This is a genomic window from Trichocoleus sp. ST-U2 (assembly GCF_039961875.1).
In the GTDB taxonomy this organism is placed as follows: Bacteria; Cyanobacteriota; Cyanobacteriia; order Cyanobacteriales; family FACHB-T130; genus FACHB-T130.
In genome coordinates this window covers 1-57,671 of sequence record NZ_JAMPJY010000036.1, presented here as the reverse complement: position 1 = coordinate 57,671, position 57,671 = coordinate 1, and the positions used below count along the sequence as shown (strand labels likewise).

General features: G+C 43.9%; 45 protein-coding genes, 3 pseudogenes and 2 CRISPR repeat arrays (1 of these 50 running past the window's edge). Of the genes and pseudogenes, 25 read left to right on the top strand and 23 right to left on the bottom strand.

Annotated features, from left to right (window positions below; translation table 11 throughout):
• The 6 genes in view from NC996_RS20750 to NC996_RS20725 are tightly spaced (each overlapping or abutting the next) and all read right to left on the bottom strand, a layout consistent with a single transcriptional unit that may run on beyond the window.
• Positions 1-980, bottom strand: partial view of a hypothetical protein gene (locus NC996_RS20750; RefSeq protein ID WP_190684524.1) — the 5' portion only. Its footprint begins 478 nt before the window's first position; the window shows 980 of its 1,458 coding nt (coding positions 1-980); its start codon is at positions 978-980; its stop codon lies beyond the left edge, outside the window.
• Positions 977-2,665, bottom strand: a complete 1,689-nt coding sequence (locus NC996_RS20745) for an RAMP superfamily CRISPR-associated protein (RefSeq protein WP_190684522.1) — start codon at positions 2,663-2,665, stop codon at positions 977-979. The genes NC996_RS20750 and NC996_RS20745 overlap by 4 nt, the downstream gene beginning before the upstream one ends.
• Positions 2,649-3,095 (bottom strand): hypothetical protein, encoded by a 447-nt coding sequence (locus tag NC996_RS20740; protein ID WP_190684520.1) that lies wholly within the window; start codon positions 3,093-3,095, stop codon positions 2,649-2,651. The genes NC996_RS20745 and NC996_RS20740 overlap by 17 nt, the downstream gene beginning before the upstream one ends.
• A complete protein-coding gene (locus NC996_RS20735) occupies positions 3,095-4,090 on the bottom strand; it encodes an RAMP superfamily CRISPR-associated protein (RefSeq protein ID WP_190684518.1) in 996 nt (331 codons plus the stop codon). The genes NC996_RS20740 and NC996_RS20735 overlap by 1 nt, the downstream gene beginning before the upstream one ends.
• Positions 4,066-5,196: a type III-B CRISPR module-associated Cmr3 family protein gene (locus NC996_RS20730; RefSeq protein WP_190684516.1), complete on the bottom strand. Its 1,131-nt coding sequence runs from the start codon at positions 5,194-5,196 to the stop codon at positions 4,066-4,068. Before NC996_RS20730 ends, NC996_RS20735 begins: the two co-directional genes overlap by 25 nt.
• Positions 5,175-6,902, bottom strand: a complete 1,728-nt coding sequence (locus NC996_RS20725; protein ID WP_190684513.1) for a type III-B CRISPR-associated protein Cas10/Cmr2 — start codon at positions 6,900-6,902, stop codon at positions 5,175-5,177. Before NC996_RS20725 ends, NC996_RS20730 begins: the two co-directional genes overlap by 22 nt.
• Before the next feature lie 886 nt (positions 6,903-7,788).
• Positions 7,789-12,290: a CRISPR direct-repeat array (repeat unit 37 nt; unit sequence GTTTCCATTCAATTCGTTTTCTCAACGAGTGAGAAAG).
• Between the two features lie 556 nt (positions 12,291-12,846).
• On the opposite strand from NC996_RS20725, the gene NC996_RS20720 reads away from it, so the two are divergent.
• Positions 12,847-14,052, top strand: coding sequence for a WYL domain-containing protein (locus NC996_RS20720; protein WP_190684510.1), 1,206 nt, complete (start codon positions 12,847-12,849; stop codon positions 14,050-14,052).
• Between the two features lie 211 nt (positions 14,053-14,263).
• Here NC996_RS20720 and NC996_RS20715 read toward each other — a convergent pair whose 3' ends face one another.
• The 3 genes from NC996_RS20715 to NC996_RS20705 form a co-directional block, all read right to left on the bottom strand.
• A complete protein-coding gene (locus NC996_RS20715; RefSeq protein ID WP_190684508.1) occupies positions 14,264-14,626 on the bottom strand; it encodes a hypothetical protein in 363 nt (120 codons plus the stop codon).
• A gap of 9 nt (positions 14,627-14,635) precedes the next feature.
• The gene (locus NC996_RS20710) at positions 14,636-15,001 is read right to left on the bottom strand and encodes an SH3 domain-containing protein (RefSeq protein ID WP_339380258.1); all 366 of its coding nucleotides are present in this window, start codon (positions 14,999-15,001) and stop codon (positions 14,636-14,638) included.
• Positions 15,002-15,265: 264 nt separating this feature from the next.
• Complete coding sequence (locus NC996_RS20705; protein WP_347277784.1) at positions 15,266-15,664, bottom strand: hypothetical protein; 399 nt, start codon at positions 15,662-15,664, stop codon at positions 15,266-15,268.
• Here NC996_RS20705 and cas1 point away from each other — a divergent pair.
• From cas1 to NC996_RS20680, 5 genes and pseudogenes are all read left to right on the top strand, one after another.
• Positions 15,590-16,045 (top strand): annotated as a pseudogene (gene cas1, locus NC996_RS20700) (CRISPR-associated endonuclease Cas1); the annotation flags it as partial. The gene NC996_RS20705 and the pseudogene cas1 overlap by 75 nt on opposite strands.
• 9 nt (positions 16,046-16,054) lie before the next feature.
• Positions 16,055-16,333, top strand: a pseudogene (gene cas2 / locus NC996_RS20695) (CRISPR-associated endonuclease Cas2).
• 186 nt (positions 16,334-16,519) lie between these two features.
• A CRISPR array of direct repeats spans positions 16,520-18,233; the repeat unit is 36 nt; unit sequence GTCCCTACTCGCTAGGGAAATTAATTGAATGGAAAC.
• 466 nt (positions 18,234-18,699) lie between these two features.
• Positions 18,700-19,293 (top strand): ParA family protein, encoded by a 594-nt coding sequence (locus NC996_RS20690; protein WP_190684502.1) that lies wholly within the window; start codon positions 18,700-18,702, stop codon positions 19,291-19,293.
• Complete coding sequence (locus NC996_RS20685) at positions 19,290-19,592, top strand: hypothetical protein (protein WP_199303007.1); 303 nt, start codon at positions 19,290-19,292, stop codon at positions 19,590-19,592. The genes NC996_RS20690 and NC996_RS20685 overlap by 4 nt, the downstream gene beginning before the upstream one ends.
• A gap of 905 nt (positions 19,593-20,497) precedes the next feature.
• The gene (locus NC996_RS20680; protein ID WP_242037503.1) at positions 20,498-20,656 is read left to right on the top strand and encodes a hypothetical protein; all 159 of its coding nucleotides are present in this window, start codon (positions 20,498-20,500) and stop codon (positions 20,654-20,656) included.
• 420 nt (positions 20,657-21,076) lie between these two features.
• Here NC996_RS20680 and NC996_RS20675 read toward each other — a convergent pair whose 3' ends face one another.
• From NC996_RS20675 to NC996_RS20660, 4 genes are all read right to left on the bottom strand, one after another.
• Complete coding sequence (locus tag NC996_RS20675) at positions 21,077-23,131, bottom strand: hypothetical protein (RefSeq protein ID WP_190684496.1); 2,055 nt, start codon at positions 23,129-23,131, stop codon at positions 21,077-21,079.
• A 204-nt stretch (positions 23,132-23,335) separates the two neighbouring features.
• On the bottom strand, positions 23,336-23,941 hold the full coding sequence (locus NC996_RS20670) for a hypothetical protein (protein ID WP_339380257.1): 606 nt from the start codon (positions 23,939-23,941) through the stop codon (positions 23,336-23,338).
• 115 nt (positions 23,942-24,056) lie between these two features.
• Positions 24,057-24,311 (bottom strand): hypothetical protein, encoded by a 255-nt coding sequence (locus NC996_RS20665; RefSeq protein WP_190684489.1) that lies wholly within the window; start codon positions 24,309-24,311, stop codon positions 24,057-24,059.
• Between the two features lie 33 nt (positions 24,312-24,344).
• On the bottom strand, positions 24,345-26,492 hold the full coding sequence (locus NC996_RS20660; RefSeq protein ID WP_190684485.1) for an FtsK/SpoIIIE domain-containing protein: 2,148 nt from the start codon (positions 26,490-26,492) through the stop codon (positions 24,345-24,347).
• Between the two features lie 252 nt (positions 26,493-26,744).
• Between NC996_RS20660 and NC996_RS20655 the strand changes: the two genes are divergently transcribed.
• Both NC996_RS20655 and NC996_RS20650 read left to right on the top strand, forming a co-directional pair.
• Positions 26,745-27,629 carry a phospholipase D-like domain-containing protein gene (locus NC996_RS20655; RefSeq protein ID WP_190684482.1) on the top strand — a complete coding sequence of 295 codons (885 nt, stop codon included), beginning with the start codon at positions 26,745-26,747 and terminating at the stop codon, positions 27,627-27,629.
• A 45-nt stretch (positions 27,630-27,674) separates the two neighbouring features.
• Positions 27,675-28,052 carry a hypothetical protein gene (locus tag NC996_RS20650; RefSeq protein WP_190684479.1) on the top strand — a complete coding sequence of 126 codons (378 nt, stop codon included), beginning with the start codon at positions 27,675-27,677 and terminating at the stop codon, positions 28,050-28,052.
• A gap of 58 nt (positions 28,053-28,110) precedes the next feature.
• Here NC996_RS20650 and NC996_RS20645 read toward each other — a convergent pair whose 3' ends face one another.
• Positions 28,111-28,269 (bottom strand): hypothetical protein, encoded by a 159-nt coding sequence (locus NC996_RS20645; RefSeq protein ID WP_190684476.1) that lies wholly within the window; start codon positions 28,267-28,269, stop codon positions 28,111-28,113.
• 666 nt (positions 28,270-28,935) lie between these two features.
• Between NC996_RS20645 and NC996_RS20640 the strand changes: the two genes are divergently transcribed.
• Both NC996_RS20640 and NC996_RS20635 read left to right on the top strand, forming a co-directional pair.
• On the top strand, positions 28,936-29,490 hold the full coding sequence (locus tag NC996_RS20640) for a site-specific integrase (protein WP_190684473.1): 555 nt from the start codon (positions 28,936-28,938) through the stop codon (positions 29,488-29,490).
• Between the two features lie 481 nt (positions 29,491-29,971).
• The gene (locus NC996_RS20635; RefSeq protein ID WP_199303005.1) at positions 29,972-32,347 is read left to right on the top strand and encodes a hypothetical protein; all 2,376 of its coding nucleotides are present in this window, start codon (positions 29,972-29,974) and stop codon (positions 32,345-32,347) included.
• Positions 32,348-32,651: 304 nt separating this feature from the next.
• On the opposite strand, the gene NC996_RS20630 is transcribed toward NC996_RS20635, so the two are convergent.
• A complete protein-coding gene (locus NC996_RS20630; protein ID WP_199303011.1) occupies positions 32,652-33,611 on the bottom strand; it encodes a competence protein CoiA family protein in 960 nt (319 codons plus the stop codon).
• A gap of 124 nt (positions 33,612-33,735) precedes the next feature.
• Between NC996_RS20630 and NC996_RS20625 the strand changes: the two genes are divergently transcribed.
• From NC996_RS20625 to NC996_RS20595, 7 genes are all read left to right on the top strand, one after another.
• On the top strand, positions 33,736-34,071 hold the full coding sequence (locus tag NC996_RS20625; protein WP_199303003.1) for a thermonuclease family protein: 336 nt from the start codon (positions 33,736-33,738) through the stop codon (positions 34,069-34,071).
• Positions 34,072-34,079: 8 nt separating this feature from the next.
• Positions 34,080-34,457, top strand: a complete 378-nt coding sequence (locus NC996_RS20620) for a thermonuclease family protein (protein WP_242037501.1) — start codon at positions 34,080-34,082, stop codon at positions 34,455-34,457.
• Between the two features lie 97 nt (positions 34,458-34,554).
• Positions 34,555-35,511 (top strand): phospholipase D-like domain-containing protein, encoded by a 957-nt coding sequence (locus tag NC996_RS20615; RefSeq protein ID WP_190684470.1) that lies wholly within the window; start codon positions 34,555-34,557, stop codon positions 35,509-35,511.
• 42 nt (positions 35,512-35,553) lie between these two features.
• A complete protein-coding gene (locus NC996_RS20610; protein ID WP_190684466.1) occupies positions 35,554-35,931 on the top strand; it encodes a hypothetical protein in 378 nt (125 codons plus the stop codon).
• A gap of 969 nt (positions 35,932-36,900) precedes the next feature.
• On the top strand, positions 36,901-37,680 hold the full coding sequence (locus NC996_RS20605; RefSeq protein ID WP_190684459.1) for a M23 family metallopeptidase: 780 nt from the start codon (positions 36,901-36,903) through the stop codon (positions 37,678-37,680).
• A gap of 187 nt (positions 37,681-37,867) precedes the next feature.
• Positions 37,868-38,053, top strand: a complete 186-nt coding sequence (locus tag NC996_RS20600; protein WP_190684455.1) for a hypothetical protein — start codon at positions 37,868-37,870, stop codon at positions 38,051-38,053.
• Between the two features lie 315 nt (positions 38,054-38,368).
• Positions 38,369-38,491 (top strand): hypothetical protein, encoded by a 123-nt coding sequence (locus NC996_RS20595; RefSeq protein WP_277879732.1) that lies wholly within the window; start codon positions 38,369-38,371, stop codon positions 38,489-38,491.
• Positions 38,492-38,652: 161 nt separating this feature from the next.
• Here NC996_RS20595 and NC996_RS20590 read toward each other — a convergent pair whose 3' ends face one another.
• Together NC996_RS20590 and NC996_RS20585 are read right to left on the bottom strand one after the other, a co-directional pair.
• Positions 38,653-38,934, bottom strand: coding sequence for a hypothetical protein (locus tag NC996_RS20590; protein ID WP_190684453.1), 282 nt, complete (start codon positions 38,932-38,934; stop codon positions 38,653-38,655).
• Between the two features lie 232 nt (positions 38,935-39,166).
• A complete protein-coding gene (locus NC996_RS20585) occupies positions 39,167-39,706 on the bottom strand; it encodes a hypothetical protein (RefSeq protein ID WP_190684450.1) in 540 nt (179 codons plus the stop codon).
• 448 nt (positions 39,707-40,154) lie between these two features.
• Between NC996_RS20585 and NC996_RS20580 the strand changes: the two genes are divergently transcribed.
• From NC996_RS20580 to NC996_RS20565, 4 genes are all read left to right on the top strand, one after another.
• Positions 40,155-41,276 (top strand): AAA-like domain-containing protein, encoded by a 1,122-nt coding sequence (locus NC996_RS20580; protein ID WP_348260014.1) that lies wholly within the window; start codon positions 40,155-40,157, stop codon positions 41,274-41,276.
• Positions 41,273-44,122, top strand: a complete 2,850-nt coding sequence (locus NC996_RS20575; protein ID WP_190684446.1) for an AAA-like domain-containing protein — start codon at positions 41,273-41,275, stop codon at positions 44,120-44,122. Before NC996_RS20580 ends, NC996_RS20575 begins: the two co-directional genes overlap by 4 nt.
• Before the next feature lie 33 nt (positions 44,123-44,155).
• The gene (locus NC996_RS20570) at positions 44,156-44,992 is read left to right on the top strand and encodes a hypothetical protein (protein ID WP_190684444.1); all 837 of its coding nucleotides are present in this window, start codon (positions 44,156-44,158) and stop codon (positions 44,990-44,992) included.
• 895 nt (positions 44,993-45,887) lie between these two features.
• Positions 45,888-47,183: a DUF1835 domain-containing protein gene (locus NC996_RS20565; RefSeq protein WP_190684442.1), complete on the top strand. Its 1,296-nt coding sequence runs from the start codon at positions 45,888-45,890 to the stop codon at positions 47,181-47,183.
• Positions 47,184-47,397: 214 nt separating this feature from the next.
• Here the strand turns inward: NC996_RS20565 and NC996_RS20560 are convergent, their stop codons facing one another.
• Entirely contained in the window at positions 47,398-47,583 is a 186-nt protein-coding gene (locus NC996_RS20560) for a hypothetical protein (protein ID WP_190684440.1), read from the bottom strand.
• 116 nt (positions 47,584-47,699) lie between these two features.
• Here NC996_RS20560 and NC996_RS20555 point away from each other — a divergent pair, with 116 nt between their 5' ends.
• From NC996_RS20555 to NC996_RS20545, 3 genes are all read left to right on the top strand, one after another.
• On the top strand, positions 47,700-48,242 hold the full coding sequence (locus NC996_RS20555; protein WP_348260013.1) for a nucleoside 2-deoxyribosyltransferase domain-containing protein: 543 nt from the start codon (positions 47,700-47,702) through the stop codon (positions 48,240-48,242).
• Between the two features lie 1,287 nt (positions 48,243-49,529).
• Positions 49,530-51,080, top strand: a complete 1,551-nt coding sequence (gene xisF, locus NC996_RS20550; protein WP_190684436.1) for a fdxN element excision recombinase XisF — start codon at positions 49,530-49,532, stop codon at positions 51,078-51,080.
• Between the two features lie 4 nt (positions 51,081-51,084).
• Complete coding sequence (locus NC996_RS20545; protein ID WP_199302999.1) at positions 51,085-51,450, top strand: IS1 family transposase; 366 nt, start codon at positions 51,085-51,087, stop codon at positions 51,448-51,450.
• 464 nt (positions 51,451-51,914) lie between these two features.
• Here NC996_RS20545 and NC996_RS20540 read toward each other — a convergent pair.
• A pseudogene (locus tag NC996_RS20540) lies at positions 51,915-52,099 on the bottom strand (IS1 family transposase); the annotation flags it as partial.
• Here NC996_RS20540 and NC996_RS20535 point away from each other — a divergent pair.
• Positions 52,079-52,231 (top strand): hypothetical protein, encoded by a 153-nt coding sequence (locus NC996_RS20535; RefSeq protein WP_348260015.1) that lies wholly within the window; start codon positions 52,079-52,081, stop codon positions 52,229-52,231. The pseudogene NC996_RS20540 and the gene NC996_RS20535 sit on opposite strands and share 21 nt — an antisense overlap.
• Positions 52,232-52,449: 218 nt before the next feature.
• Here NC996_RS20535 and NC996_RS20530 read toward each other — a convergent pair whose 3' ends face one another.
• The 4 genes from NC996_RS20530 to NC996_RS20515 all read right to left on the bottom strand — a co-directional run.
• On the bottom strand, positions 52,450-55,767 hold the full coding sequence (locus NC996_RS20530) for a plasmid replication protein, CyRepA1 family (protein ID WP_190684434.1): 3,318 nt from the start codon (positions 55,765-55,767) through the stop codon (positions 52,450-52,452).
• 393 nt (positions 55,768-56,160) lie between these two features.
• Positions 56,161-56,466, bottom strand: coding sequence for a fertility inhibition FinO-like protein (locus tag NC996_RS20525; RefSeq protein WP_190684431.1), 306 nt, complete (start codon positions 56,464-56,466; stop codon positions 56,161-56,163).
• 188 nt (positions 56,467-56,654) lie between these two features.
• Positions 56,655-57,218: a hypothetical protein gene (locus NC996_RS20520; protein WP_190684428.1), complete on the bottom strand. Its 564-nt coding sequence runs from the start codon at positions 57,216-57,218 to the stop codon at positions 56,655-56,657.
• 84 nt (positions 57,219-57,302) lie between these two features.
• The coding region (locus NC996_RS20515; protein ID WP_190684425.1) for a hypothetical protein at positions 57,303-57,671 on the bottom strand (369 nt) is incomplete at its 5' end.

Sequence of the window (57,671 nt, the reverse complement as noted above, 5' to 3'; positions counted from 1 at the left end):
AATACACTCACGGATAGCAACTTACGCTTCACCAAAATATTCTTGAATTTATGAAATTCAGCAAAATTCCACTGTTCGCCTGCATCTAACAAATATTTAATACGTTTCTCGTCAGGATTACTTGGAGTTGCCATTGTCAGCCCCAAAATATCCCGAACACCTGAATAGTCATGGCGATCTAGAAGTGCTTTGGCTTCCTGAAGCTGAATCGCTCCCAAATAAGTAGAACGAAAAATTGTATCTGTCTGTTGATCATATTCATTACTAACTAGGAACTCTACATTTGTTCTAAATTGTGCCAAGCTTACAAACTGTATAGCCGATGAAATAGCTGGAGTACCGGCTTGATGGCTGACATAAACTTTATCATTGGCATCTACCTCGATTTGTTCGCTATCAAGCTGATGGCGTAGATTGGTACGAACTAAGTCGAGGACATAGTTCCAGTCATCGAGTCCCTTTTCGCCAAAGGCTGGAAATAGGGGAATCCAGACACATTTTGCATTAGGAAATTTTTCTTTGTCTTGAAAGTACTGCTTTAAAATCTGCTTCAGCGTGCAAGTGTCTTGCCAGTAAGGACATTTCGGCTTCCGCCTTTCGGCGTTACTGTGGAAAATCTCAGATTGGTCGGTTAACAGAACTGTGATCGCATCAAGAGGAGTCTCCTTTAACTGCCCGACAAAGTTATCCAATAGGGGAAAGGTCAAATAGGACAAAATCTCCTTCTGAACCTCTGGAGTACTTGCCTCATAAACCATACCCAAAACCCTTGTTTCAATCCGGTACGGTTCATCTTTGTCTTTGTAGGATTGCTTGGGTTCAAAGGCTATGTTATGGCAATCGGCTTGAACCTCATCGTCATACCAGTAATGCCAAATCTTATCACTTCTTTGTTTTTCAGTACGGTTTTTTTTACGACACTTATTGTCGCTATCAAGTTGCACATCACTACTACCAATCGTGACAATCCAAATATTCATTGATTCTTGTCTCCCCAAAGCTGCTCAAATCCGTAGGGTTTCGTGTTTAAAAATTTCAAAAACTTCTGTGATTCTGGTGAATCATCCGGGAAAATCGTTAGCAGCTCCAGATAGCTGAACGTGCTTTTGACAAGTGGTTTACGTATATCTTCTGGATTCTTGAGTAGGCGCACAACGGGATACATCCGATGCCATAGCCGCCCGACCTGACTCACCCTGCCAGCAAACGCTGTTTTGTAAATCGAACCCTCTGACTGTACACCACGAATTGCTTCGCGATAAGCGCCATGAAACCAACGAATTGCCTCGCTGCTTTCTGCATCTGATGCTTCCCGACCCCACACTTGCACATTTTCTGGATGCCACGCTTCTCGCCAAGTTTGCGCCCATAGCATCGGCTGTGGTGCGACCCCTTGCAATCTCATCCATTCCTGCGCGGCATTCTGCACTTGGTCAATAAAGTCACTGACTTGCTCTAACCGCCATACTTTCACATTACGACGTAATGCTAAATCGCCCAACCAAAGCCAATGGCAACCAATCAGCGCTTTAAACTCATCGTCGTAGTACTCCTCAAAAAATAAGCGATGATCTGCCCGTCGCCAGGATTTTCCGAAGCCTCCAAACACCATTGCAAACTGCATTAGGCTTGCCACCAACTTCTTGAGCGCTGGTTCATGGGTTGGATCGTTGAGCTTTTGTGCCAGATACCAGATTAACTCCCCTTCTACGTCATAGCAGGGCTGAGCATAGGAACCTGTGCCAAAACTGTCAAGTTTTAGATCGGACTCCTGGAAACCCATTCCCAGCAATCCTACGGTTCCCTGACGCCCTTGGATGCCTCCGAATAGGGTGGTCACCAAGCGCTCTGCTTGTAATTGATTGGTCAAGCCACCAAAGAGCCGCAGTGCATGGGCACGCAACGCCGCTCGAAACATATTGGGACGAAATTCACCCACTTGAGTCACTAGCTTTGGAGCTTGTCCCTGACCCTTTAGACGAACCTTGTACAAAACTGGTGCACTACTATCGTGTATCTGTCCATAACCTGCACAAACTCTCGACCCAATTCCCCCAGCTAGAGCGCGATGCCAAATCTCCCAAATCGTCTGCCATTCATTGGGTGAGAGTTCTTCCGTACTGGAAATACCAAAACGCAGGGTAGGCTTGAACAGGGATATCTGAACGAATGCCCCTCCTTCTTTCTCATCGTCTTTCACTTGCCAATTCTGTTGGGGATGGACAATATCTACGAGATTTTGCGTCCAACTGCTATCTATCGGATAACCGCCATGAAAGCGCAGGAGACCTGGTTGCCAGTCGTTATTTGGCAAAGGTTTGCCGCAGTAGCGTTCGGCTTGCTCTGAGGTACAGGCACGACGGAACATTCCCTTCATACTGCTGCCAGGAAGGTAGGGCAACCCTCGCGCTCCAATCACTGGGCGAATCACACCGTCATCTGTCCCACTATTAGTCAGTAAACGCCAAGCAATCGCACAATCCTGGGTTTGCACCTGTTGTGATGGTAGCGACTGTGCCGTTTCCACCCGTGCTATCCATTCATCTGCCCAGCGAACCGCATCAGATTCCTTTCCTTTGACTAACCGCTGAATCTGGCAGCGCCCATCTACTTGTGCCCGAAACATCATCGGCACTTTTTTATAGGCATCAGGAATCGATTTCATCAGCTAGCCTCCCGGTTTTGTACCGTTGCGTCCACCAGACAATGCAGTCACACAGTTGGGTTAAAACTGCAAGTGCCACTCGTTGGTCTTGGATCGGCAATTGCCACAGCTTTGCAGACATCGCCTGGATATCTCCCGTTGGGAGTTCACCCTTACTATTGGGATGTATAGGATCGTTTGGAATCGTGACCCCTGCCTCGTCCATTACTTTTGCTAGAGCATCCCATGTTGCCTTCCAAAACTTTGACTTATTTTCATCTTCTACTTTCTTACCTTTAAGGCGCAAATGCTCACCCCAAAAGCGCTCTAACCCATAAGCCACTGCCATTCGCATTTTGTGGGACTGATTGAGAGATTTTGGATCGCGCTCTCGTGCATCCAGTACCAACTTTTGAGCAGCGCGATCGAGTTCGTAAGATTTCCAACCCATTACTGATACTCTCCTGCTAACGAAACACAACAACGACCAAAACCAATTGACTCCAAACCACCGAAATACAACTCTGAAGAGTAAACGTTTGATGAATTCTCCTGTTCGCCAAACGGTTTCCAGCCCTTTCGTTTCAAAGCAATGGGAAACACTAAAACGCTTCCCTCTGGCAAGGCTTCAGTATTGAAGAAAGCACCGCGCTCGGTATCCACCTTCTTCATTTCATCGAGCAGCTTGACGCGGCTTTGACGATACAGCGCCATATCATGCAGCATGGCAATATCGTTATCACCCACCACCACCAGCTTGTTTTTATCTAAATCTGCTCTAGGCGGAATCCAGTCCGATAAATCCTCTTCATGTTCCAGTTCAATGAACCCTAAATTGAAAAAGAGAATTTTACCTCGTCCTTCCATCTGCCGACCTTCTAAACCTGTCGCTGCGGTGTAAGGGGCGGGGACATCCGCATCAATTTTGGCAATCCGTTTGTATCGCTTGAGCAACAAAGGACAGGTGACAAAAACGACGGGTTGACCGGGGCAAAATACAGGCAACCAAACCAGGGACGCATATTCAAACTTAACCAGCGCTTCGGTGGTGCCGCCATCAGGATGACCATCCACTGATTCATGCCCGTACCAGTAATTGTCATCAATGTCGTTAGAAACCTTGACTTTTTTCTCGTCTGCCTGCTTCTCTAGCCACTTCAACCGAGAAATCGTCTTTTTTGTACCATTCGTCTGTATTTCAATCTCTTGCACATCAGGTGTAGGAACACTAACACCTAACGCTTCAAGCCGCGACTCCAGCCATTGTTGCCGTTGAGGTCGCATATCTGCCCGAAAGCGTCCCCGAATTGAGCTACCGGGAATCATGCCCGTTTGGGTAAACTGGTCGCGAAAAATCAGGTTGAGATTGCCCGTTTCTTCCCCGGCAGTTGCCCCAACATGAACGGGTGCCAGGGTTTCAATTACTCCGTAGGCGCTGTGGTACATGACGGTAATCCTTGAATATCAATGGGTAAACACAAACCACACCCCAAATGCTTGAGGGGAAATCCTTCTTTGGGGAACCACTCGTCGGGAAACTCCCACCAGGTTCGATTGAGGGGGTGTTTGAAAACGTAAACACTGCCTGCCGGAACGGCGTAGCGGCCTCGACTCAGCCGTCCAGTTCGGCTAGGGTCGTAGGACTCATCTACTGTTTCTATCTCTTGCTGAGAATGACCGAGGCGGTAACGGTAAGGGGCGGCTTTATCCGTCAGCATTTTTAGTCCTTGCCGAGGAAAACTCGAATGATGAGGGTAACGGTAGGAGCATTTGTTTGACCCCCAAACGCCAGGTGTAATCAGAGCAAAAGCGTGCTGAATCTTTTGGCTCAGGAGTTGATTAATTTTGTGTTTCTCTGAAAGAGGATGACTTTCAACTTCTACCAGATGACCTTCTCCCCCGAAACGATACCAGCCATTGGGTAACTCATAGTTAGAGAGATACACTAAGCAATAGTCTTCGTGAAATTGCACCGCATTTTCTAAGAACAGTCCATCTTTTTCTACGACGTGACGTTCTTCGGACTTGATTCTAGGATGTAGAAATGAGATAAAATCCCACGGTGCTTTGGCGATCGCTTGCCGTTCTCGGAGTTCATTGGGGGGTAAATTCCAGCTATTAATCGATTGCCAACTATACTCAGGTTTCAACTCTTTATTGGTACGTTCCCATCGATGCTGCCCCAGACACCATTGATTGGATTCTGACGCAACCGCTTCTGATGAATTCGATTTCTTTTTCACAAAAACCCATTCATCATCCTCTTTTTCAGCAATGACGTTATGCCAAGGAATCGGCACAAAAAATTGTTTGGGCGTGTCTTGTTTTGCCCAAAACGGGCCAGAGATGACTAGATAATTTCTCAGTTCTGTGCGGTCAGTAAATTGATGTTCGCGATTGGCGTTGAAAAAAAGTCCCGCAAGTGTAGCCGTATCTGGAGGAAATTTAGCACCCGATTTCCCCACTAAATTCTCTGGAGAGAGAAAGGCTCCAGCACTTCCATACATCAATCCCAACGGCTTAACGGTAATTAAATATTGGAATTTCGACATAACTGCCACCCCACTTGAATGAGATCGTTAATCCAATTCACAATTGCTCGATTGATGTCATTGCTATCTCCGACGATGTCACCCCATCGGCGTTGCTGGGAGAAGGTTTTTCCCGCATCGTTGAAATACAAGTTGAATAGGGAAATGGCAATCTGCTCTTGGGCGGAAATCCCATCCTTTTCTGTTTCTTTTAATCGAATCGCATGACGTGTTTTTAATTGCGCCCAATCGTTGTAAATATGAGTCCAGTTAGGGTCTTGTCCCCAGGTTTTACCATCACGGTCGCGATAAGTTTTCAATATATGCAAGTAATTCCAAGGACAAGTCCACTGCACGTATTGACCGCTATTGAAAACCACTCGAATCGTGACGCGATCGCGTCCCGAACTTTTCGCCCGTTTTTCCGCTTCTCGGCAGTGTTGTAGAATATCGCGTTGTGGCACCTGATGCCCAGCCCAAACAAAGCCCACACTATAGGTAAATTTAAGGTCGAGTTGCTGCTGAATTGTGTTTTGCAGGTCTTTCCAGTGGTTTTCTAGGGTTAATAACCAGTTCAAAGCCTCTATGGGTTTTACTTTCTCAGGCTTTTCTAACTTTTTGGTTTCTTCACTATAAAGGACTCCTAAAAAGTCATCACCACCCGCATAAATCACCCGTCCTTTCCCTTCAGATAACAAATTTCGCTTTGCCTGAAACTCTCTTCCCCAATCCCTCATTAAGTGGGTGAATTTTTTTAAGTTTTCAACCCGTTTATTTGTATTATTTTCATAGCGGCTGGCAAGTTCTTTGAGCTTATCCCCAACCTTGTCACCATCCCCCATAAACCAGCCCGTCCAGTATCCAGCCTCACGGCTGATATCTTTGAACTCTGGGTCATTCTTGTTCTTTTTAAGTTTTTCTATCTTGATGTCATCGGCGATTTTGTCGTAGGTAATTAAACGCTTGACTAATTCGGGAATACTCAGGCGTTCGTTGGGGGCAATGTATTTGCCAATTTCATTGGGTTTAGATTGTTCATACTCTCGCAACTGTTGCAGGGAGAGACTCGGTTTTCCAACTCGGTTATCTGGGTTGTCGAGTAACCAAGATAAGCGTCGATAAAAGAGTTCTTGCTCATCTTGTTCTGGTCTTGTCAGAGTGCGCCCTGGTTGGTTGGACTCTTTCCCTAATTGATGCCACGCGATCGCATCGGTTCCTGTTAAACTTGAACTTTCCCCCATCCAGTTAATTGCAATCCAATCCCGTTTCAGCTTGCGAGTTTCTAAGTCGTCCATCGCGCCTTTGACAGACTCACCGTACCCCCAAAAGATTTCCCAGGTGTAGCTTCCCCATCGTTCCCACTCGCCTTTTTGCTTTCCTATTTGGTCTTCAGTTTGCGACCAATAATATTGGTTTTTGGGGATACCCAGGTTGTTTTCTACCCACGCTCGGCATACTTGTAAGATAGTTTGCCACTCTTTCAAGAGCGTATTTTTTACATCATTGCGATCAAATTTCCCTTCAATTAAAATTCGGTTAGGCATTCCTTCTTGGATAGTCGGTAATCCCGGTGAAATCACTTCTAGTCCTAGAGACTCTGCTTTTTGCACGAGCTTGGAACTCAGAAACGATAAGATGAGCGAAGCTCCATACAAGTCTCGAAGTTTGCGGGATTTTTCGATAAACGCCTGCACGGGGGCAAAGCTGATGGCGGTGTATTCAGGCATGAGTTAGCAGGATTTGCGGCGTACTGATAGGTTTTTTTCAAGGTGAGAGGTTTGGCCTTACCTAGATATCAGATGTGGTTTTTCGCCACATCTGTTGTATCTGCTTAGAATTTGAAAGACTGGAGTGCAGCACAATCTCCAGATTTTTGTTTGCCAAAAAGCTTCTGACACGAATTTATGTCCTTCTGTTGTGTCTCAAAAACACTATAACCAGAGATTCTAGCTAGGAGCTAGAAGTCTCAAGCTATTGAAAGAAAAATTTTTATTACGCCTTAAATGCTTATTAATACTCAACTTGAGGGACTTTGCAGGGTTCTGGGATAAATATCGGCTTTTGCTTGACATTTGACTTAAAAGCGAATAGCACTGCCCCGCTTTAAGAAAAACTGTCCTCTATGAATGATTATCCCCCGACAGCATCGGGGGATTTTTTTGGGTTTGTTGAGTTAAGCAGTACTGCGCCAATTGATTTGGAATTTTCTGCGATCTGCTGGTTGCAGCGGTACTTTGCAACCACATCATTTCCACAGTCCTCGCAATATTTTCTGCTAGTTTCAGAAGTTTTTATACATTAATATACACCGCATTTACTTAACGGTAAATGCGATGTGTATTTGTTTTGCATTTCTTTTTTTAATTTTTGGACTTGGAGCATTCCGGGTTCACCCCTTTATAGAATACTCCGATTAGACAGGCTTTTGTTGCCTGTTGATTTTGGTTATCTGGACTGTGCCTCTCGCGTTAAGAGGGTGCCAGTCCCCCAAATCAACAGTAGTTTTTCTTCTCAGCTTTGTCAATAGTTAGTTAACTTGTTACGGTTAACTCCTTCTTTTTAAGTGCGAAGAATTAGTCCTTTGTAGAACATTCCAATTAGGCAGGATTTATAGTTTCCATTCAATTAATTTTCCCAGCGTGTGTGAAATATGACCGCGCTAGAAGGTATTGCGGAAACTGGCGTGTTTCCATTCAATTCGTTTTCTCAACGAGTGAGAAAGCGTAGTAGCTTTTAGTTCCAAAGGAGTAATCCTAACCTTTCTATTCAATTCGTTTTCTCAACGAGTGAGAAAGAGCCACTGGTTCAAGACTGAGAGCAAGCTTTATAACGGGTTTCCATTCAATTCGTTTTCTCAGCGAGTGAGAAAGTTGGATCGGTAGCTTCGACCCCATGCACTTTGATTTGTTTTCATTCAATTCGTTTTCTCAACGAGTGAAAAAGTTCAACGGGGCAAAGCCAAAATAAGATCGTTTTTCCGTTTCCATTCAATTCGTTTTCTCAATGAGTGAGAAAGCTCTAAATCAGTTAATGCTTACCGATGATTGGCAGGTGTTTTTATCCAATTCGTTTTCTCAACGAGTGATAAAGCCACAACTTTATCTATAGTTGCAGTTCTCTACAGCGTTCGTTTCCATTTAATTCGTTTTCTCAACGAGTGAGAAAGTTTGATGGAAAATTTCACAACTTTATCTATAGTTGGTTTCCATTCAGTTCGTTTTCTCAACGAGTGAGAAAGATAGCTACACTTTGCAAGGGCAATGATAAAGAGTAGTTTACATTCAATTCGTTTTCTCAATGAGTCATAAAGTCTTGCACTAAGCCAAGATCGTCGTCCAAGATGAAAGTTTACATTCAATTCGTTTTCTCAACGAGTGAGAAAGATTGAAGGCGTCCGGGCACGGGTAACGGTCGGGACGTTTACATTCAATTCGTTTTCTCAACGAGTGAGAAAGTCATCACAAAAAATCATGCATAACATCAAAGGATTGTTTACATTCAATTCGTTTTCTCAACGAGTGAGAAAGTCGGAGTCGGCAACCCCTTCTACCTCGCCAGATAGGTTTCCATTCAATTCGTTTTTTCAACGAATGAGAAAGTAGTCCCGCTTGGGCTGGGTACGAGCGCTACGCTCAATCGTTTCCATTCAATTCGTTTTCTCAACGAGTGAGAAAGTCTGGACTTCTTTCCATTGATATGTGCGACCTCATGTTTCCATTCAATTCATTTTCTCAACGAGTGAGAAAGTTAAGCCAGACGGCGCTGGCTAAACGTTACGAAGTGTTTCCATTCAATTCGTTTTCTTAACGAGTGAGAAAGCATAATTTGCTCGACTTACTAACTGATAATTTAGCGTTTCCATTCAATTCATTTTCTCAACGAGTGAGAAAGAAGCGCGAAGGTGTCAAGTGCAGAAGTGTAAATAAATTGTTTCCATTCAATTTGTTTTCTCAACGATTGAGAAAGCAAACTGATGTTCGCAAACTGGTCATCGCTGAATACTGTTTCCATTCAATTCGTTTTCTCAACGAGTGAGAAAGCAAGAAGGCGAACGAGTTACCTACTGGGAACAGTGGGGTTTCCATTCAATTCGTTTTCTCAACGAGTGAGAAAGAGAAAACAAGTCTGCTGTCTGTACAGTTAAAAGCTTGTTTCCATTCAATTTGTTTTCTCAACGAGTGAGAAAGGACAGCGGTTCAATCCATTTTGAAGTGGACGGCGTGTTTCCATTCAATTCGTTTTCTCAATAAGTGAGAAAGTACAGAAATTGTCTCTGGCGGCGAACTGGTATTAGAGTTTCCATTCAATTCGTTTTCTCAACGAGTGAGAAAGTTAACGCAATTAACTCTGGGAAAAAATTCTTCTTTTGTTTCCATTCAATTCGTTTTCTCAACGAGTGAGAAAGAGTCAAGAGATAAAAGAGTGTGCATGGTTGTTATATGTTTCCATTCAATTCGTTTTCTCAACGAGTGAAAAAGCTCCGTTGTTAAACTGACCAACCAGATTGAGAAGCCAGAGTTTCCATTCAATTCGTTTTCTCAACGAGTGAGAAAGGCATGAAAACCAGAGGCACTTTTTATTAGCTGTTTCCATTCAATTCGTTTTCTCAACGAGTGAGAAAGTTCTACGAGGTACAGGTATATCAGGATAAAACGAACAATGTTTCCATTCAATTCGTTTTCTCAACGAGTGAGAAAGATCATTCCCACAACTGAAAACTTCGGTGTAACTATGTTTCCATTCAATTTGTTTTCTCAACGAGTGAGAAAGCAGCAATGTCAGTTGTCAGGGGTTCCAGCTTTTGTAGTTTCCATTCAATTCGTTTTCTCAACGAGTGAGAAAGTATCAGGTGCGCTTGGATGGCAGAGATAAGAGCAAAGTTTCCATTCAATTCGTTTTCTCAACGAGTGAGAAAGCTGTGAGCCAGTAATGCTATAAACTCCACCGGAAGTGTTTCCATTCAATTCGTTTTCTCAACGAGTGAGAAAGAGGAATTTGAAACGGCGACGGACAATATTTAAGAAGTGTTTCCATTCAATTCGTTTTCTCAACGAGTGAGAAAGCCCATCTGGCTTCAGACCAAGGCTGGTGATGATTCGTTTCCATTCAATTCGTTTTCTCAACGAGTGAGAAAGAAAGGTTCTCCCTCTCAGCATCTGCTACAGATGCCCGTTTCCATTCAATTCGTTTTCTCAACGAGTGAGAAAGCATCGAATTTGGCAAGGAAGATTTCGCCTTGTTTGAGTTTCCATTCAATTCGTTTTCTCAACGAGTGAGAAAGCCAAAACGGACGGTTCTTATATACGGAACCGAATCGTTTCCATTCAATTCGTTTTCTCAACGAGTGAGAAAGAAAAGCTGAATTGATCGCAAGAATAGAGGAGTTTGGTTTCCATTCAATTCGTTTTCTCAACGAGTGAGAAAGCCGAGAATCGTCCCCAGTTTACTAAGTTGCTTTTGTTTCCATTCAATTCGTTTTCTCAACGAGTGAGAAAGCAGCGATCGCGGGAGTTACGCTTTCGGGGAATTAAAGTTTCCATTCAATTCGTTTTCTCAACGAGTGAGAAAGCTCAGACGGAACTCCCCGCGCCTTAGCGAGTGCAATGTTTCCATTCAATTCGTTTTCTCAACGAGTGAGAAAGAAACGAGCGTTAGCAGGCTCCTTAAGTCCCATCGCAGGTTTCCATTCAATTCGTTTTCTCAACGAGTGAGAAAGCCCTTCAACAACCCAAGTGTCCTTAATCAAGTAAAGTTTCCATTCAATTCGTTTTCTCAACGAGTGAGAAAGTTGGTAACTACGGGCGCTTGTATTTCGACATCGAAAAGTTGTTTCCATTCAATTCGTTTTCTCAACGAGTGAGAAAGCTTAACCAGTGACAGACAGCCTTGATTTAGGTGCGTGTTTCCATTCAATTCGTTTTCTCAACGAGTGAGAAAGTCGGGTTTATGTCAAAGTTTCCCGTTATCCGGTCAGCTCGTTTCCATTCAATTCGTTTTCTCAACGAGTGAGAAAGAACACCGCTCCTGAGAACTTTATTGCTATTCAGTGGTTTCCATTCAATTCGTTTTCTCAACGAGTGAGAAAGGAAGGTGACTTGTGGCTGGCGAAGAAGCAGTGGGAGTTTCCATTCAATTCGTTTTCTCAACGAGTGAGAAAGTAGAAGAAAAGATCGCAAAAGTTAGCGCCCCTCAGTATCGTTTCCATTCAATTCGTTTTCTCAACGAGTGAGAAAGGCGCGGGAACGGCACTAGAAACAACCTATACCGCTATGTTTCCATTCAATTCGTTTTCTCAACGAGTGAGAAAGGTGCCCTGATTAGATCGTATTCTCCTTGCAATCGCCGGTTTCCATTCAATTCGTTTTCTCAACGAGTGAGAAAGGTGATGAATTTTTAGCCCAGTTTACCGATGGCTTTTGTTTCCATTCAATTCGTTTTCTCAACGAGTGAGAAAGGCGGGCTACCTCGTCTTGGGTGAGCGCCCGCGACCAGTTTCCATTCAATTCGTTTTCTCAACGAGTGAGAAAGGCGAGGAATTCCACTGCAAGAGTCAGAACGCAGAATGTTTCCATTCAATTCGTTTTCTCAACGAGTGAGAAAGGAAAGATGGAATTTATTTCGGTGTTGAACTGGAGACAAAATGTTTCCATTCAATTCGTTTTCTCAACGAGTGAGAAAGCGATCCGCTGTTTTGGTAAGCGCTGCGGATAAATTCGTTTCCATTCAATTCGTTTTCTCAACGAGTGAGAAAGTAGTAGAAAATGCCAATCCGGATTTGTTTTTAAGCTGTTTCCATTCAATTCGTTTTCTCAACGAGTGAGAAAGCACCGTGTGGGCGCAATGCACGGACGAAGTTTGGTTTCCATTCAATTCGTTTTCTCAACGAGTGAGAAAGCTGTTGACTTTGATGATGCTTGGCGATGGATTGGTTAGTTTCCATTCAATTCGTTTTCTCAACGAGTGAGAAAGGTGAGGATTGCGATGGTTCGGGAAAAGATGAATCGTTGTTTCCATTCAATTCGTTTTCTCAACGAGTGAGAAAGTACGTGCTAACTCACGAGCAATTCCCTGATGGCATGTTTCCATTCAATTCGTTTTCTCAACGAGTGAGAAAGTCCGGGCTTTGAAACGCCCTCTGGCTCTTTATTCTACAAGAGAATTTGACGGGTGATTTTTTAACCCCTATTGCAGCCTTCGTTATTAGTACATATTCTCAATTACGCATCAACAGCCACCACCAAAACTCTCTATCGCTCTAGGTTCTAGCGTTTTTGACGGGACTCCCGTTAAATCGCCCCCACTTTCAGCCGTCACAAACGTCTTGTATGGAACGTTACTGAATCCAATTATCTTATTCAGGGGAAGCATCCCAAATGTGCAATTTCAAAAGAGGGTGAAGAAAATTTATATCTAAATGCTCCTCCACGACCGGATTTTAACAAAATGGGATGCTCCCCCATTCAGGCTTCTATGAACCATCACGACTTATTAGTTACTGCCTACTGTTTCAAAAGCCAATATCAAATAAGTAAAACAGTAGAACCATTCATACCCTAATAAATCGCTTCACTGGTCAATAGGCACTGCTTGCTGATTACAACTCCCCGATTCCAAAGCCAATACTTTATTTTCCTTGACCCTGGAAGATAAGTAGCGCTAACTTAAACTTCTATGCCCAAGAAACCCCAACCTCACCCCTATGGCGATCGCCTTTCCTTTGAGCGCATCTTACTGCTGATTGCCACCTTAGTACAATATCCAGGTATCGGTAGCCCCGATTCACACGAATCCTCCTCTCAGGACAAACACCACGAAGCCTTAGAAGCGGTGCAAACCCAACTGCGACAAGTCGCCACAGCCATAGGAATCAACTTTCCAGATGGGTATCCCGCCCTAGCCACCATTCGCAAAGACTTGCAAACACTCCGCGACTACGGCATTTTAGACCGCCGCATGTACCGTTGGGGCTATTACCTCGGCACTGGGGCAATGACCAAAGACCAATTAAAAGTTGCCTTCAATGCTCTTGCATCCCTTGCTCATTATCAAGGCGACCCCCAAGTACGGCAGATTTACCAAACTTTGGAACGACGATTGCGGGGACTAAACCTAGAAGAACAAGAGGATTTCTTTTACCCAGTTCGCGCTTACCTAAACCGTCCCATCATCTATACCGACCCGGATGAGATGATAGCCAAAGGGAAAAACCGCCATTCCCTATGCCACTGTTTGGAGACAGTGGAAAACGCGATCGCGCAGGGTCAAATCATTGAAATCTACCGCCAATCGGAACCCTATCAACAGCAGACTGGCTACCTGCAAATTTATCCGTTGCAATTGTTTTATCATGATATTGCCTGGTATCTTCTTTACGAAGAAGCCCGAACGCCTTCTTTATATACAGACTCTGAAATCCAACATCTAGAAGTCGAACGATTAGACCGTTTTAAAGACTATTGCCGAATTATTCAAAAGCAAGGAAGAGGACAAAAAGCACAGCTTTCTAGCCTCAAACTCGCACAAAAATTGATGAATATCGGCTGGGGTATTTTTTTAGGAAAACCCCAAGAGCAGCAATTAGAACGCTTGGGACATTTACCATTAGAAGAAGTGAAAGTAAGATTTTTTCCCCCAGCGACAACGTTTATTTTAGAAGGGGAATGCCGCCATCCCAGCCAAAAGATTCGCCTTGGAAAGAAGAATAACTCTGGGGAATATGAGTTCGTCGATTACATCGTGAAACTACCCCGTCGTTCCTTCCATGAATTGACACGCTGGATTTATCGACACATGGGGAATGCCCAAGTGCGCTCGCCGCAGGATTTAGTTGAAGAGCATCGTCAAGCCGCTCAATCTTTAGCTGCACGATACAGTTAGTTATTCGTCAAATGTCATTGGTTATTAGTGGAACTTAGACAAAAACCAAGGCGAAAATGGCTTAAAACCTAAATAGAGAAAGACTTTCAGCCCGAATATGCATAAATATTGCATTTACAAAGGTTTCAGGCATTTTTAGGTCATCAACTTCTTTCCCTTGTCCAAAAAGCTTCCCAGCTTTTTTAGAGCCTTGAAGTTTGTTTAAGTCCCGCTAACGGTCTTCTCTGATTAAATTCCCCTGCTCGTCGTACCACTTACACGACAAGTATTTACTGTTGACATAACCGACCCGTCCTGTAACTCGGGAGTTGGGACCCTTAATGACTTTAACTTCATCCCAAACTCCTCCATTCTCGTCAACCGTACCACTCAACGCTTGGACAATATTGCCATTGTTCAACCCCGCAAAGGGTCTACCATTGGGTTGGGGACGCAAGGCTAGCTGTCCCCGTGGCAGCCCCCGTACTGTACAGATAGCAGTTGTGTCATAGAAATCAGCACGGGCTTGGTTGCTGAAAACGGAAATTCCTAGTCCTGTCAAAATTAATAAGCGAACTATTGAAGTGCGTGACATCAAACCTCACTAATCATTGATAAGAGTACATTGCACGCGCAGGAAATCCTCGCGAATCCAACCCTTAGCTCCGCTTCTTGGGAAACCGATTCTATACCAACCATTCCCCTGCCCATCTTGTTCGTAATCCACTTCTGGAGGAGATACAGTCAGAACCTGAACGCGATCGCCTGCCAAGCCGTAACCCAAACTCTTATAATTCGACCCAGCTCCAGAACGCAGCGTAATTCGAGAGTTTGGCTCGTTAGCGGTTAGGGTTGCCCGACATTGAGAACGCTCGTTACCGAAAGTATACTGAGCTAAAACAGCAGGGGTTGGGATGGAAAATGCAGTCGCGCTTATAGCTAACCAAGGTATCAATCTTTTAAATTTCACAAATTCTCTCTCTTGCTTTTGCAAAGGGTGCTTGCTAGTGTTAGTGTTCCCAAAACACCTCTGCTAAATCTCACGAGAAAGCCATCGCGTTAAAAAATCTTGAGGCGGTTGATTTTATCGGAAAAGCCCCTAGCATTAACCCTTCGCTGCGGTTTTAAGCACTTAGCGCGATCGCTTCTGCTGTCGTCTCCGTTTTAAGTCTTCAGCCTGTCAAATATCCACCAGTTCCTCCTCCCACCCTTCACCATTCGATTTAACTAGGTGTTACGCGAGTTTTTGGAGTTCGGAATCCGAAGCGCGATCGCCTTTTAGTAACTCATTAATCCGTTCCACAGCAATTTCAGCATCAGCCACCAGCTTCCTTAGCACCCAGTCGCGGTTACGCAGCGTTTCCTCAATCAGAGATGCGATCGTGGGTACAGAAGGTGGTGCAGTCGATGCAGTCACTACTACCGAAGTCTCAGACAGTGGCGAGTCTTCCTGCTGTTGCTGTTTTTCGATCCAGTTAGCGATCGCTTGCTCTAAACCGACATGAATATCCTGACCCAAACTTTTACAAATTCCCTTGAATTTCAGCAGCCATCTCAAGCGCAATCGCGTCGTCCCCCCGGAAATCCAGTCAATGCCATTCTTAGCTTTGGGTATCAAGTACTGTGGAATCATTTACTGAGTCTGATTGAACTTCAAGGGCTTGATCCTTATCATGCCTGTCTTCACCAGGGAACAGAGCGTCATGCTGCCTTAGCCTCTGACCTAATTGAAGAGTTTCGTGCTGCGATTGTCGATTCTATAACTCTTTACTTAGTCAATCGGGGTGTGATGATTGCAAGCTAAGACTTTGAGTATCACGACGGGAGCTGCTATCTTAATGACTCCGGGCGCAGGAAGTATCTACGAACGTTTCTGCAACGGATGGAGGAATCAATTCAAGCGGAGGATGGAGATCCGCAGCCGCGTTGGGATTCTCTGATGCAGCAGGTGAAGGCTTATAAGCGATGCGTTTATGCTTCCAGTACTCTCTATCAGCCTTACTTAATTCGCTAGGCGATCTTTATGTTATTTTATGTGGTGACTTATGACATCCCTTGTGATAAACGTCGCAGAAAAATATCAAACCTATTAGAGGGGTAGGGACGACGAGTTCAATACAGTGTCTTTGAGTGTGTCTTAGCTCCATCAAAGTACGAGGAATTACGCCAGAGACTTCAAAAGAAAATCAATGTAGAGGAAGATAGTGTGCGTTTTTATCCTCTTTCTCGACACACCCTGAGTCAAGTAGACGTTTGGGGTGGTCTTCCGGTAACACAAGTACCAGGTTCAGTAATTATTTAGCTGTTGTGCGAGGGATTTTACGAATGGCTGGATTCCCTGCTCTAGCGTTATATCCCTCGCTCCCTGATGTAATAAGACTTCCAGCGTTGTGAAGCTATGAGGAATTAAAAGTTTTTGCGCCTCAAACAGGATCTCTCGCTAGCGCTCGCTGGACAATAGGCGGCGTAAGAGTTTCAATAGGGGGGAGTCCCTATTTGCCAGGGAAATTAATTGAATGGAAACGGATCAGATCCTACATTGACATGAAGACCAATACCAAAAAGTCCCTACTCGCTAGGGAAATTAATTGAATGGAAACTAGAAAAAGTCAAACCAACTTTCTACAGTTACATTAGAACAGGTTCCTACTCGCTAGGGAAATTAATTGAATGGAAACGGTCTTCTTTTATTACCAAGCCTAAGCTTTGTCGGGACGCGAAGTCCCTACTCGCTAGGGAAATTAATTGAATGGAAACTCGAATGCTGGGGGGCGAAGCGAAGGTAGAGAGTAACCGGATGCGTACCGGAAAGTCCCTACTCGCTAGGGAAATTAATTGAATGGAAACGCGATCTGTTTTGTGATGTAACTAGGAATGATGTAACAACGTCCCTACTCGCTAGGGAAATTAATTGAATGGAAACATCTTTGATTCCATACCTTTCTTTAAGTTCTTGCAGGACGATGGAGTCCCTACTCGCTAGGGAAATTAATTGAATGGAAAAGGAACAGCTTCGAGGCATTTTTCTAAGTAAAGCTTCTTGTAGTTCCTACTTACTAGGAAAACTAATTGAATGGAAACATCCTTAAAATATCCTCTTTAACTGGCAATCTATGGAGGCTCCTACTCGCTAGGGAAACTAATTGAATGGAAACTTGTTTAGTCCGTTGCCGTCACGGTGGTCTACCATCTTTGGCTTGGTTCCTACTCGCTAGGGAAATTAATTGAATGGAAACCAGATCACCATTGGCCCGCACTTGCGCGGCATTTTAGTCTCTACTCGTTAGGGAAATTAATTGAATGGAAACTAATCCCAACTTACGCGGTGCATTAATTCGCTCGGAGTCCCTACTCGCTAGGTAAATTAATAAAATGGAAACAATCAACAGAAGTTATTGTCTAATTAAACTTAGGATGTCCCTACTCGCTAGGGAAATTAATTGAATGGAAACGCAGATTGCATCATGTCTTGACGCATCTTGTCGAAAGAGAGTCCCTACTCGCTAGGGAAATTAATTGAATGGAAACTGGAATAGTCCATCCGGGAACGGCTGGGAGTTGTTGCGGATTAGTCCCTACTTGCTAGGGAAATTAATTGAATGGAAACACCCCTTCACCCTTGGCAACCTTGAAGGTGTAGATGCTGTTATGTCCCTACTCGCTAGGGAAATTAATTGAATGGAAACATCCACAGCCAGCGACCGCTGGGAATTGCTTTGAGCTGGTCCCTACTCGCTAGGGAAATTAATTGAATGGAAACTCTTTGTTAAACCTTGGCGATAATTTATATCGACTCGTCCCTACTCGCTAGGGAAATTAATTGAATGGAAACAATTCCTGCGGACTCATGCGATCGCCGCTGTCATCAAGTCCCTACTCGCTAGGGAAATTAATTGAATGGAAACGTTTTGATTGCTATATTCACACCTCCACCATTCACAGTCCCTACTCGCTAGGGAAATTAGTTGAATGGAAACTTAAATCATGTAGCCGGATACGGAAAGGTAAGGAATGCCGTCTCTACTCGCTAGGGAAATTAATTGAATGGAAACCCCTCAGTCCGGCTCGCCACGGCTGGAGCGCCCGCGGTGCAGTGTCCCTACTCGCTAGGGAAATTAATTGAATAGAAATGCCCGATCTACCAACTCATCAATTCTGTCTTTTGCGTCCCTACTCTCTAGGAAAATTAATTTTATTGCCCACAGTTCAAGAGGTTCAACAGAGGGTCGAAAGTCAGGACAGCGATCGCTCTCTAGAATTCAAAGCGCCGAACTCTAGCTTCACCCGTTAGGAGGGCCGGAAGTCGAGACAGCGATCGCTATCTAGTCCTGTGCAGTGCCAAATTAAATGACGCTAAGACAATTTCGTGTCGCTGAGCAAAACTCCCTATTGCAGGATACAGAGAGAGTTTGTTCAGTAATTTAGCATTTGGCTATCAGTATTGCTAGCTAGATTGAGCCGATAAAGCAAGCCAGATTTAGCTTTGCCTCTTTAATGACACTGATATGTCTCCATGTCAAATAATAAAGTCACTGTACACTTTGGCTTCATCTCAAAAGCTGGGATGTTTGGCTTTAGCTCCCTACACCAATTTTTTTTAGTTCCTCATTTTACCTTTTTGGGTACGCAAAAAGATAAAATTTTAAATATTCAGCAACGTAAGTATCCATGATTATCACTGTAGCCTCGTTCAAAGGCGGCGTTGCCAAAACCACCTCAGCCGTACACTTGGCAGCTTACTTCCAGCAAAAGGGAGAGACCGTACTAATTGATGGAGACCCTAATCGTTCTGCTAGCGGATGGGCTAAGCGGGGAAATTTGCCTTTTAAAGTGATTGATGAAAGACAAGCTGCTAAGCACGCTAAAAACTTTGAGCATATTGTGATTGATACCCAAGCCAGACCCGATCGAGAAGATTTGGAAGCACTGGCGGATGGATGCGATCTGCTGGTATTGCCCACTACGCCAGATGCTTTAGCCTTGGATGCGCTGATGTTGACCATTGATGAATTGAAAAGCATCGGTGCTGACCGCTACAAAATCTTGCTGACCATTATTCCTCCTAAACCTTCTAAAGACGGCGAGGATGCCAGAGGAACCTTGGCCGAAGCAGGACTGCCTCTATTTAAGACTGGCATCCGTCGCCTTTCTGCATTTCAGAAAGCATCACTGGCAGGAGTTCCTGTTTATGGGGTGGCTGACAATCGAGCCAAGCAGGGTTGGGGCGACTATCAAGTAGTGGGAAAGGAGATTTTGCCGTGAGTCGTTTTAAAGGAATACTAGATGCTGCGAAAAATCGGGAGCCGGAACCCGAAGAAACAAAAAAAAAGGACCCTGAACTTGTTCCAGCAACCGAGACAAAGATGCAATCTCAACAACCCCAGCCTGAAATTAGGCGCGGCAGACCCAAGGGCAAACGCAGCAATCCTGACTACGAACAGGTAACGGCTTACATTCGCCGCACCACCCATCGAGACGTAAAAATTGCTCTGCTGCAACGGGGAGATGATCGTGAGTTCTCCGAGTTAGTAGAGGATCTGTTAACTCAGTGGTTAGAGTGACAACTTAAATATTTAAGTTGTTAAACAATCAAAATCTTAAAAACCTAAATATTTAAGTACGCAAAAACTTTAAAGTCACAACTCAAGGTAGCGGCTAAAACTTGAGTCAATCTAGCCCTAAGAATGAGTTCTCAGTAAAATTCCTGATTTCACGACCATTAGAAGACGGCTAGGATATAGCGCACAACATAGTGTGTGCTATTACGGGCGTGGCACGTTTTGGGGTTTCCGTATTGGATGGTCATTAAAAAACCTTTAATAATGAGCCAACCGGAGATCGGCAAACTGATCCGTGAACTCTGGCTTTTAACCGGGATGACACAAGAACAGTTTGCGGCATCGCTAGGTGTTACTTATTCCACCGTGAACCGCTAGGAGAACGGCCACGCTCAACTTTCGCCACTGGCAATGGAGAAGATTGCATCTCAGCTACAGCGGCTGGGCGATCGCGGAAAAGATTTGTTGCAGAGGGATACTTCGGAGTAGATGCGATCGCTTTGTTTCTCTACTTTTGTACTTTCGATGTGAAAAAATATCTAGGTGCAGTTCGCAAGTGATCGCATTCTTGATTCTGGTGACGATGCTCTCGTATCAACCGATAACTAGACGCGCCCAATTGCTGTAGGTTAAAACAGCGATCTCGTCCTTGCACTTTCTCCGTAATAACTGTGCGTCTTCAAACTAGACCCCTCAGCGTGATCGCTCGTTCTTGTCACTCAGGTCGAAGGATGAAACCCGATACTCATCATTACTTCTCTACCTCAACCCTCGATACTTTCTCAATCTGGCGCACCAGATTGAGATTCCCTAGGAAATTCCAGAGTTGTCAAACCACTTGGCGCATGTGATCGCGCCAAACCTCTTCTTCTATTGCGACCTCTAGCTCTCTTGGCGGCGAATCCGGTATGAGTTCTTTCCCAAATAATTTGCCTGCTGCTCAAATGAAAGCGATCGCACTCGTTGATGCTGAAGACCAACTTGCCGCCACCCGTTGCGGTATCGATGCTTTTAGTCAGGCTGACAAATCCGATGTCAGAGGTATTGAAGTCTTCGATCAACGTTAGCAAATACTTAAGGCTTCTACCCTGCCGGTCAAGTTGCCACACAACGGGACTATCCCTGTTACAGAGATGTTCAAAACACTTGTCAAGTTCCGGTCTTGATTCTTTGACTTCCGAAACAGTATTCCCAAAAATCTTTTCGTACCTAGCTCTTTTCAAAGCGTCATGCATGAAATGAGACATAGATTAAAAAATGAGTGATGGGACGTGTTGGGACTGGATTTGAGCTGAACTGTGTCCGGTTGAGAATTCTGTCTCGTAAACCGTAAATTGGGGTACAGTACAACCTGTTTCAATCCCGTTACCGTGGTTCATTAATTTGAAAGTCCTTAGAGCCAGCGAAATATCTATCTAAAAAATAAGGTTCAATCCGGCAAAAGAATTCATCGTAACTTTACCCATAAGAGTAAAGTTACAAAGTCACTAAAGATTAGTATTTATATTGCAATTTGAGATTTGTTGTACTATTCTATATAATTCCTGTTCAAGTTCTTTTTTTTGATTTTGAAGTTTTTTAACTTTAGCATTAATTTCTTTTTTAAATGTTTTATTATGCTCTGATTTACCTGATAGATACAGATGAAATAAGGAAAAAATAATTGGAATCGCCCATAGAATACAAAATAAAAGATTTTCCATATAAGAGTAGCGATTCCAAGCTTCAGTTCCACATGCTGAAACAATCTCTTCATTACAAAAAGCAGCAATAATGATAAATACTACAACTCTTATAAATGCGAATAGAAGAAGAAGTAGAATTGGTGCTGCAAAAATAGCCCATAATAATAATTGAAATGTATTTTCTAAACCTATGCTTGAGCCTTGCCCAAGATATTTTTGAACTAAATTACTTTGTTCTTGTATTTCTTTTTCTAAAGATTTAATAGACGCTTCCAAATCAGCCTTTTTTCTCAATAACTTTGAACATAATACTTGGTTTTCAAAATTATTAATAATTTTCTGATTTCTAGCTACTAAACTATCAGCATAATGTTGAATATTAGACAACCACTCACTTTTACGTTTTTCCAAAAAACTCTTTGTTTTAAATGAGTTAGCAGAACACGCGAAAATTGCACTATCAAAAGTAGAAGTAACTTCTAAATTAAATTCCTTTATTTGCTCAAGAATAGTTTTTATTTCTGATTGATTAAGACTTTCAATTTCAGTAGCACTCTTAAAATCAATGTTAAATTGCAGAGCTTTGATTATTCTAAGAGATGATGGGTCAAACAAATTACTACTAATGTGAGGCATTAAAACATTGGCGACTTCGCTTCTTATTTCATCTACGTCATGCTGTAAATAGGGAACCAAGTTAATAATTTTTGAATTAATATTTGTCAAAATTTTGTCAATATTTCTAACTACCTCTAATTGACAATCAAGATTCCTTCTTTCATTGTCATCAAATTTTAATTGACCTTTTATGGCTTCATAAAGAAATGGTAAAGTAGTTTTACCAAGAGAACGGACTCGTTGCCAATCTAAAGCTAAAACCGCAACCTTGGCACAATTATTTTGATCTAGTAATACATTACTAGCTTGATATTGATGAGCTTTATCATTAAGAATATCTGCAACTAAGTTTTGTAGCTCAATATCATTTTTGTCTAGGAAGGGTAAGACAAAGTCTGCTAACCTTTGACGAGTACTCCTATCGATATAGCGTGTTTCAGACTCGCTAGGAGAAACTTGATGAAAAATCTTGCTTACAAGGTGAATAGCTTCCTTAACTGAGGCTCGATTGCCATTTTTAAGTGCTAAGCGAATCCCTCTTACTCCTAGTTTAGAAAGAACCTCTCGAACAACATCGAGATAGTAAGTCTCATTGCACTCACCAAAAAAAGGATTACACTTACTGAACAAAATTTCAGTAGGTCCATAAGTCCAAAATTTGATGTAATCACGATTTTCTAAGGGATTATTTCGTTCCGAAAAACAAGAGACATATTTTCTTTCAATATCTGCTGTAATTTCTGCGGGAGGACGATCTAGTAATTGCCTCCGCAAGCTCGCCGGATAATTCAATTTCTCAATTGCATAAGCAGCAGCCCAACGAGTGAGATCAGAGGTACCAGATTCTGCTTCATAACACAAACGTTTGAACAAAGCTACACTAGAATCATCATCACAAGTAAGATTCAGATTTTGCGTTAAAGTCCACTGAAGATTCGCCAAATGATGTTGATAGGCGGGAGGTAAGTTTTTCCCTTCCAGTTTTTCTCCAATGCTAGCAAATGCCCTAAAAGTTGCTGCCAAAATTGTTAATTCTTTACTCTGAAGAAATTCCCCTAGCACAACTAAGGCAGGCACATGAGGATTTAAAGCAGTGTGTAGGAACAACTCTATATTTTCGCCTTGATCTCGAGCGAGATCCAAATTTTTGTCAACATCAGGAGGGGTATTAATTGGAACAAAGTGTGATAACTCTGGAAGCCATTGCCCGTTTTGAATAAAGGTCATATCGCTTGACATTAGATATCTCCAAAAACAACTTAAACAAAAATATGAATAAGCAAACAAAAGTTTGGCCAAAGAAATATAAGTTATTTACTAAATAATAGTATAAAAAAAATTAAAGAAACAATTGATTGATATTAAATACGAGCAGCTACTTAATTTTAAGGTCTAAATTAACTTCAATCTGCCCTGCCACCCGGAGCCTTTGTTATTTTTGCTTCATACAATTAAGCTTTTGAGATACATCAATATAATTTCGCGCTGGCTAGTCAAATCCTTATAAGTTGCTTCCATTGGAACAGCACGAATTCTAACAGAACCAATTTGGGTAGGAAGTTTTCCTAGAGGTGTATGATATTGCTGATAAGTGTCTGAGGGAAAGTAAAGCCGCACTTCCCCACCTTGACTTAAGCATTCAAGATTCACATATTTCTGAATCACTTTATGTAAGTTGCTACTTCCGAGCTTTTTCCAAGCCTTTGCATCAACAACTAAATTCCGACTAGGAATATAAAAGTCGGGATTTTGGTCATTATTATTTATGCGTGACGCGAGGAATGGTTTGATTCTAATGGTTTCTAATTCCTGTTCACTTAATCTATCTTCACCTGTAGTATCAACCAACATCTTGAAGACTGTTATCTCACCTAAATCTCCTAAGACTTTCTTTTCAGGTGGTTTTGAATAATAATTAGAAGCAGGGTTTTCTCTAAGATCAGAGAGGCGCAATCCTAAATCGGGACTATACACCACCGAGGCATCGTTGCTAATAAAAGCTAATTTAACAAATGGAATAAGTGATGGATCTGTCACAAGAGAAGGCATTGTAGATCCAGAGGAAATAGATGTGAAAGTTGTGTTGGATTTTGATAAAACGTTGCTCGTTCTGGTTTCGTCTAAAGGTATTGAAGATGGAGAGTCCGTTGCCTTGTTCGCAAAGCTAAAGACCGTTGCCTTGAAGATTGCGAAGTTTTGCAAGAATAACTACCATAGTATTTTGAGCAGCAGCGCTAGTAGCCATAAATACCTTTAGGTTTTCAATAATGAGCAGAAACCTTGAAGCTAGCTCTCCTTCAGTAACTTGTGAAATAGAACTATTTAAAGCTTCTAACTCTTTCATTTGCTGGCTTAGAATTATGAGCAGTTTCGTATATTCTTCGAGACTGCCATCACCTTGATTTAGGTTCTCTTGCATAATTGTTTCCTCTCAAACAGTAAACCCATCCATTTAGAGTATATTCCACAATGTCCGCTCAAAAGACGTCGCTGGGGGTACAGCGATTAGAGGCGTATAAACGTACTGGCTTCCCTCAACACCATCAATATAAGCAATACCTTTACCTTCCTCCCCTTTTTGTATTTTTAAGCCATGACTATACAACTTCTCACCAATAATACCAGCGCTAGTATCACCTGTGATTCTAAAGATAAGACGTTCTTCTAACTGGCTAGTCACTTGGGTAGTAATTACGTCTCCCCTTGGATTTTGAGTACAGTACATCAGGTGAATACCGAAGCCTGCACCAGTGGTAGCAAAATATTGTAAGTAAGTGTCTATTTTAGCTTGGAGATCTGTTAAATTAGGATATTTATACTGCTCTATCAAAGGAATTGTTGATTTAATTTCTCGACATTTTGCCGGAATCATTGCAGCTTCATCCACAAGAACAAGGAGGCGTGGAACGTATTGTCCACCATTGTCCACCATCTCTTGAATAGTTTGATAGTCACCAATAATTTCTTGCCTCCTTTGATACTCTGCGTAAACAGTTTCTAACAATTCACCGCATTTAAGTATTTCTGTAGCAATAATAACGCGCTCACTTATTTTTTTTGGGAGCTGTGTTGTGTAGAAGCGAAAGTTATTTTGTTTAAGATCAAGAATAAAAACTTTCCGTTGGGGGTCAGCATAGAGAAACTGGAATATTAACCAATGGAGAAAATTAGTTTTTCCACATCTAGTTACGCCTGCAACAAGACGATGTGGGGCATCATTCCAATCGGAACTAACTACGTTTCCTTGCTCATTAATACCAACAATATATTTGTCTTTCGTAATTAGATTTTTGTGCGAGAAAAAAAGCTCTTCTGCTGTGCATTTAGGGAAAGAGGTCTGGGCAACTGCCATCCCAGGAATAGGTTTTGTCTTAGGTACAACGACACGCAAAAAACTACTGAATTCATCCAGAGTTACCAAATGTTGTAATGGTAAAAAATCCATCATTTTAGCAAGTTGGGAACGCTGCCAACCTTGAGTCGCAATAGAGTTAGCTAAAGCATGACTACCACCCAAGGCTAGACTACTTGAAGCTTGTGAAGTGTTAGGTAAAGGCTGATAACTTGCAACTGGTGGTTGTGGGGGTGGAACAAGTTGTGAGGATGAAGTAGAACCATTACCTAGTAGAGGCTTGGAACCAAAAACTTGACAGATATCTTGACTGCCAAATTGTTGCTGCCAAACTTGCAAGTAACGTGAAGGTGGAGAACTTCGTGGAGAAACCCGAACTTCACGAGTAGCTTGCAAACTTTGTTGAAATTCTGAACTACCCCGTCCGACAACTGGTAAGTTTTGATACTGATTAGTATAATTACTAGTTGTAGCATTTTGTATCCATGTTGTTGCGAAGTAGGAAAGGTTGTTTTCTTTTTCTGCCAGAAGTTTGAGGCTGTAGGAAAATAGGGGGTTATGGCTATAACTAATCTGGTAGTTCTGGACACCTTTTATCACTGTTTCTAGAATAGCATCTTTAGCAGAGTTAGCCGCCTTAGACGTCACTTTGAGTAAGGTATCTAGTGCATTCATCCATTGAGAACGTTCAGAAGGATTGTTATAGGTTTGAAGCGTAATTTCTAGTAAAAAGCGTTCTGGTGCAATATTGTGGTGAACTCGGCTGAACTGTTCACAGATATTCACCATGTCATGCTCATGATTGGCCAGAAATCGACGGGGGAGATAATATCCCTTATCGCTGATCGTTTCGGCTTTTTTAATTTCAATTAGAAAGTTAACCCAATCTAGATTCTGTAAAGCCTGAAATTGACTACTGTTTAGATCAATAGATTGAAATGGATATATCTGATAAAAGTCGCTGCTTTGTAACGCAGATATTAGGCGATATTTTAGCTGTTCTTGCTCTGAAAAATCTTTAATTTCAGTATTAAAAACTAGAAAAATCTGGAGGCGTTGATTTGAAGCAGCGCTAGGCTCATAAATATAGCGGAGTGAGAGAATAAGCGGCTCTCGTAGCAATGACTGGAAAAATCGATTTTGAATCTCATTGATTTCCCGAAGTGCTGTACTGCTGTAACGGTTTTTGGCAGCTAACGCGCTTAGATTAGGTTGATGCGTAAGCTGAAAGGCAATTGGGAAAACCATTTGTATAAATCTATGTAGATAACTACGGTACGTGGTTTTATAAAGATGTAAATGCCAAATATTGGTTATTTTATGAAGTTTGTCCTTTATTCGCCAGGTAGACGTTTCCGAAGTCAAAGCCGCCCTTAAAGAAATACTCGACGAGTTCACTAGCCCTTTTAAATATGTCACAGCCCTTTTAAATATGTCATCCCCGAATCCAACCAATTCATCGACCTCAGCCAGACTGTTGCGACGGCAGTCTCGCAGCAGGTGGTCTATGCAGCCACTCCCCTGACGGTAGCTCTCTCGCTCAGCGCAATCAATCGCCACCGATTTCAACAACAGATGCGGCAATATAACAAAAGCGCGATTGCTGACGTGCATCAGGTTGTTCAATCCCTGCATCACCACATCCATACGCTACCTCCAGCCGAAACCGTAGACCTCGACCCTATCAGCCAGTCCCTCGCACAACTGTCACAGCAGTTCGACAACCGACCAGAGCTAGGACAGGTTCAAGAGTTGAAGGACGCACTCTCATCTCTCCCTCATCCTCTAGAACTGGAGAAAGCGATTGCTTGTCAGATTGAGAAATCAGCACAAGCCTTGGCACTTGAAATGAACCGACAGCTTACAGCCATCAAGCCTTATGAGTATCGACTGGCGATTGACCGTTCTGGCAGCCGCGCTGTGTTTATGAAAGCCCTTGCTCTTGCTCAGGAACGGTTGATTTTAGTTTGTCCGTGGCCCAGTATTTACGACGTTAATTCTGAAGTGATTCAGAAGCTTGAGGAACTACTTAAGCGCCAGATTCGTGTCGCCGTCGGCTGGGGACATCTAAAGGATATTGACAAGGTAAGTTCTATTGGTCCAATCCGTCAGCTGCTTAAATCTTCTTCCTATCTCTACAGTGCTTTGCCCGAACTGGAAACTTTGGAGCGGAAATATCCAGACCGATTCAAACTAAAGCTACTGGGGACCCATGAGAAATTTATCGTGTGCGATCGCTCGTGGACCATGCTGGGAAGTCACAACTTTTTGACCTCAGATACCAAGAGCACGGAGCGAGAGGTGGGTTTAAGGACTAATGACCCGCGCATTATTACAGATTTAATTCAGCGATTTGACAGCGCTAAGGATCTGGAGAAACAGTAGTCCGTTAAGTCTTAGGGAAAACTTAAGTAAACCTGTTGTAGTATCATGCCAAAGATTCCAGAGTGCGATCACTGCCGGCTCAACCCCCACATTCCTTCTATCGTTTGTGCTGTGCATCCCGTAGGGCCAGAAAGTGATCGCTGCCTCGACTTCCGCCCCGCTGCCGAACCGGAGGAATTGTGGGCACCCCAAGGGACGAGGTTTGTTGATGGCGAGCTGGTGCTGGAGGAACAAACCTATGATGGCGAACCAGTACCTGTACCAAGACAACGATTTACACCAGAGGAAAAGCTAGAGCTGCTGGATTATCACCCGCTGTTTACGGGTCGGTGTCCCTACTGCGAGATGCCCTTTGATATGAAGAACCCGCCTTCAGTGCATTGGGATTGCGCCCACTGTGGTTGGTTGGATGATAGCGTATGAGCGATCACACGCTATCGATCGGCAACAATGCCAGCACAACGGTTAAAGTGCAGTGTACTCAATATGCCTTGCCGGTGTAAGAGCCTGCCACAATCGTGCGATCGCTCACAAATGGTAATTTAACCCTCTCCTGCCAAACTGGGGTAAAAGCTGGATTTTTCGTAGGTTGTAACCGGATAAATTCATCAAATTTTCCCAAAGTGCCAGAAAAGGGCATCTGTCAGCTTCTGAGAATCTAAAGTTCTCAACCGACTTGTAACCATCCCACCTGCGACTTTTCCATGAGGTCTATTGCTTCAAAGGCATAAGTCATCCCCCAGATCGCGCAGATCGCATCCTGTAAGCAACGCTTCTACCTTGCAGCGTTGCTCTTGAAAGGAGCGCGATCACACCCTTCGAGAGCAGCCGGATCAGTCTTGAAAAATAAACCGCGATCGCTGCTTTGGCACTCCTCGCAATCCTTTTCTAGTTTGTGCCCTGCATCTCACGGAACCAGATAATAATCGCTGTCTCAACTTCCGACCCTCCGGACGGGTGAAGCTAGAATTCGGCGCTCCGAATTCTAAAGGGCGATCACACTCAAGATTTCCAACTCTTTGCTGAATCGGAACAACTGTGGACACCAGAGGGAACAAACTATTCGTTACAAATTCAAGGAACGGATTTTACTTGATGACAGTGAGAACCGCGCAGGCATAAGCAAAAATCATCGATTGCGCCCGGAACCCTGATTCTCTCGTGAGGCGGATGGAGCGGGATTGATAAGCTCGGTTGAATCCGGCAATCCAAAATCTTTAAACCAACGCTAGCGCTATACTTTTGGGCATCTATTCCACGAAACCGGAATTTCGTGTAGTCTAGGGATTAATGACAAAATACCACCATGAAGGTTAGCGGCAACGGGCAAGGGAAAATCCTTACCTCAGATGAATTGAGGCGGTTGTTCACCGATGGGTTGAAGTCGCCACGCGATCGCGCTGTGTTTGCCATCTGCCTTTTTACCGGGTGTCGGGTATCGGAAGCACTGGCGCTCCAGACTACTGACATTAAAAGTGGAACGTTGACTTTCAGGAAGTCTACCACGAAGGGAAAACTGAAAACCCGCGTCGTGGATGTTCAACCTGCACTCGCGGCAATATTGGCAGAGTACCCGCTTCTCAAAGCCGGGGCACTGTTTCCATCCGGAGTCAGGGGGAAGGAACACCTGAGTCGGTTCATGGCTGACAAGATCCTGAAGGATGCCTGCAAGCGCATAGGAGTCGAGGGAGTCAGTACCCACAGCTTCCGGCGAACTGCTCTGACTCAAATGCACAATGCCGGGATACCGCTTAGGCACATTCAAGAGATATCGGGTCACAACGACCTGGGTACTTTGCAGCGCTACTTGGAAGTGTCGCCAGAGCAGAAGCGGAAGGCGGTATCGATGATTGGTTGGTAGGATGCGATCGCCCTTCACGTTCTGGAAACACTAGAACTGTCCAGATGTGTACAGTGCCAAATTAAATGACATCGAGCCAAATTCGTGTCGCTCGCGCAAAGTAGCTCTACTCCAAGATTGCAGGGAAAGTTTGCACGAGCGACCTATCATCAGCTCCAAACGATTGTGTGTCCTGACTCCAAGCCCAAAAGCAGCTAAGTCTAGCTTTGCTGCTTTAACGACACTAATTATGTCTCCACGACAATTAAAAAGTCACTGTACACGATCGCTGTCGCCTACTCGTACCAGTTACTCTAATAGTTCTTCTGGTACTTCAATTGTGATTCTTGGTACGGTCGCACTGAGCTGGTGTCAACTTCTAATAATTTTCGGGTGGCGTTTCCAATGTGGTGATGATGGACTAAAAATGCTAATAATGAGTGGGTTGTAGCTTAGTCAGCAACAACTGTGAAACACTTCCAGAAATATAAAAATATTAGTCATGCCTCAACTAAGTATTTCCACCCTGAGCCGCCGTTATTTTCTTAGTTATCTAGCTTTAGGCACATTCGGCCTGATGGCAAAAGACTTGCTTTATCCAGCTAGCGCTATGGCTGATAGCAAGGAAGCCGGAAAATATATTTCTATCGTAGAGAAATATCATATTTTTGTTCCTTATACAACAGCCAAGAAGGGAGGAAAGGAAACCTTTACTTTGCGTTCTGGAGAGACTTGCTCCGTAGAGATTATCCCCCAAACGGAAGAAAATCAAGAGATTATTATCAAAGGTCGTGGTCAAAAAGGTAAAGATATTACTGTAGTTTTTCATACCTTATACGACCAAGAGTTAAGGCTAGCTGACCAGATTTACCAAGAAATTGATAAAAATACCCAATTTCTCGAAGAATCAAGTAAGAAAAAATGCAAATTCGTGTATGAAAACGTCGAGGAAGCTAATTACATTAAGGATTTGATCGCATTAGATTTTCTTGATTATGTGATATATTCCTCAAAACTAGATAATAAAATTCAACAGCGTTATCAACTTGCTAGTACTAATTCGCGCTTACTCGAAATTAAGCAGGCCATTGAATCTACATTAGCGGAATCTGAACTGACTGAGACAGAGAAAAAACTAATCGTAGGAACCTACGCATACGTCCGCGCTGAAGAACCTGTACCTGACTTTAAAGCGCTCACAGATTTAGACTCGATTGTGGCAAGCTCCTCCCTGCCTTTAGAAATTAAACGGATTTACTCGATAGCAAGTGCAAAATCAAGAGCATTAACAGTTGATTTGATTCTTATCAAAGAGATTAATGATACTAAAAAACTAACTTTTGAACAAAAAGTAAACTACCTGTCGATTTATCAGGCAGTACGTGATGGCAAAAAAACAACCGATGAAGCAACGTTGAATTCCCTAGACTCCTTTATCCACAATGCAGATATCCCAGATAATGCTAAAGTTGTTTACTTGTTAGCAAGGTCTCAGAATTTAGACAATTTAGAAAATTTTACTCAAACAGTAGATGCTTTCGTAGAAGATGCTGATGAATTCAGACATAAACTAGAGCGGGCGAAAAACCAAGGTGCAGCGATTGTCCCGCAAGCTACGAAAGTGCTAACTACGATTGGAGCAGAAACAGCAACGGGTGTTAGTATTGGTAGCTTGTCTGGAGCAGCTGCAACAAATGCAACTTTAGCCGTTTTAGGTGGTGGTTCTGTTGCGGCTGGTGGTTTGGGAATGCTGGGTGGGTTAGCCGTAGCAACAGGAGGAGCGGCACTGATTGGAGCCGCAGGGATGCTGTCTATTGCCTTAGTTTCAGAAATGGATAGCGAAGATCAAAAAAATCTGGGGATTGCTATCGGTACAGGAACAATAGCTGGTGCTACCACTGTTTTAGCGGCTTGGACTGCTGCCAGCGCTTTGGGAGTCACTGGTACGCTGTCCGGTGCTGCTGCTATCACTACTACAATATCGGCTCTTGGTGGACTGAGTGCAATAACTGGCGGTGCTGCTCTTGTGGCATCAGGTACAGCATTTTTGATTTGGTCATTCCTGAAAGGGCAAAAGAAACGAGATCAGGCAGTGCTGCGCCAGTTAGAAACTCGAACTTATACCTTGACTGAAGATCCATTACCAGGCTCTTTGGGAGAATTCCTTCAAAAGAACGTGCAGAAATACAATTTTGAGGAAGGTTTTTCTGCTCCTAATATGCCCTTGGATAAGTTGTCGAATGCGCTGTCTACTTGGTTATCTGTTAATCGTGAAGAAAAGGTAATCGCTTTGATAGACAATAGTATATGGCATGATGCGAAAGAGGGTATTGTATTTACAGAGCGCAGGCTCATCTGGAAAAACAAATCGATCGAGTACGAAGATTTGGCAAGATTTGTCAAAACAGAAACGGCATTAGTCTCACTGCTATCTCAAGAGAAGCAGAAGCAGGAACTATCTAAGTTAAAAAAGGTGGTAGATATTTTATCCGACAAGAAATACGCAACGGATCTGTCTAAGTTGAAGGGGTTAGTAGCTATAGTATCTGATGACCAAAATTTAGCCGAGCTTGTATCCCAAGAGAAGTCCAGAAATAATGTCCCTAGATTGCAAAAAATAGCAGATGTTTTATTGGACGAGCGGGACAATAGAAATTTGTCCAAAGTAAAAGATGTTACAGATATTTTATCTGATAAACACGAAGATGACTTAGTAAGATTTTTAACACCGCAATTAGCGTCACAGCTATCTGACAAGCAATATATGGATGACTTGTCTAATTTGAAAGATGTAGTAGATAGATTATCTGATGAATTTGACAAGTATAATCTGACTACACTGCTTAGAGAAATTGGTCAAAAATATAGTACAGTTTAAGCTGCAATCCTCTTATCACTATTGTGATGCTATATACAGCAATTTTATTTGAATTGTGAGATGCCAGAGGTTTACATCCCTGACTTCTCCTAGAGGTCGGGGAGCTGGTGTTCACAAATTATTTAGGATTGCTATAGAACCGAATCATCTCATTCCAGCAAATCCAGAGCATCCGCTAATCTGTCTTGAATTTCTCTTAATTTCGTTCGCGCTTGGATCAGTTAATTGCGCCGCTCAACCCCAAATCGAGCCTCAATACTTCGCGGGTCATCATCGTGTTTGAGGTCTTTAAAAGGGTTCGTTTTCACAGACAATGGTTTTCAGTCCTAGCAGATCCTGGCTTATCATCCTCCATTAAAATATCGAGTTCTACTTGGCTAAGATATTTGAGATGCATCTGGTTCAAATCGTTCAATACTTTACTCGCTTCAGCATCAAACTTGTAATATTCAGTTAAGCTACCCAATCGATAGTTAAAAGGCTGGTAACAATGTTTGAAATATAGCTCAACGTTGCCTCTGTGTTCCCAAGTACCCAGTACCTTAAGTTCAACGTTTTTGTAGTGTGAGCGCAAATCCCGCCTAATTTCTACTATTCGTTCTTCAAGTCTTCGCTTGGTTACACCAATTTTATATAGAGTTTCACTATCAGTTTTCACTTCTAAATAGTACAAACGATGCTCCAGAATTCTTCTGAGTTGAGTTCGGTAAAGCCATAAATCAACCACTCGTTCTTTCAGGTTCAGGGATTTAAGAACTTTAGCAAGTTCTACCTGTCGTTCTATATCACCTAATTTCTTGAGGAGAAGCGGCTCTTGAATCTGATTGAATTCTTGTAAAGGCAGCGCTCCAACTGGAATCATCCCTAGTTGTGTAAACTCGTAGCCGGGAGGATTTTGATAGGGATTCTTCTGCAATAAGTTTGCTTTGATTAATGGCTTGAGTTCGCCAGAGAAAGGAATACTCCAATCATTCTGACCGCATGAAACCCAAAGTGTTTTGAGCAATTGCAGTGCCTGACCTGATAGCTCGATATTGAAGTTGTCATACAGAGGTAGGGTGGGAAACTCTCGTTTAACCGTCACGGAGCGACAGGTTTGCCCAGTATGAGCGAAATGATGTTCCTTAATTTGACCCTTCTTTGCAACTAATTTGACTCCACAATAGGGGCAAACTAAATCACTTTTTCCGCTGGGGACATCAACAATATCAACCAATTTATTATCAGCGCTGACCCCAAACTTTAGCAGCCACACATCAGTCATATCGCGAATCATTAAGTATTTATGGTTAACTTCCACAGCAGATGAAATCAGGACGCTCTCTTGATAAGCGTGATCGCCTCCCAATTTCTGGGAACACTAGAACTGTCCCAGAGGAGAAGGTGTGATGAACAAACCCGCAATTGCCGCCGCTCTAGTCCTTGTCTTAACCGGAATCCCCGCCGCTGCCCAGACCACAGCAACAGTAGTCAGCACTGGCGATGGCGATACGCTCCGAGTTAAGAGCCAAGGGAAGGTCGTCACGATTCGCATGGCTTGCATTGATGCGCCAGAAACAGGACAGCGCCCCTGGGGTCAGCAATCAGCGGCGAAACTCAAGCAACTTCTCCCCCCTGGTAAAACTGTGCAGATTCGGGCAATTGAGCGCGATAGCGAAGCGCTGACTTGTCAGTTCGCTACAGACGAACTGTCGCTGAACTCTACCTGGGAAAACAGTCAGTAAACCTGCAAATGGTTAAGCAGGGGCAAGCTGTCGTGTATCGCCAGTACCTCAGCGGCTGTGCATCTACCAAGAATCAGTACCTTCAAGCTGAAGCCCAAGCCAAGCAGAAGAAATTGGGATTCTGGAATCAAAGTAAACCAGTCATGCCGTGGGATTTTCGTCGAGTCGGGCAATCAGCAAGTAATCAACCATCCTCCAGCGCCAGGCCCAAGCCAGCCCCATCTGCCCAACAAAACTGTAGCTCCGCTTATCCAGGTGTATGTATTCCCCCAGGTCCACCGGATCTGAATTGCCCAGATATCTCTTATCGAAATTTCAAGGTTCTGCCTCCCGATCCGCATGGCTTTGACGGCGACAGTGACGGGGTGGGATGCGAAAAAAGGTAACAGTGCAGTGAGGAGCGATCACTCAGTTAAGCGGGGAAGACTAAAAAAGTAACCAACTCTAGCGCCAGTAAGGAGGTCTACCACGAAACGCCCTTGGATGGAAATTGCTGAATATGCAGCGATCGCTGGTTCTGCGCTAGGAACCGTCGCGGCGGCAGTCTCACAGCAGGTGGTCTATGCAACCGCTCCCCTGACGGTAGCTCTCTCGCTCAACGCAATCAATCGCCACCGATTTCAACAACAGGCGCAGCAATACACCAAAAGTGCGATCGCTGACGTGCATCAGGTTGTTCAATCCCTGCATCACCAGATCCATACGCTACCTCCAGCCGAAACCGTAGACCTCAACCCTATCAGCCAGTCCCTCGCACAACTGGCGCAGCAGTTCGACGACCGACCAGAGCTAGGGCAGATTCAGGAGTTAAAGGACGCGCTCTCATCTCTCCCTCATTCCCTAGAACTGGAAAAAGCGATTGCTTGTCAGATTGAGAAATCAGCACAAGCCTTGACACTTGAGATGAATCGACAGCTTGCAGCCATCCAGCCTTATGAGTATCAACTGGCGATTGACCGCCCTGGCAGCCGCGCCGTGTTCATGGAAGCCCTCGCTCTTGCTCAGGAACGGTTGATTCTAGTTTGTCCGTGGCCAAATATTTACGGCGTCAATTCTGAAGTGATTCAGAAGCTTGAGGAACTACTTAAGCGAAAGGTTCGTGTTGCCGTCGGCTGGGGACATCTAAAGGATATTGACAAGGTAAGTTCTATTGGTCCAATCCGCCAGCGGCTTAAATCTTCTTCCTATCTCTACAGTGCTTTACCCGAACTGGAAACTTTGGAGCGGAAATATCCAGACCGATTCAAACTAAAGCTACTGGGGACCCATGAGAAGTTTATCGTATGCGATCGCTCGTGGACCATGCTGGGAAGTCACAACTTTCTGACTTCAGACACCAAAAGCACGGAGCGAGAAGTGGGCTTAAGAACGAATGACCCGCGCATCATTACAGATTTGATTAAGCGGTTTGACAGCGCTAAGGATTTGGAGAAGCAGTAGTTCGCTAAGTCCTAGGGAAAACTTGAGTAAACCTATAATGCCATGCCAAAAATTCCAGAGTGCGATCGCTGCCAACTCAATCCCCGCATTCCTTCCATAGTATGTGCCGTGCATCCCACGGGACCTGATAGCGATCGCTGCCTCGACTTCCGCCCCGCTGCCGAACCGCCTGAACTGTGGGCACCCCCAGGGACGAGGTTTGTTGATAACGAGTTGGTGCTGGAGCAACCAACCTATGATGGCGAACCAGTACCTGTACCAAGACAACGATTCACACCAGAGGAAAAGCTAGAGCTGCTGGATTATCACCCGCTGTTTACGGGTCGGTGTCCCCACTGCGAGATGCCCTTTGATATGAACAACCTGCCCCCAGTGCATTGGGATTGCGCCCACTGTGGTTGGATCGATGATAGCGTCTGAGCGATCGCACGCTATCGATCGGCAACAATGCCAGCACAATGGTTAAAGTGCAGTGTACTCAATATGCCTTGCCGGTGTAAGAGCCTGCCACAATCGTGCGATTGCTCACAAATGGTAGTCTAACCCTCTCCTGCTAAACTGGGGTGAAAGCTTGATTTTTCGTAGGTTGTAACCGGATAAATTCATCAAATTTTCCCAAAGTGCCAGAAAAGGGCATCTGTCAGCTTTAAAGAATTTAAAGTTCTCAATCTGGCGCACCAGATTGAGATTTCCTGAAGTTGGTTCTTTGGAAAATTCCAGAGTTGTCAAACCACTCGGCGCACGCGATCGCGCCTTACCTCTTCTTCTATTGCGACCTCTAGCTCTCTTCACGGCTAATCCGGCATAGGTTCATTCAAGCCGCCACCCGTTGTGGTATCAATGCTTTTAGTCAGGCTGACAAATCCGATGACAGAGGTATTGAAGTCTTCGATCAACGTTAGCAAATACTTAAGGCTTCTACCCAGCTAGTCAAGTCGCCACACAATGGGGCTATCCCGGTTACAGAGATGTTCAAGACACTTGTCAAGTTCCGGTCTTGATTCTTTGGCTTCCGAAACCAGTATTCCCAAAAATTTTTTCGTACCTAGCTTTTTTCAAAGCGTCATGCATGAAATGAGACATAGATTAAAAAACGGGTAATGGGACGTGTTGGGACTGGATTTGAGTTGAACCGCGTCCAGTTGAGAATTCTGTCTCGTAAACCGTCGTTTAAGGCGCTTCGCGCACACCGACAGATCGCATCCACAAGCGTCTACAACAGAATTTGACAAGCGTTGGGCAACAAAGAAGTCCTGATTTTCGTGAAGATATTGCGGACATTATGGAGTCGATAGAGTAAAACCAAATAGCGGTTTTAAGCAAAAGGGAGGGATAAACTTGCTCGCAAACTATGTTTGACCTTTAAGTAACAGTGAAACGCCCGATCCGATGAACACCTCCTTCGGACCGCGCATTAACAATTCCCAGTGGGATTTCCATGATGGGATTGACTTGCCCGCACCGTGCGGGACACCAGTTTACGCCATGCGAGATGGAGTTATATGCAAAGCTGGCCCTGCTGGAAATGGCTATAAATCACGCCACATCATCATAAAGGTGAATGACCCTACCGACGGGGAGATGTATTTAGTCTATCTCCACCTAAAAAGCATCAACTCCTTTATCAAAGCCTGTGAACCTGTTAAGCAAGGACAAATTCTGGGAACAGTTGGTATGGACGATGCAACATACCCACATTTGCATTTTGAGTTCCGCAAAGGTTCGCCAAAGCAGAAATATAGCGTTCACCCGCTTGGTTACTTACCCTACACCGACACAGCCAATTTTACCGCTCCAGTCCTGGATAGCTTTTACCAGCTTAATGGTCTTATGGCTGTACTGCTCCGATTTGGTGCAAACAGCAAACTAGAAGGCGACTTGAAGCGCATTGAGGTCGATCTCAAAAGCAGTAATACGCTCCTTGAGACGCGAGTCGTTGACTTCAACGATAAAGAAACCATCAATGAAGGTAATGGCGACAAGTATCTTTACAAGAACGATATTGGGGTTGAGGGATACCAAAGCTCAAATATGGTCGCCAGAAAGAGGACGAAACTCAAGTATGGTATCCGAGTACGCAACCTGCCCAGTAACTGCGATACCCTTATTGCCAGGGTGATAGACGTAGGTGGCAACGTATCTACCAGTGCCCTCATTACTGTTCCCTAGTAAATGGCACTGAATCAAACAGTTGACTTTAACCGTTTACGGTCAGGCTTGCCCCCTTACACTGGGCAAGCTGCATCAAATAATTTAGCGCGACAATTTAGGAGTGAAGTCAGGGACACTGGGTAGGCTTGTGGACGTGTGGGCAAGGGAGAATCACTTATGAAAAATCATCTTCCCACAGCACACGATGAAAGAGCTGGTCACGGTCTCCCATTTCCAAGCCTTATTCCTCACCGTCAATATGCGAGCGGAAGAGAATCTAGCATTGATTTATCTATCCGGGTTTGGTAGGGGTTCCCAGCACACAATGCGGCAGGCACTGAATGCGATCGCTGCAACGATACAAGTTCTTAAGGTTGTGGGTGGAATTTAACGTGCTTACCTTTATAGGAAGGTTCGGCGTTCTAGAAAATAATTGTCTTGAACCTGTTTAATTCTCCTATTTACATCAGCTTGACGGGAGGAACTTTTCCGTTCATTTAGAAATTCTGTTTCGTTAAATTGAGAACTGTTCTCTTTGTGCTTAAGCTTGACTAAAAAATGAGATATAGAGCTGAAAATGGATTGAGTAGTTAGCGACAATAATTTCATAGCTTTTTCAATCCTTTAAGTTGAGGTGATTGGATTGCTCATGAATCGGAAAGAGCTGGGTCGTATCGTCTGAACCCAAAATTCAGATGTGCAAAGCATGACCCGCCACTTCTTGGCGCATCTGAGTGCAGTGCGAAGGGAACTATTATTAATTGATGCGATCGCTTTCTGGTATGCAGATACTCAAGGAAGATTGCATTATCTCAAGAGGTTGGGCTGAGGTTAGTAAACCAACCTACCAGATTAGCGATCGCATTGATAATGCTACAGAGCGTCGGAGAACAAATCCTGGACGTTTCATCTGGCGACTAGCAGTGATTAAACTGTAGTTGTAGGGTAGGCATTTTCCACTCTACAACTACAACTTAATAAACTACTCGCCTACACAGAACAGCGATAACCACATTGTCGTGTTTTGGTAATCGGGTCATCCCAACAGCCCCAGGTGCAATTAGCAGTCGAAGCCAAAGTGGATGAGTGATTGACTTTTAGAGTGCCATCTACTTTAGAATCCTCGTTCGTAGTTCCAGAAACAGTGGAACCTCCGCTAGACAATAAATTTGTTTGATGGTTTGCTGCTAGAGCATAATCATTAACTGTCATACCGGAAAGTAGAAGAGGCATAGCAACAAAAAACTGCTTTAAAAGTGTACGAACGTTCATGACAAACTCCTTGTGTAAATTCAATAGTTCCATCAAATCTTCTTGCTACCTGGCTTGCAACCTGAGTACAAATGAATTGATTTGACTTTTAGAGCAATCAATCCAATTCTCTATTTCACAGACTTCTCGCTTAGTAGGGTGAGCAATGCTCACCCTAAGTGATTCAGACCTTTTTTGAACTAGTAAGAGACAGAGCCTTCAAATTTTCATTCTCAGGCTTGTACGCTATCAATTAGAGAAGCGCTACGATAATTTGCACGATATTGCGTGCAGACACACAAACCTTGCCCCCACCAATTTGGGGGGCTAAGTTGAAGCACATACGGGAGTTGTCAATTGTACTGTTTGGATTCAGCGGGTCAAACGATGTTTCAATCGTGTTAGTAACGCTATAGACTGTTACTTTCTTTCCAAAAGGTCCGCTCCAGACCTGGTGGTGTTTCACCTTCGCGCGTACATAGAGTTTAGTCCCACGGGCTTCCAATGCCTCAACCCAAGCGTCTTTGTTGTTGCCACGAGCATAATTATTCTTGAGGTGTGCTGCAATCTCCCGACTAATAGCATCCTTGACCTTCGGCAGCTTTTTAAGCCAGTCGGGACCAACAGCAATCAGCGTATCGGTAGGTAATGAGTAATAATTTGTCATCATTTCGGAAGTCGCCGAAGGTTGCTCCGTTGGGGCTGCATTAGCTGATGGTGTGAATGCAAAAGGTGCAGAAATAGACATCATCAACAGTGCAGTCAGTGTTCCAGGGAATGTCAATGTTTTCATGGCGTATTCTTTAGATTGGATTAATCTCACTTTCCGTGAGGTTGATACTTCTATGAAACACATAGACTGACTGAGTTCAAGCTTGAGAATGACCGACTTGAATTTGACTTGAATCTGACTTGAATCTGACTTGAATCTGACTTTTGATTTAACTTTTCTGCTATATAATTTGATTAAGCTTTTGTAACGTGCTATGCCTAGATCTCTCCAAGTTCGTCAGGAATGTATCGGAATAGTCAAGTTAGCAGTTAGACGGAAGGGCTTTCCTAGCCAGAGGGCGTTAGCTGAAGAACTTGGTTTTGCACTGTCCACAGTTAGCAATTTCTTAACTGGAAAGCCTGTTGACTTTGCACTTTTTAAAGATATTTGTGAGAAGGGGCTTTCATTGGAATGGAAGGAGATTGCTGCAACCTTTGACACTACACTACCCTCCGCAGAAGCAAAGGCTATGGTGGAGATTGCAATCAATCACCAAGATTTGGGAGAAACACCAGCAGGAGGTTCAGCCTCTAATGATAGAAAGCAAGAGTTGACTATCTTAGAGCCGCCTGCTGTGGAAGACAAAGTGATAGATTTTGTCTTTTATATAGAGCGCCCTCCCATTGAAGAGCGCTGTTATTCGGAGATTTTGAAGCCGGGGTGTTTGCTACGAATTAAAGCACCTTGGCAGACAGGAAAAACAGAGCTGATGTCAAGGCTCATAAATTACGTCGAACAAAAAGGGTACCGAACAGTAGTTTTAAACCTACGAGACGCAACCCAAGAAGACTTCACTAATCTGGATAAATTCTTACAGTGGTTTTGTACTATCTTCGCTGATAGATTGGACTTGACTATAAGCGTGGAAGAACACTGGCGTAAGAGTGTTGGGAATAGCAAGATTAAATGCCGAAGCTACTTCGAGAAGTATTTGTTACCAGGAGACAATCCCTTAGCTTTAGCTTTAGATGAGGTAGACCGAATTTTTCCAATACGAGAAATTGCTAGCGAGTTTTTAGGTATGCTGCGAACCTGGCATGAGGACGCTAAGACTCGCCAACTCTGGCGGCAACTTCGGCTAGTTGTGTTGCATTCGGAAATCTACACTGAGGTTGATATCAATCAGTCCCCATTTAATGCTGGATATGAGGTGACATTGACAGACTTCAACCAAGAGCAAGTGCTAGATTTAGCACAGCGGTATGGACTGGAGTGGGATACAGGCAGCGTTACACAATTAATGAATATGGTAGGAGGACATCCTTACTTAGTAGGGAAAGCCATTGAACACATAGCGCAACAAGATACAACACTTGGAGGATTGTTGCAAACATCTCCTACTGCACAGGGAGTTTATAGTCGTCACTTAGAACGACATTGGAGAAATCTGCAATCTAACCCTGAACTAGCTTGTGCTTTTCAAAAGATAGTCCTAGCCAACTCTCCAGTAGAATTTAACTCTGAGTTGAATCAAAGTATGGCAGTGAAGTTAAATGACTTAGGACTGGTGAAGCTTTCAAGCAATAGTGCAATCCCCCGTTACGAGTTATACCGCCAGTATTTTCGCGATCGCTTCCAAGATAACTTATGAGTACAACATACAGTAAGGGCAACTCTTATCAAGTAGGGGGAAGTCTGCCAGAGTCTGCCCCCACTTATGTAGTCCGACAGGCAGACTCTGAACTGTATGAAGGGTTAACGGCTGGTTCTTTCTGTTATGTATTAAATTCCCGACAGATGGGTAAGTCCAGTCTGCGAGTACGAACAATGCAAAGCCTAGAAAAAGAAGGATTTGCTTGTTGTGCAATTGAAATGAGGGACATTTGTAGTTATGAGGTAACACCCGACGAATTTTTTGGTGGCTTTCTCAGCCTTCTAGTAAGTGGGTTCAATTTGGAAATTGATACAGGAGACTGGTGGTACAAGTATCGATATATTCCTCCTTCACTACGCTTGAGTAGGTTTATTGAAAAAGAACTGCTAGATAAGGTTAGTCAAAATGTTGTTATCTTCGTCGATGAAATTGATAATGTTTTGAACTTGAATTTCAAAGACGATTTTTTTGCATTTATTTGTAGCTGTTACAATAAACGCGCCGACAATTCAAAGTATAAGCGCCTCACTTTTGCACTGCTAGGAGTAGCGACACCTGCGGATTTGATTGAAAATACAAATAACACGCCCTTTAATATTGATAGTCGAGCTATTGAACTGACTGGTTTTCAACTAGAGCAAGTTACCCCTCTAAAAAAAGGTTTGCTTGGGATAGTTAGCAATCCTAATGCCGTGTTGAAAGAGGTGTTAAAGTGGACAGGCGGGCAACCCTTCCTAACACAATGGTTGTGCCAATTGGTTTGCACATATCCCTCTATACCCTTTAAGCCAGATAGCGAGATAGACTGGGTAGCTGCGATTGTGCAAGAAAGGATAATTGAGAATTGGTGGGCGCAGGATAAACAACAGCATTTACAAACGATACGTGAGCGACTAGTTAGTAATGAGCAGCGTGCTTGTCGGCTACTAGGGCTGTATCAACAAATTTTGCGCTTTGGAGAACTTAAGAGTGATGATAGTCCAGAACAAATGGAATTACGGCTATCTGGTTTAGTGGTTAAGCATCATCGTTTTTTTAAACCTTACAACCACATTTATGAATCTGTTTTTAATAAGACTTGGGTTGAGAAAGAGCTAGCTTCTTTGCGCCCTTATGCAGAAGCAATAGCGACTTGGGAAGCATCTGAATGCCAAGAGATTTCACACCTTTTGCGTGGGCAAGACTTGCGAACTGCCCTTGCATGGGCAGTTGGTAAAAGTTTAAGTAATCGAGATTATCAGTTTCTTAGTGCGAGCCAAGAAATTGATAACCGAGAGGCTTTAGAAGTAGAAAAGCAAGCAAAGCTAATTTTGCAACGAGCAGCAGAAAAAGCCAATCAGCGCATACAGATCGGCTCCCTAATTTTGGCGTTATCCTTAGTGCTAGCAGTAATCACAGGACTGCGCTCAATTGTGGCTGAACAAAAACGACAAGAAGTAGTGACTGGTAGCCAACTAGAACGAGATGGAAACGATGCTTTACGGCAGTTTGAGTTTCAGCAAATAGAAGCGCTTTTGTTGGCTATGAAGACCGGACAAAATTTAAAGGAACTGGTTAAAGATGGTCGCCCGTTAGAAAAATACCCAGCTACAAGCCCAATCTTAGCTTTGCAGATAATTCTTGATAACATTCGCGAACGAAATAAACTTCAGGGTCATAGAGGATCTATATACAGAGCTAGCTTTAGCCCCAATGGAGAGAGCATTGCTACCGCATCTTGGGATAAAAAAACCCGTGTATGGGATTTATCGGGCAAGGAATTAGTTGTTCTTCAAGGACATCAAGATGTTGTCAGACACGCCAGTTTTAGTCCTGATGGAATCCATATTGTTACTGCATCTGATGATAAAACAGCTCGTGTATGGAATTTGTCAGGGAAGTTAGTAGCAGAACTTAAAGGACATCAACAGGGTGTCAATGATGCAAACTTTAGTCCTGATGGACAATGGATTGTCACTGCATCTGATGACGGAACAGCCCGTGTATGGGATTTGTCAGGTAAGAAATTAGCAGAACTTAAAGGACATCAAAAAGAAGTTACTCGCGCCAGTTTTAGCCCTAACGGGCAGCGTATTGTCACTGCATCCCACGATAAAACATCTCGTGTGTGGGAATTATCAGGTAAGCAGTTAGCCGTTCTTCAAAAACATAAACGTGAAGTCAATAGTGCCAGTTTTAGCCCTAACGGACAACGGATCGTCACCACATCCCGTGATGGGACTGCTTATGTATGGAATTTGTCAGGTAGGAAATTAGCTGAATTTAGAGATCATGAGGGTTGGCGTGTTACCTATGCACGTTGGAGTCCTGAAGGGCAGCGCATTGTCACTACATCTAGTGATAAAACTGCACGTATTTGGGACTTGTCTGGTAAACCGCCAGTAAAACTTCAAGGACATGAAGGTACTGTTATTCGTGCCAATTTTAGCTCTGATGGCAAGTATGTTATCACCGCATCTTGGGATGGCACTGCCCGTGTTTGGAATTTGTCGGGTAAGTTACTGACAAAGCTGATAGGTCATTTGGGAAAAATTAATGATGCTAGTTTTAGCCCGGATGGACAACGCATCGTCACCGCCTCTGAAGACAAAACTGCCCGTATTTGGGACTTTACTGGCAGACCACTAGCCAAACTGGAAGGGCATGAAAAAAACATTGTTCGCGCTAGTTTTAGCCCTGACGGGAAGTTCATTATCACTGGTTCGAGTGACAAAACCGCGAGAATTTGGCGGATTAGGGAATTAGATGAACTTTTAGCACAGGGTTGTTTGTGGCTAAAAGATTACCTTGCTACGCATCCCGAAGCACGAGAGGAATTTAAATTTTGTCAGAGAACCTCATAGGCACGTATAATCTTTTAAGTTAAAGTTTTACTGTTGGCTATCAATTCACTATCTATGCTGATACCGAGACGAACTTTTTTAGCAAAAGCTTGGGCTATAACCTGGGTTAGTGCGATTGGTGTGCTACTGCCCTCATCGGCAGTAAAAGCGCAAACCTTAACTAAATCCAAACACTTGGAAGAAGCCTTATCACTACTTGAGGGATTGCGTCTTGAAGGGCGTCCAGAGAGTAATAATTATCAATATAAACCGATTATTGTGACCTGGAAAGGCGTTAATGGAGCCTCTGATTATGTATCAAAAGCAGATTGCAGCGGGTTCATGAGTAAACTACTGCGCCACAGCTATAGTGATTATTTTACGCAAGAACATTTTAAGCAGTGGATAAAGGAAAAGGAGCGGAAGCGTCCTTTAGCGGAAGACTTTCACTACGCTATTGTCACTCAGAAGGATTTCATCCCCATTAAAAAACTGTCACAAGTCCAACCAGGAGACATCATTGCCATTAAATATCCCGATGGTGAAGACAATACTGGACACGTTATGTTAGTGGCAGAAACTCCCAAGGAAAGAAAAAGCTCAGAACCCCTGGTTGAAGGAACAAGACAGTGGGGAGTTACAGTTATAGATCAAAGTCGATCGGGGCATGGCGAGAAGGATACGCGACGTATAAAAGATTCTCGGATAAAAGATAATTATTGTAGAGAAGATGATTCTTTTTATTGCGGACTTGGAAAGGGAACAATGCGAATATACACTAATGAGGAAGAGGGGATCGTTGGTTACACTTGGAGTACCTTTAAAAATTCAGAATACTATAGTCTTGATAAAAGGAATCTAGTCTTAGGTCGCTTGGACTTTAATTCTTAGCTTGCAAACATATCTATAAATAGAACTTTTCGGAGATAGCTTCAATCATACTAATCTACCTGGAGTAGGCTTACTTTAGCAGATCTTCTCGGGGCTAACTTAGTGAATGCCCACCAAGAAAAAGCCAACCTCAAAGATACCAATTAAAAAGGGGCTAATCTGAATAATGCCTATCTCAGTGAGGCAATTATGCCAGATAGGATAACTCACGAATAAAATTCTCATAGCTGAAGAGCTAGCGGATTTAGATCGCCGTTCCAATTGAGACTTTGTTGGAGGTAATAGCACTTCCCAGAAAAAAGCCCCGCAATCTATCGGGGCTTGAGCTAAATTTAACTTGGTGTATCGACAGGGAAATAGAACCGACCCAATCTTGTCAACTATTGATAAATTTCGATTGAATCTCTCCTTCCTGCTCTCTCGTTGAAACCATTCTAAAAAGTTAGGATTTTTTTGCTCATCAAACACCTCTTCAACGTTAAAGATAAAAAGATAAGCGTGGCAGGAGAAGTAGATACCTAGGCGTTTTATATTTTCCAACTTTACGAATACATTCCGCCATTGTTCGACGGTTCGGATTCATCAACTTGCGGTGTCTCTAGAAAATCCGTTTCTACATCGTCATAACTGCAAATCCCGATGGAAGACCGGGATACCAAGGGCGATTTGTATGAGTATATGCTCTCGAAGCTGACAACGGCAGGCACATTCTCTTATAAGATCGCCACACCTATTAGAGCGAATCAGCCGCACCGTCAGTTGGGATGCTACAATCAACCTACGCGCAACTGGCGCGACTACGTCCGCAGGAAGGGCTGCGCCCACATTGATATCTGCAAACCTTACGATTTCCTTTGCCTGATCAGCGGACACAGGCGGTAATGGAGGAAGTCGCGTGTCTAATCCTATTTCCAACGGGCGCTTAAACCTTGAACAACAGAAGAAGCGAGCTAAAGAACTGCTCCATCAATTCAATGCCGCTCAAAATTCTGCCCTCAAGCGCTTTCAACAGCATCATCCTCAAGCCAAGCATCTCAACTGCCCACAACTGGAATCCTTTCAACCTAAACTAAGCGATGCTCAGTTGGTAATTGCTAGGGAAAACGGTTTACCCAGTTGGGCGAAATTAAAGGCACACATTCAACGCCTCGATCGCGCCAAACAAGATATCGCTCAAGGCATTACCTCACCTGCCGATGCCGATTTGCAGACATTACATCTACGGTGCGGCTCAGATATTCAACAGGAGTTGAATATTGCGGGATTTTCCGGCGATTTTATGGAATTTGCCGACCCCTACTGTCAAGGTCCTCTCCCCGATTGTGCAAATTTGTCTCAATTCCTGGATGTCCGAGCAGGTTTCATTGCTCAGGCGTATGCGATTGCTCTCAAGGATGCGCGAAAACGTCTGGAACGCGAATATAGCCGTTTGCACACTACTCCCACTTATGAGCGAGTGGTGCTGTGGTTTGAGCATGATACCTACGATCAACTCGTTCTAGCCTATGTGCTGCACTATTTGTGGCAATCTCCCTCTCGTCCCAAACATTTTGAACTTATCTGTATTGGTGCTTTTCCCGGTATCCAGCGATTTGTGGGACTCGGACAACTCTCGCCCGAAGTGTTGCGAGCGCTTTGGGAACAGCGACAACCGATAACTAATCAGCATCTGCAATTGGGACATCGAGTGTGGCAAGCGCTGACTGCTCCATCACCTCTGCAACTGATGGAGATTATTGATACGGGAACGCCTCTCATTCCACCGATGGCCCCCGCCTTGCGAAGACATCTGCAAGAATTACCGTGGGTTGAAGATGGTTTGAGTTTAACCGAACGGCTAACGCTAGAAATTTTGACCCAACAGGGTGCAATCACCGCTTATCGCCTTTTCAGAACCTTGGTTTTAGAAAAAGAGCCGTTGCCGTACTTGGGAGATACCATGTACTGGTATCTGCTGAATCATCTCTACCAAAGCGAGAATCCCCCCTTGGAGATTACAGCCGAGACGCGAGAATTACCTTGGCCCCAGCGCGTGCTTCAACTCACCGAAACGGGACAAGCTTTATTGCGTGGTGAGGTAAATTGGCAGGAAATGCAGAAATGCGATCGCTGGGTTGGTGGCATCCATCTTACTAGCGAAGGACCCAACTGGATGTGGAATGAACAACAGGAACGACCAAATAATTCGTAATTAGAAATTCATTAATGGAGAGGAAAAACCAGAAAATTGCGTCCAGCAATATTTCTAACTCGTCTTTACAAGCCCATGCATTAATACATGGGGTTGGCTTTTCCCTACCCAAAGGGTTTGACCTCGATGAAACCGATTCGACTGCTGATTTCCAATAAAGACTCAGTATACCCTCACCAACTGTCGAACCTCTCAGTTGTCAATACTTTCTCACTCAATCTGGCGCACCAGATTGAAATTCCCTGAGGTGGGTTAGTTCCCTGGAAAATTGCAGAGTTGTCGAACCACTTGGCGAACGCGATCGCGTCTTACCTCTTCTTCTATTGCGACCTCTAGCTTTGGCAGTGGCTACTTTGAGCTGGTAGATGACAGGTTCGGATGAATCAAATATCTTCGCCATCTTACCGCGTCGCCTGCTCTATCTCCCCTAAAAAAATCGCTCTCCGTGTTGTAGCCACAGCAACCTAACTAGCGGTTGCACTAAAGCCGACGCACATATATGCTGGGCTTCGTGCAATGCGACGCGCTGGGTCAGCGAACTTCGTCGTTAGCCCGCTACGCGCAAGACCTCAGCTTGTGAGATCAGCAATGAAAGCTGTGTATTCTGACCAAAAGCCGATTTTCGCTCCGCCAAGCATCTTCCTTGCTGGCCCCACTCCACGGACGGCTCAGGTCGCATCTTGGCGAATACAGGCGCTTCATATCTTGCAAGAAGTCGGCTTTCCTGGCACGGTTCTGATCCCAGAGCGTCACGACTGGACTAGTTCATTCGACTACATTGACCAGGTCGAATGGGAGTTCGCCTGCCTGGAAGCGGCGACGGTTATCGTGTTCTGGATACCCCGCGATTTGGTCTCACTACCGGGCTTCACGACCAACGTCGAGTTCGGTCGCTACATCGGCTCTGGTAAATGCGTCTATGGCAGACCTAACTCCGCTCCCAAAAATCGGTATCTCGATTGGCTCTATCAGAAATTCACGGGTGAAGCACCGTGTACGTCGATCGAGGATACCTTAAACGCAGCCGTCATGCGTGTATTACACTCAAATAACCGATGAAATTGTCTGCCGCTTTCCACGACGCGGGCTAACTAACAGCTGTACTGGATGCGGCGCAGCTATGCTTTTCGGTGTTCCTCAATTCCGCCGCACGGTGTCGGTGAACCTTGCTGTTAGCCTGCCCTCGCAATGGTTAGGGCAGTACTTGTAGCTTCATGGTTTGGAGTTGGTTGCAGAACTCTCTTGTTAAAGTCATCCCGCCTCCAACACATGGGAATAGCTCTACGTGTGGGTGGATCGATGATAGTGTGTGAGCGATCGCGAGTAACGGTGACGTTTAGATCGTGGATCGAACTCCAGCGAGTGGATTAACCCAGTTGTTCGCTAAAGCAATAGATACTTAAAAGGTTTAGCACTCAAGCTAAAAGCTGTCATTGTTTCTTCCATCAAGGAGCAGGTGGCAGTATCTAAAAGTTTTTGAGTCAATGGTGGAAGAAGCATTCGCACAGATGCTAAAGCTAGCTATTTTAACCGCTCAGAATTGATAAAGGTGTTGGTAAACATCCAAGCGATGCCAGAGTAGACTGAACGGGCTACATATTTAGGAAACTGGCACAATGCTCTCTACAAAGCCAGTTTAGTGGGAATTCTGTAGTCTCAAAGTCAACTTCATAGCTAATGCTCCGCTCTAATACATAAACTATCCTCCCCACCTACCGAAGCCTTGACAGTTTTCTGGGTCAAAGGTTAGACTCTATAGCAGCACTAATTAAATATTCAATCCCAAAAAGGGCGACTCTGTATAGAGCCGCCCTTTTTGTTTTTTTAGCTAAACGAACTTCCAGTAAACGGTTAGTAACTTAGCTGAAAATACTGCGGTCAATATTATCAACAAATATTGTTCGCAATGGACAAGTATTTAATTGCTTCAACCGAATATCTAAAGCGTTTTCTAGACTTTTATATCAATAAAAAAATAGAGGCATTTGGTGTAAGTTCGGTGCCATTCTGTTCCACTTCGGATACCTCTAAATACCGATGGAGTGCTTGTAAACCGCGCTGTCTCGATATTTCCTGAATCACACGCAGCGGTATCTAATTCTGGCTCAAAACAAGTAATTGCTGGCTGGTTGCAGCTAATCCTGTCCTAGTTGCAATTAATCTTGGCTCGAACACAAGATGTAGTTGCAGATAATCCCAGTTTAGCTAAATTCACATATCAAAAATACGCATTTTTTTGCTAAAAAATGCCATGTAATTTAGCAAAAGTTGTGCATATGCAGTGCCCGCTGCTTATGCACAAATCTCCCCTACTATTAGTAACAGATACTCGTCCTGGAGAAAAAAATGAACAAAAGAATCATAGGTTACGCGCGGGTGTCTACTCGCGAACAAGCCATCAACTCTCAGGCTTTAGAGCAGCAAAAAGCCAGACTTAGAGAGGCTGGAGCAACTGAGATTATTGAAGATGTTCAAACCGGAAAGAAAGATACTCGACCCGGTCTGCTTAAGATAATGAGCTTAGTCCAAAAAAAGGAAGTTGATGAAGTAGTCATCACTAGGATTGACCGATTAGGTAGAAGTGTACCGATTGTCCGCAAAAATATTGATATCTTTCAGAAATCAGGTACTAATCTACGAGCCTTAGACCAGATGATTGATTTAAGTACATCTCAAGGAATGTTTGCTGTCAATTTACTAGCCAGTTTGGCAGAACTAGAAGTTGATATGCTATCAGAAAGAACCCGTCACGGAAAGCAACACCGCCGCAATCAAAAAATTGCCTGCGAATCTTATCCTTGGGGTTATACAGTAGTCGATTCTAAATATGTGTTAGACCGTTGTCCATTTTTATGCCTTTTAGAATTAAAACCACCAAATTACCTTGAACTATACAAAGAAGAAGATTTTCAAAAACTTCCAGGTCTAACAATCGCGGAGATTGCTAGAGATTGTATTGAGCTTTTTTTTAATCAGAAAGGTGTTACTAGAGCAGTCAGGCTGATGTTTAAAAAATACGGCTTAGGAAAAACGAGTTCTAAAAAGAACGGTAATGATAAGATTTTTCACTGGTCCCCCTCAGGGTTTCGGAGGTGGTTGAACAATCCAGTTTTGCAAGGTCATACAGTATATTCTAAGTATATTTCTGTAGGCAAAGAAGGTAAGAGAGGTCTTAACGATCCGGCTAATTGGGTGGTACATCATAACACGCATCCTGATGAAAGGTTAATCACTGATGAGGATGTTGAAAAAATTCAGGAAATTATAAGGTTCAATAGCCGACTAGGCCAAAAAAACTTTAACCGAGATCCAAAGATTTCTGATATTTATCGAGAGTACACTTACCAAAACAAACTTGTTTTTTGTGGAGAGTGTGGCTCTAAATGTATGCCAAAAAGCGCTGGGTCTAACAAGGGAAGGGGCAGAAAGATACGACTTTATTTTGGCTGTAGATATTCTCATCAAGGATGTAGTAACCGTAAATCTGTCCAAAGGGTAAAGATTGAGGATGCTATTATCAAAGCTTTAGTTGAAAGGTCGCGTAATCTAGACCAACCAACAACTCGGTCGGCAGGTATTCCACCCAAGTCAGAACGACTGATAAAGCTTGAAGTTGAATTAGAAAGTTTGAACAGCTTCCCAGGTTTTAATCCAGATATTGAAAGACTGAAACAGGAACGGTTTCAACAAATTCAAGAAGAAAAAAATCCGTTTTCTTCTAATTTAATCATGCGTAAGACCGCCGAAGAAATCTTTCGTTTAGGTAATGATCTAACTCCTTGGTATACATTGTCAAACGATGCTAAAGTAGAGATTTTTCCCAAGTTAGTGGAAAAAGTTATTATTCGCAATGGCGAAATTGAAGCGGTAATTTTAGTTAAAACTGGTGACAATTAGTAACATGAATGCTCAAACAATTTTTCAGTTGAATCAGCTCCGATGTGAAGTAGCTAAACAAGCAGTTTTGAAGGACTGGCAGCCGATTACCATAGAAGAGGAAATTAAATGCCCCAGATGTAATAGCGGAAATCCTTATAAGAATGGTCATCCTTACAATAGACAGAGGTATCTCTGTCGTAGCTGCAAATTTTTTTTCCAGGAAAAGCTACCTGTGAAATGTAGTTGTAGTACTCCTGGTAGTCATTTGGATTGCCAGAATTGTCCGCGATTCAAGGAATTTTTACAACTTGTAAAAAAGAAGGTTGAGAGCTTGCAAGAATTAAGTCTTGAAGAGTTACAACGTCTGCAATCTGAGTCAAATAATTGAGAAGGATTGCGTTAGACAGCAAAACTCATCTATATATTTGTTTTCAAACCTTGATTACCTGATGAGTTTTGCAAAACTAATAGCCTGAATATAAGGTCTGAATGTAGATATAGCTTGAATTTTAGAAAACGCCTTTCTGACATTAACCCAGCCTCGCTAGAGGATATGTTGTTTAGACTTTGGACAATTAAGGGGTAAAGCCGAGAAACACACAAAATAAGACGTAATCTAAAGTTGTGTAAAGTAGAAGCAAAACGGCTTAAAGCAGTAAAAGGTTTCCGCTTTTTGACGCGAATGCGAGGGCAGAGTATAACCACTACTCTGCCTCTGTCAAGCGAGGGTTGAAAGTCAGCTACATTTAGGCTGGTCTTGCGCTTACAAGCTTTGGTTGTGCTTCAGAGAAACGTGGGGTAGGAAACTAGCTCATCCCACGACTAGCGATGAGTAGCTAATCCTGCCCGTTAAGCCGCCGTTGTTTGCGATCTTGAATGGCACCAGATCCAGTTGAAATAACTGACGACTAATCGCGTTGTCATGATTGTCTGATGGCATCGACGCCAAACTTATTTTGGCGTCGATGCCATCGCCCTGTTTATTGTCTGAGAACCCCGTTAGGGCGCTCCACTCGTTGAGTCAGAGCTTTGCCCATGTTGCAGTTCTGGATGGGCGCGATCAAGCCCCTGGATCTGCCTCACCAGACCTCGAACGCACGATTTTCAACGTCGTTCATGGGGACACCAGCGTTTATGGGGTATCAGTGCGCTCAAAAATTTTATGGTGAAAGCTTTTGAGCGCGATGGGTTTGTTGCTTCCAATTGCGAGTTGATGATCGCTTTGCCATACAGCGGATAAAACCTCCTAATGTGTACTGCACCCGTCATGCGGTCGCCGGAGAGAGCCAGGGAATACTGGCTATTCAAGAGGCTTCAGTCAACCCAAATCGATGATTTACATTATGGGTAACATGCCCAAAAAGTCAAAAGTATTGGGTCGCACTTTTTAGCCGGTTGCTGTCAGATGCCAAAGCTCCGCCCTCTTGTCGCGGGGAAGCCGCGCCCAAACTGCCTGCTTCGCCCACGGACTAAATTTTCGGAGTACATCAAATACTGCAATCACTAATTCTGGAGTATCCGCCATCATCAGCAAGTTTGCGCCATCTTGAATCTCTTCCTGGGTGAAAGCGCGTTCCGTCTCAATCTGCATGGGGGTGACATTGGACTGGGGTGACATTGACACCTGTTTATTTATATAGCTGCCATTGTCACCTCGAACTTGTTTCATCTCCTCAACTACCATCGGGGAGGTTACAAATTCCTTTTGCTGATTCAACAGCTGACGTTGCGCTTCCCGACGCTCTAAAATTCTCTCAACAAGTTTCCATCGCTCCAAATCGAGACTTGTGGTAGCCACCTTTTCCTTACCGAGACGCTTGGTTACGGTGGGTATTCCCAGTTGTTTGACAAGCTTGTTGAAGATGCGGACATTTGACCATTGCTTGCAATCAGGCGAAAATCCCAGCTTCAAAACCTCATTCACCTGACGGTAGTAATTCCTGACCAACTTTCCCAACGGTTCTAGGTCTTCATTGGTAAAAGTTTCACCTGCCAACAGTCGGTCGATCCACTCAATCAGCCCCAAGCGCTCCCTGATAATGCGCTCCTGTTCTCTGGTTGGTAGGTCGGGAATGAACAGTCCTTGACCCCACTTAACCTGACGAGCGATCGCTCTTTCATCCCGCGCGATTGCCAGGTTGTAGCGTAGATCCTCATATCGGGGAAACGCTGCGGCTAGTTTTGGGTACGCTTCAACCAATTCGGGAGAAACCTCATCGGTACACGCGAATTCAGCGATCGCGGTCTTTTCAAGATTCAATCGTTCCTCCGTGCTGTGACACTCCCTAGCTTGCAGAGGCTCTCGTTCCTCTGGAGAAAGAATGGTGGCAGTGGCAACCTCGTTGTAATGGTTTAGTTTTATCTGTTGCTTAATCTCTTTAACCAACGTTTTGAAATCTTTTGTTGTCTCACTCGAAATTACCTGAACTTGATTTCCTTCATGCTTGAGCCGAGCAATTACACAGTCCCGCAGATTCCACATGGCGAAGTTAGTGTCTGCTGCTGCCTGTGCCCACAGTTGCTTGTGAGGGCAGCCATCCCAATCAATAGGAGCATCTACAAAGGGTACTAAGTCGGGATTAAGGCTGGAACGAATCAATGCTACTTCTCCTTCCCAACGGGTTTTGAGCGTCTGCTTAACCACAGATGGGTATTCAGATTTGCTAACCCGATTAAAATTTTTACCTCGCTTGGCGATCCACATGGTACGGCGGATAGGGGCACGCACTCGCGCTTGGGCTTGAGCGATATCGCCATCTCCTAAGACTCCGTAGTAAATCCCAATAACTTCGTCAAACCAAGGCTGTTCAATGGACACACCCGTTCCCAAAGAGTTAGTAGCAATTAAAACATCATAATTGCTGACCCGCTTGTTGATTTGGCTGACGTATTCGCGCTGTATCGCTTGTTCAGAAGTATCGCCATTGATAACCAAAATGCGCTCCAGTTTGACACCAGCAACCACCAGCTCTGACACAATTTCTGACGCTCCCTTAGAGTCAGTAGAAATCAAAAGTCGCTTACCTGCTTGAACGGCTGACACGGCATAATTCATAATTGCCCCGTGGTCTGGAGAATCGAGAATTGTGCAAGGGTAGCCAGTTGATTTGTAATCATTGCGAATCAGGTAAACGGGGGCATCGTCACCCCGAAGCGCTCGGATGTAATTAAGGGTGAAATTATCCAGATCGGCATCGGCAATGATGATCCGCTTAGCCACTTTAATCAGCCAGTGCAACCGGGCTAGTAATGCAGGGCGCATTCCGTCTTTGTTGCAAGTGCCGCTGGTTAGGAGGTTCCGCAACACCTGAGTGACTTCATCAATTACCAAATCGCATTCAACAAACTTTTCTGGATTAATCGATAGCAAGGACTCAACACAAGATCCTATCCGCCAGGTTTGTCGCCCATGCGAATCGAGGTAATACCCCAGACCTTTATCGCAATCAGTCCGCCAGGTGTATTTCAACCTTTCTGCCAACGACCGACCAAGGAAGGTTCTGTGAGTCAAGCTAACCAGGTGCGGATTCTCATCTGTTATCTGGGCAATCAGTTTAGTTTTCCCAGAGCCTTTACCTGATTTGATAGCAACAATTCCAGAATCAGGAACCTGCAAGCCAATGATACTGAGGTCGGGTACATTTAGAACCACACTAGGGCTGTGGGTCAACGAACGCTCTTGTCGCTTTGTCCATTGCCACTGTTGCAGTGGGAGAGCTTTGGAATAAACTTCATCAAAGGCTGCCTGTCCATTGGCAATGATAAAATCGTCAACGCCCTTCTCAGGAGCGCTCCAACTGATGACATGCACGTTGCAACCAGCATCGACAAAGAGCTTCCCAGTTTTGGCGATCGCTGAGTTTACTGCTGCAATTGTTTTCGGTTTGGTGTCGTGGTCAAAGCAGAAATAAATGAGTCGCCCCTCGGTAGCGAACAACTGTAGCTCTGGAATCAAGGTGGCTATGGAACCAATCACCCGCCGACCATTCCAAATTCCCGGCAAGCCAACCGCTGCATATCCGGCTGATAACAATGACCCGGCTTTTTTGCTCCCTTCAGTCAGAACGATTGGGAGATTGTTTTCTAAAACCCACGCCCAAAAACCTTTATCCTCGAACCTCCTGAGGTGTTTCCGATGCGTCTGAAGCTTCAATTTAAGCGGTCTAGGACGCTTGCACTTGAGAGCCTTCCTTGAAATTTCAAAGCCCTTTCCTAGTGATTGAAAGTGTGGAAATCTTTTCCAGTATTCGGTTTCAAGTCCATATTGCCTAGCAATTCTGAGACTGATTTTGAAGCTAATTCGTAGGAAAAATGCTCGTGCGGCTTGCCCCGGTGGATGCTCGTATTTAACCGATTTTCCATTCGCGTTCTTACGCGGCAAGTCTGGCTTTAAGCAGCCCCACTCCTCCATCGGTTGCCAGTTGTTTAAGGGGTCTAACCCATTGCACCACCAGCCACCTGCTTCAATGTGCCCGTAACTTTTCCGCAGCGATCGCCACTGTGCATCGAGATGAACTTTGCCGAATGCCTTCTGCGGATCGGGAACGAGAAATCTGTACGCTTCATCCCCACTTAGTGATCGCACGTTCAGCGCGATGATCGCATCATCTACGCCGCTGCTTCGCCATTCCTCAAAGTGTTGTGGGTCTAGTGTTGTTCGTCCCTCTACCTGAAGGTCAAAGGGAGAGTGTGAAGAATATTGCACCTGTTTTCTCCTGATTTTTTTTTTCATCAGGAGAGCATTTCAGCCTTTTAGCAGTGAAAGTTCAGCTTCACTTTTCAGCGTCTACTACGAAGTTTCAATGCTAAATTAGTAGTAACGTTTCGGTCGCTACTAATGACACTTTTGTGAAAAGACAGTCGTTCCGCCAAGATTGAGCTGTCTTATTAGTGTGGCTGTAATGTTCTCTTTTTGACTTAATCACGTAAAATGCTGTCGCGGCTAAATCAATCGCAGACAGCTTTTTGCGTTTTTATTTTATTACTACCTCCTCTGTCTGTGTAAATTAACTCAGCAGCATTAAGCTGTGGGGTGTATTTCCTGGACTCAAAGACGCTATCCAACATTTTATTTTTATGCATCTGATTATATAGCTCCTCACTCAGTGACCACTGTCTCTTTTGGTTCCTTTGGCTTCTTCTCGAAAACCTGGATGGATGGCTCGTTCAGGACAAAGCCTCGATCTGTGAGTTCGCCCATCTTCCCAGCGATCGCAGCAACCCACATTGGGTAATCAGTTTGTGCCTGCTCTAGCTTCTTAAAAACTTTGGGCTTTACAGTTACGCTGACAATCTGCCCATCGCAGTCAATCTCGAAACACCTCCAACCGTTTTCGACAATTTTCACATCGGCTGGGAATTCCGAAATCTTTATGGTTAGCTCAAGTTTTCCTTGGGTTGTCATAATGCGTGATACGGGGGTTGAGTAGTAATGGAACAAAAACTTACGCTAAGGCTGAAACACTAACCGAGTAGTCATTTCAAGAAGCGTCTTCTAGTCTCAATGAGACGTACCCATGAGACTGTAGGCTATTTGGTACAAAAATTTTGAACGGAATATCAAGGGTTTCAGGCTTCTAATTCTCAGTAGGTTCAACTGGTACACCTCTTAGCGTGACTTTCTGTTCCGTTACTACTTAGACCCCGTGTTCTCTGTTGTTCAGAATTAAGCGATCGCTTTTCCGACAGTATTTGGTCAACCTTTTTCTTTTTGAGGGAAAGGTTGTACCTGAGTCGGGGTTTATACTCTAGGCGCGGAACCAGACACTCGCGAAACTCCCCCTCTGCTTCCAGTGTCAAGATTTCAACTAGCATCTGACCAGGGGTTGTAACTCGTAGATTTCTTAGCTCAATCCCTATTTCCTCAGTAGCCTCAACAAAATCACTCCAAGCCCACTGCAACACTCCATATAGAGTTATATAACACTCAGCAAGTTGAGCGAAATATGCTTGATCCTTCTGTTCAAGATTCTTCAAAAGAGTAGAATCGCCTGAGCAGTAAGCCTCTAAAGCTTTTTTAAGTAGTTGATGTTTGGCTGAAACACTTTCCCAGCGTTTCTTCTGGCCATCTGTTGATGAGTAATTCAACCAAGTTTTTGGAGGTAGTCCATCTAGGCGATTTAAGATGGTACATTTTTCAATTTCGCTAATCTGCATACTTTTCTAAGTTTGCCTCCGTAGAGTTGATTCAAATTCTGCGTATCAAAGTGATACGCAGAATCAATGCGCGATCAATCCTTATCAACCCAACCTTGTGCTGGGAGTGTCCTTCTTTAACCTCAGTTGCTTGTGAAGCATCTGGTCTACAGGCAATCCTCGCTGCAACTCTTCCCATTTCGGGATGACGGGTAGGTAATCGCAGTAGCACACCACAATCCGCTGGTCAGTGTCCGGGGATGAGAATTGATGGATATGAGCTACAACCCAGTCACCATCGCGCCCTTCCGCAATCCCATTGCCAGAATCTTCTAAATTGGTGTACTCCCGAAACCGTTCACCAACTACGGGTAATTTACCAGAGCTATCCCACTCCTCAGCGAGGATATCAGTTAGCCCAGACGATGGCATTAGCATCCGCTCTTCCCATCCGTGGGCGCTCATCCCATTTGC

Excerpts from the sequence above, each read along its gene's own strand:
- NC996_RS20745 (WP_190684522.1), bottom strand. The coding sequence starts at position 2,665 with ATGAAATCGATTCCTGATGCCTATAAAAAAGTGCCGATGATGTTTCGG.
- NC996_RS20740 (WP_190684520.1), bottom strand. The coding sequence starts at position 3,095 with ATGGGTTGGAAATCTTACGAACTCGATCGCGCTGCTCAAAAGTTGGTA.
- NC996_RS20735 (WP_190684518.1), bottom strand. The coding sequence starts at position 4,090 with ATGTACCACAGCGCCTACGGAGTAATTGAAACCCTGGCACCCGTTCAT.
- NC996_RS20730 (WP_190684516.1), bottom strand. The coding sequence starts at position 5,196 with ATGTCGAAATTCCAATATTTAATTACCGTTAAGCCGTTGGGATTGATG.
- NC996_RS20725 (WP_190684513.1), bottom strand. The coding sequence starts at position 6,902 with ATGCCTGAATACACCGCCATCAGCTTTGCCCCCGTGCAGGCGTTTATC.
- NC996_RS20720 (WP_190684510.1), top strand. The coding sequence starts at position 12,847 with ATGCCCAAGAAACCCCAACCTCACCCCTATGGCGATCGCCTTTCCTTT.
- NC996_RS20715 (WP_190684508.1), bottom strand. The coding sequence starts at position 14,626 with ATGTCACGCACTTCAATAGTTCGCTTATTAATTTTGACAGGACTAGGA.
- NC996_RS20705 (WP_347277784.1), bottom strand. The coding sequence starts at position 15,664 with ATGATTCCACAGTACTTGATACCCAAAGCTAAGAATGGCATTGACTGG.
- NC996_RS20690 (WP_190684502.1), top strand. The coding sequence starts at position 18,700 with ATGATTATCACTGTAGCCTCGTTCAAAGGCGGCGTTGCCAAAACCACC.
- NC996_RS20680 (WP_242037503.1), top strand. The coding sequence starts at position 20,498 with ATGAGTTCTTTCCCAAATAATTTGCCTGCTGCTCAAATGAAAGCGATC.
- NC996_RS20675 (WP_190684496.1), bottom strand. The coding sequence starts at position 23,131 with ATGTCAAGCGATATGACCTTTATTCAAAACGGGCAATGGCTTCCAGAG.
- NC996_RS20670 (WP_339380257.1), bottom strand. The coding sequence starts at position 23,941 with ATGCCTTCTCTTGTGACAGATCCATCACTTATTCCATTTGTTAAATTA.
- NC996_RS20665 (WP_190684489.1), bottom strand. The coding sequence starts at position 24,311 with ATGCAAGAGAACCTAAATCAAGGTGATGGCAGTCTCGAAGAATATACG.
- NC996_RS20660 (WP_190684485.1), bottom strand. The coding sequence starts at position 26,492 with ATGGTTTTCCCAATTGCCTTTCAGCTTACGCATCAACCTAATCTAAGC.
- NC996_RS20650 (WP_190684479.1), top strand. The coding sequence starts at position 27,675 with ATGCCAAAGATTCCAGAGTGCGATCACTGCCGGCTCAACCCCCACATT.
- NC996_RS20645 (WP_190684476.1), bottom strand. The coding sequence starts at position 28,269 with ATGCCCTTTTCTGGCACTTTGGGAAAATTTGATGAATTTATCCGGTTA.
- NC996_RS20640 (WP_190684473.1), top strand. The coding sequence starts at position 28,936 with ATGAAGGTTAGCGGCAACGGGCAAGGGAAAATCCTTACCTCAGATGAA.
- NC996_RS20635 (WP_199303005.1), top strand. The coding sequence starts at position 29,972 with ATGCCTCAACTAAGTATTTCCACCCTGAGCCGCCGTTATTTTCTTAGT.
- NC996_RS20630 (WP_199303011.1), bottom strand. The coding sequence starts at position 33,611 with ATGACTGATGTGTGGCTGCTAAAGTTTGGGGTCAGCGCTGATAATAAA.
- NC996_RS20625 (WP_199303003.1), top strand. The coding sequence starts at position 33,736 with ATGAACAAACCCGCAATTGCCGCCGCTCTAGTCCTTGTCTTAACCGGA.
- NC996_RS20620 (WP_242037501.1), top strand. The coding sequence starts at position 34,080 with ATGGTTAAGCAGGGGCAAGCTGTCGTGTATCGCCAGTACCTCAGCGGC.
- NC996_RS20615 (WP_190684470.1), top strand. The coding sequence starts at position 34,555 with ATGGAAATTGCTGAATATGCAGCGATCGCTGGTTCTGCGCTAGGAACC.
- NC996_RS20610 (WP_190684466.1), top strand. The coding sequence starts at position 35,554 with ATGCCAAAAATTCCAGAGTGCGATCGCTGCCAACTCAATCCCCGCATT.
- NC996_RS20605 (WP_190684459.1), top strand. The coding sequence starts at position 36,901 with ATGAACACCTCCTTCGGACCGCGCATTAACAATTCCCAGTGGGATTTC.
- NC996_RS20600 (WP_190684455.1), top strand. The coding sequence starts at position 37,868 with ATGAAAGAGCTGGTCACGGTCTCCCATTTCCAAGCCTTATTCCTCACC.
- NC996_RS20595 (WP_277879732.1), top strand. The coding sequence starts at position 38,369 with ATGACCCGCCACTTCTTGGCGCATCTGAGTGCAGTGCGAAGGGAACTA.
- NC996_RS20590 (WP_190684453.1), bottom strand. The coding sequence starts at position 38,934 with ATGAACGTTCGTACACTTTTAAAGCAGTTTTTTGTTGCTATGCCTCTT.
- NC996_RS20585 (WP_190684450.1), bottom strand. The coding sequence starts at position 39,706 with ATGAAAACATTGACATTCCCTGGAACACTGACTGCACTGTTGATGATG.
- NC996_RS20580 (WP_348260014.1), top strand. The coding sequence starts at position 40,155 with ATGGTGGAGATTGCAATCAATCACCAAGATTTGGGAGAAACACCAGCA.
- NC996_RS20575 (WP_190684446.1), top strand. The coding sequence starts at position 41,273 with ATGAGTACAACATACAGTAAGGGCAACTCTTATCAAGTAGGGGGAAGT.
- NC996_RS20560 (WP_190684440.1), bottom strand. The coding sequence starts at position 47,583 with ATGGCGAAGATATTTGATTCATCCGAACCTGTCATCTACCAGCTCAAA.
- NC996_RS20555 (WP_348260013.1), top strand. The coding sequence starts at position 47,700 with ATGCGACGCGCTGGGTCAGCGAACTTCGTCGTTAGCCCGCTACGCGCA.
- xisF (WP_190684436.1), top strand. The coding sequence starts at position 49,530 with ATGAACAAAAGAATCATAGGTTACGCGCGGGTGTCTACTCGCGAACAA.
- NC996_RS20545 (WP_199302999.1), top strand. The coding sequence starts at position 51,085 with ATGAATGCTCAAACAATTTTTCAGTTGAATCAGCTCCGATGTGAAGTA.
- NC996_RS20525 (WP_190684431.1), bottom strand. The coding sequence starts at position 56,466 with ATGACAACCCAAGGAAAACTTGAGCTAACCATAAAGATTTCGGAATTC.
- NC996_RS20520 (WP_190684428.1), bottom strand. The coding sequence starts at position 57,218 with ATGCAGATTAGCGAAATTGAAAAATGTACCATCTTAAATCGCCTAGAT.